Origin of the sequence: Anaeromicrobium sediminis (assembly GCF_002270055.1) — a bacterium.
Classification (GTDB): Bacteria; Bacillota; Clostridia; order Peptostreptococcales; family Thermotaleaceae; genus Anaeromicrobium; species Anaeromicrobium sediminis.
On sequence record NZ_NIBG01000023.1, the window covers coordinates 1 to 57,671 of the forward strand.

The 57,671-nt window shown below is 31.2% G+C and carries 46 protein-coding genes, 1 pseudogene and 4 riboswitches (1 of these 51 running past the window's edge); of the genes and pseudogenes, 35 read left to right on the forward strand and 12 right to left on the reverse strand.

All coding sequences use genetic code 11. The annotated features are described in order from the left end of the window. The 3 genes from CCE28_RS22340 to deoD form a co-directional block, all read left to right on the forward strand. Positions 1 to 507, forward strand: a 507-nt coding sequence (locus CCE28_RS22340) for a hypothetical protein (RefSeq protein WP_176461905.1), incomplete at its 5' end; no start/stop codon positions are given. Positions 508 to 867: 360 nt separating this feature from the next. Beyond that, positions 868 to 1,557 (forward strand): Crp/Fnr family transcriptional regulator, encoded by a 690-nt coding sequence (locus CCE28_RS18000; protein ID WP_095135120.1) that lies wholly within the window; start codon positions 868 to 870, stop codon positions 1,555 to 1,557. A 54-nt stretch (positions 1,558 to 1,611) separates the two neighbouring features. Continuing rightward, positions 1,612 to 2,325: a purine-nucleoside phosphorylase gene (gene deoD / locus CCE28_RS18005; RefSeq protein WP_095135121.1), complete on the forward strand. Its 714-nt coding sequence runs from the start codon at positions 1,612 to 1,614 to the stop codon at positions 2,323 to 2,325. Positions 2,326 to 2,371: 46 nt separating this feature from the next. On the opposite strand, the gene CCE28_RS18010 is transcribed toward deoD, so the two are convergent. Further along, positions 2,372 to 4,273, reverse strand: coding sequence for an ABC-F family ATP-binding cassette domain-containing protein (locus CCE28_RS18010; protein ID WP_095135122.1), 1,902 nt, complete (start codon positions 4,271 to 4,273; stop codon positions 2,372 to 2,374). Between the two features lie 245 nt (positions 4,274 to 4,518). Further along, a riboswitch (glycine riboswitch) is annotated at positions 4,519 to 4,619 on the forward strand. Positions 4,620 to 4,622: 3 nt separating this feature from the next. Further along, positions 4,623 to 4,703, forward strand: a riboswitch (glycine riboswitch). 71 nt (positions 4,704 to 4,774) lie between these two features. Here CCE28_RS18010 and gcvPA (CCE28_RS18015) point away from each other — a divergent pair. From gcvPA (CCE28_RS18015) to lipA, 10 genes are all read left to right on the forward strand, one after another. Then, positions 4,775 to 6,097, forward strand: a complete 1,323-nt coding sequence (gene gcvPA / locus CCE28_RS18015) for an aminomethyl-transferring glycine dehydrogenase subunit GcvPA (protein ID WP_095135123.1) — start codon at positions 4,775 to 4,777, stop codon at positions 6,095 to 6,097. After that, positions 6,097 to 7,119 carry a PLP-dependent aminotransferase family protein gene (locus CCE28_RS18020; RefSeq protein ID WP_095135124.1) on the forward strand — a complete coding sequence of 341 codons (1,023 nt, stop codon included), beginning with the start codon at positions 6,097 to 6,099 and terminating at the stop codon, positions 7,117 to 7,119. Before gcvPA (CCE28_RS18015) ends, CCE28_RS18020 begins: the two co-directional genes overlap by 1 nt. A gap of 311 nt (positions 7,120 to 7,430) precedes the next feature. Further along, a riboswitch (glycine riboswitch) is annotated at positions 7,431 to 7,531 on the forward strand. 3 nt (positions 7,532 to 7,534) lie between these two features. After that, a riboswitch (glycine riboswitch) is annotated at positions 7,535 to 7,615 on the forward strand. A 141-nt stretch (positions 7,616 to 7,756) separates the two neighbouring features. Then, positions 7,757 to 8,863 carry a glycine cleavage system aminomethyltransferase GcvT gene (gene gcvT / locus CCE28_RS18025; protein WP_095135125.1) on the forward strand — a complete coding sequence of 369 codons (1,107 nt, stop codon included), beginning with the start codon at positions 7,757 to 7,759 and terminating at the stop codon, positions 8,861 to 8,863. 123 nt (positions 8,864 to 8,986) lie between these two features. Next, positions 8,987 to 9,373, forward strand: a complete 387-nt coding sequence (gene gcvH, locus CCE28_RS18030) for a glycine cleavage system protein GcvH (protein ID WP_095135126.1) — start codon at positions 8,987 to 8,989, stop codon at positions 9,371 to 9,373. Positions 9,374 to 9,408: 35 nt separating this feature from the next. After that, positions 9,409 to 10,749, forward strand: coding sequence for an aminomethyl-transferring glycine dehydrogenase subunit GcvPA (gene gcvPA, locus CCE28_RS18035; RefSeq protein WP_095135127.1), 1,341 nt, complete (start codon positions 9,409 to 9,411; stop codon positions 10,747 to 10,749). Next, positions 10,749 to 12,200, forward strand: a complete 1,452-nt coding sequence (gene gcvPB, locus CCE28_RS18040) for an aminomethyl-transferring glycine dehydrogenase subunit GcvPB (protein WP_095135128.1) — start codon at positions 10,749 to 10,751, stop codon at positions 12,198 to 12,200. Before gcvPA (CCE28_RS18035) ends, gcvPB begins: the two co-directional genes overlap by 1 nt. A 13-nt stretch (positions 12,201 to 12,213) precedes the next feature. Further along, a complete protein-coding gene (locus tag CCE28_RS18045) occupies positions 12,214 to 13,884 on the forward strand; it encodes a formate--tetrahydrofolate ligase (protein ID WP_095135129.1) in 1,671 nt (556 codons plus the stop codon). 191 nt (positions 13,885 to 14,075) lie between these two features. Beyond that, positions 14,076 to 14,264, forward strand: coding sequence for a hypothetical protein (locus CCE28_RS18050; protein WP_095135130.1), 189 nt, complete (start codon positions 14,076 to 14,078; stop codon positions 14,262 to 14,264). Positions 14,265 to 14,544: 280 nt separating this feature from the next. Then, positions 14,545 to 15,195, forward strand: coding sequence for a lipoyl(octanoyl) transferase LipB (gene lipB, locus CCE28_RS18055; protein ID WP_095135131.1), 651 nt, complete (start codon positions 14,545 to 14,547; stop codon positions 15,193 to 15,195). A gap of 14 nt (positions 15,196 to 15,209) precedes the next feature. Then, positions 15,210 to 16,067 (forward strand): lipoyl synthase, encoded by an 858-nt coding sequence (gene lipA, locus CCE28_RS18060; protein WP_095135132.1) that lies wholly within the window; start codon positions 15,210 to 15,212, stop codon positions 16,065 to 16,067. A gap of 87 nt (positions 16,068 to 16,154) precedes the next feature. On the opposite strand, the gene CCE28_RS18065 is transcribed toward lipA, so the two are convergent. Continuing rightward, positions 16,155 to 17,471: an APC family permease gene (locus CCE28_RS18065; protein WP_095135133.1), complete on the reverse strand. Its 1,317-nt coding sequence runs from the start codon at positions 17,469 to 17,471 to the stop codon at positions 16,155 to 16,157. A gap of 395 nt (positions 17,472 to 17,866) precedes the next feature. On the opposite strand from CCE28_RS18065, the gene CCE28_RS18070 reads away from it, so the two are divergent. The 5 genes from CCE28_RS18070 to CCE28_RS18090 all read left to right on the forward strand — a co-directional run bounded on the left by CCE28_RS18070 (position 17,867) and on the right by CCE28_RS18090 (position 23,977). After that, positions 17,867 to 18,355, forward strand: coding sequence for a prolyl-tRNA synthetase associated domain-containing protein (locus CCE28_RS18070; protein WP_095135134.1), 489 nt, complete (start codon positions 17,867 to 17,869; stop codon positions 18,353 to 18,355). Between the two features lie 586 nt (positions 18,356 to 18,941). Beyond that, positions 18,942 to 20,663 carry a sigma 54-interacting transcriptional regulator gene (locus tag CCE28_RS18075; protein ID WP_095135135.1) on the forward strand — a complete coding sequence of 574 codons (1,722 nt, stop codon included), beginning with the start codon at positions 18,942 to 18,944 and terminating at the stop codon, positions 20,661 to 20,663. Positions 20,664 to 20,867: 204 nt separating this feature from the next. Next, positions 20,868 to 21,302 carry a tellurite resistance TerB family protein gene (locus CCE28_RS18080; RefSeq protein WP_095135136.1) on the forward strand — a complete coding sequence of 145 codons (435 nt, stop codon included), beginning with the start codon at positions 20,868 to 20,870 and terminating at the stop codon, positions 21,300 to 21,302. A gap of 458 nt (positions 21,303 to 21,760) precedes the next feature. Continuing rightward, complete coding sequence (locus CCE28_RS18085) at positions 21,761 to 23,026, forward strand: cysteine desulfurase-like protein (protein ID WP_176461906.1); 1,266 nt, start codon at positions 21,761 to 21,763, stop codon at positions 23,024 to 23,026. An 87-nt stretch (positions 23,027 to 23,113) separates the two neighbouring features. Continuing rightward, positions 23,114 to 23,977, forward strand: coding sequence for a PhzF family phenazine biosynthesis protein (locus tag CCE28_RS18090; protein WP_095135138.1), 864 nt, complete (start codon positions 23,114 to 23,116; stop codon positions 23,975 to 23,977). A gap of 99 nt (positions 23,978 to 24,076) precedes the next feature. Here CCE28_RS18090 and CCE28_RS18095 read toward each other — a convergent pair whose 3' ends face one another. After that, a complete protein-coding gene (locus tag CCE28_RS18095) occupies positions 24,077 to 24,628 on the reverse strand; it encodes a helix-turn-helix domain-containing protein (RefSeq protein WP_095135139.1) in 552 nt (183 codons plus the stop codon). Between the two features lie 156 nt (positions 24,629 to 24,784). On the opposite strand from CCE28_RS18095, the gene CCE28_RS18100 reads away from it, so the two are divergent. After that, positions 24,785 to 25,354 carry an HD domain-containing protein gene (locus tag CCE28_RS18100; RefSeq protein WP_095135140.1) on the forward strand — a complete coding sequence of 190 codons (570 nt, stop codon included), beginning with the start codon at positions 24,785 to 24,787 and terminating at the stop codon, positions 25,352 to 25,354. A gap of 37 nt (positions 25,355 to 25,391) precedes the next feature. Here CCE28_RS18100 and CCE28_RS18105 read toward each other — a convergent pair whose 3' ends face one another. Continuing rightward, complete coding sequence (locus CCE28_RS18105; protein ID WP_095135141.1) at positions 25,392 to 26,078, reverse strand: hypothetical protein; 687 nt, start codon at positions 26,076 to 26,078, stop codon at positions 25,392 to 25,394. Between the two features lie 428 nt (positions 26,079 to 26,506). Between CCE28_RS18105 and tdh the strand changes: the two genes are divergently transcribed. From tdh to CCE28_RS18135, 6 genes are all read left to right on the forward strand, one after another. Then, the gene (gene tdh / locus CCE28_RS18110) at positions 26,507 to 27,544 is read left to right on the forward strand and encodes an L-threonine 3-dehydrogenase (protein ID WP_242973021.1); all 1,038 of its coding nucleotides are present in this window, start codon (positions 26,507 to 26,509) and stop codon (positions 27,542 to 27,544) included. Between the two features lie 48 nt (positions 27,545 to 27,592). Then, positions 27,593 to 28,783 (forward strand): glycine C-acetyltransferase, encoded by a 1,191-nt coding sequence (locus CCE28_RS18115; RefSeq protein ID WP_095135142.1) that lies wholly within the window; start codon positions 27,593 to 27,595, stop codon positions 28,781 to 28,783. Between the two features lie 162 nt (positions 28,784 to 28,945). Beyond that, positions 28,946 to 29,650 carry a TVP38/TMEM64 family protein gene (locus CCE28_RS18120; protein ID WP_330396885.1) on the forward strand — a complete coding sequence of 235 codons (705 nt, stop codon included), beginning with the start codon at positions 28,946 to 28,948 and terminating at the stop codon, positions 29,648 to 29,650. Between the two features lie 108 nt (positions 29,651 to 29,758). Beyond that, the gene (locus CCE28_RS18125; protein WP_095135143.1) at positions 29,759 to 30,823 is read left to right on the forward strand and encodes an AI-2E family transporter; all 1,065 of its coding nucleotides are present in this window, start codon (positions 29,759 to 29,761) and stop codon (positions 30,821 to 30,823) included. A gap of 283 nt (positions 30,824 to 31,106) precedes the next feature. Continuing rightward, positions 31,107 to 32,204, forward strand: coding sequence for an NAD/NADP-dependent octopine/nopaline dehydrogenase family protein (locus tag CCE28_RS18130; protein ID WP_176461907.1), 1,098 nt, complete (start codon positions 31,107 to 31,109; stop codon positions 32,202 to 32,204). A gap of 150 nt (positions 32,205 to 32,354) precedes the next feature. After that, positions 32,355 to 33,584: an MFS transporter gene (locus CCE28_RS18135; RefSeq protein ID WP_095135145.1), complete on the forward strand. Its 1,230-nt coding sequence runs from the start codon at positions 32,355 to 32,357 to the stop codon at positions 33,582 to 33,584. Positions 33,585 to 33,838: 254 nt separating this feature from the next. On the opposite strand, the gene CCE28_RS18140 is transcribed toward CCE28_RS18135, so the two are convergent. Next, the gene (locus tag CCE28_RS18140; RefSeq protein WP_095135146.1) at positions 33,839 to 35,908 is read right to left on the reverse strand and encodes a methyl-accepting chemotaxis protein; all 2,070 of its coding nucleotides are present in this window, start codon (positions 35,906 to 35,908) and stop codon (positions 33,839 to 33,841) included. A 310-nt stretch (positions 35,909 to 36,218) separates the two neighbouring features. Between CCE28_RS18140 and cls the strand changes: the two genes are divergently transcribed. Next, positions 36,219 to 37,682: a cardiolipin synthase gene (cls, locus tag CCE28_RS18145; protein WP_095135147.1), complete on the forward strand. Its 1,464-nt coding sequence runs from the start codon at positions 36,219 to 36,221 to the stop codon at positions 37,680 to 37,682. A gap of 97 nt (positions 37,683 to 37,779) precedes the next feature. On the opposite strand, the gene CCE28_RS18150 is transcribed toward cls, so the two are convergent. Further along, entirely contained in the window at positions 37,780 to 38,172 is a 393-nt protein-coding gene (locus tag CCE28_RS18150) for a hypothetical protein (protein ID WP_095135148.1), read from the reverse strand. Between the two features lie 48 nt (positions 38,173 to 38,220). Continuing rightward, on the reverse strand, positions 38,221 to 39,108 hold the full coding sequence (locus tag CCE28_RS18155) for a LysR family transcriptional regulator (protein WP_176461908.1): 888 nt from the start codon (positions 39,106 to 39,108) through the stop codon (positions 38,221 to 38,223). Positions 39,109 to 39,244: 136 nt separating this feature from the next. On the opposite strand from CCE28_RS18155, the gene CCE28_RS18160 reads away from it, so the two are divergent. Together CCE28_RS18160 and CCE28_RS18165 are read left to right on the forward strand one after the other, a co-directional pair. Further along, positions 39,245 to 40,201, forward strand: a complete 957-nt coding sequence (locus CCE28_RS18160; protein ID WP_095135150.1) for a DMT family transporter — start codon at positions 39,245 to 39,247, stop codon at positions 40,199 to 40,201. A 159-nt stretch (positions 40,202 to 40,360) separates the two neighbouring features. Beyond that, a complete protein-coding gene (locus tag CCE28_RS18165) occupies positions 40,361 to 41,755 on the forward strand; it encodes an NAD(P)/FAD-dependent oxidoreductase (RefSeq protein ID WP_095135151.1) in 1,395 nt (464 codons plus the stop codon). 48 nt (positions 41,756 to 41,803) lie between these two features. Here CCE28_RS18165 and CCE28_RS18170 read toward each other — a convergent pair whose 3' ends face one another. Further along, complete coding sequence (locus tag CCE28_RS18170; protein ID WP_095135152.1) at positions 41,804 to 42,631, reverse strand: endo alpha-1,4 polygalactosaminidase; 828 nt, start codon at positions 42,629 to 42,631, stop codon at positions 41,804 to 41,806. 177 nt (positions 42,632 to 42,808) lie between these two features. On the opposite strand from CCE28_RS18170, the gene CCE28_RS18175 reads away from it, so the two are divergent. Genes CCE28_RS18175 through pelG form a run of 5 tightly spaced genes read left to right on the forward strand, consistent with a single transcriptional unit; the run spans position 42,809 to position 50,577 of the window. Then, positions 42,809 to 45,016: an NAD-dependent epimerase/dehydratase family protein gene (locus CCE28_RS18175; RefSeq protein WP_095135153.1), complete on the forward strand. Its 2,208-nt coding sequence runs from the start codon at positions 42,809 to 42,811 to the stop codon at positions 45,014 to 45,016. Continuing rightward, positions 45,009 to 45,905, forward strand: coding sequence for a tetratricopeptide repeat protein (locus CCE28_RS18180; protein WP_141228383.1), 897 nt, complete (start codon positions 45,009 to 45,011; stop codon positions 45,903 to 45,905). Before CCE28_RS18175 ends, CCE28_RS18180 begins: the two co-directional genes overlap by 8 nt. After that, positions 45,898 to 47,712 (forward strand): DUF2194 domain-containing protein, encoded by a 1,815-nt coding sequence (locus CCE28_RS18185; protein WP_095135155.1) that lies wholly within the window; start codon positions 45,898 to 45,900, stop codon positions 47,710 to 47,712. The genes CCE28_RS18180 and CCE28_RS18185 overlap by 8 nt, the downstream gene beginning before the upstream one ends. 2 nt (positions 47,713 to 47,714) lie before the next feature. Further along, a complete protein-coding gene (gene pelF, locus CCE28_RS18190) occupies positions 47,715 to 49,121 on the forward strand; it encodes a GT4 family glycosyltransferase PelF (RefSeq protein WP_095135156.1) in 1,407 nt (468 codons plus the stop codon). A gap of 4 nt (positions 49,122 to 49,125) precedes the next feature. Further along, positions 49,126 to 50,577, forward strand: a complete 1,452-nt coding sequence (pelG, locus tag CCE28_RS18195; protein WP_095135157.1) for an exopolysaccharide Pel transporter PelG — start codon at positions 49,126 to 49,128, stop codon at positions 50,575 to 50,577. 45 nt (positions 50,578 to 50,622) lie between these two features. Here the strand turns inward: pelG and CCE28_RS18200 are convergent, their stop codons facing one another. Continuing rightward, positions 50,623 to 51,981, reverse strand: a complete 1,359-nt coding sequence (locus tag CCE28_RS18200) for a YjiH family protein (RefSeq protein WP_242973022.1) — start codon at positions 51,979 to 51,981, stop codon at positions 50,623 to 50,625. 503 nt (positions 51,982 to 52,484) lie between these two features. On the opposite strand from CCE28_RS18200, the gene CCE28_RS18205 reads away from it, so the two are divergent. Together CCE28_RS18205 and CCE28_RS23050 are read left to right on the forward strand one after the other, a co-directional pair. Further along, positions 52,485 to 53,303, forward strand: coding sequence for a purine-nucleoside phosphorylase (locus CCE28_RS18205; protein WP_095135158.1), 819 nt, complete (start codon positions 52,485 to 52,487; stop codon positions 53,301 to 53,303). Between the two features lie 44 nt (positions 53,304 to 53,347). After that, positions 53,348 to 53,434: pseudogene (locus CCE28_RS23050) on the forward strand (hypothetical protein); the annotation flags it as partial. A gap of 153 nt (positions 53,435 to 53,587) precedes the next feature. Here the strand turns inward: CCE28_RS23050 and CCE28_RS18210 are convergent. The 3 genes from CCE28_RS18210 to CCE28_RS18220 all read right to left on the reverse strand — a co-directional run. Then, complete coding sequence (locus tag CCE28_RS18210) at positions 53,588 to 55,423, reverse strand: PocR ligand-binding domain-containing protein (protein WP_095135159.1); 1,836 nt, start codon at positions 55,421 to 55,423, stop codon at positions 53,588 to 53,590. Between the two features lie 389 nt (positions 55,424 to 55,812). Next, positions 55,813 to 57,033 carry a peptidase T gene (gene pepT, locus CCE28_RS18215; RefSeq protein WP_095135160.1) on the reverse strand — a complete coding sequence of 407 codons (1,221 nt, stop codon included), beginning with the start codon at positions 57,031 to 57,033 and terminating at the stop codon, positions 55,813 to 55,815. Between the two features lie 92 nt (positions 57,034 to 57,125). Further along, positions 57,126 to 57,671: the 3' portion of a YfcC family protein gene (locus CCE28_RS18220; protein WP_095135161.1), read on the reverse strand. It continues 969 nt past the right edge of the window; the window shows 546 of its 1,515 coding nt (coding positions 970-1,515); its start codon lies beyond the right edge, outside the window — the gene reads right to left on this strand; the stop codon is at positions 57,126 to 57,128.

Genomic DNA, 57,671 nt, shown 5'->3' on the forward strand with positions numbered 1-57,671 from the left:
AAACAAATTGCAGAACTTTTAAAAAAATCATGTGGAAGAAAGAAACGTAATTATACTACAGGGCCTGTAATTAAACCTGTTAGATTTGATGATAACTCACAAAAACAACAGACACCTAATTTTGTAGTAGTTAAAGCATTAAATAATACAACTCGACCTCAAACGGCAACTGTAAATTTCTATAACCTTGGCATTTTGGCTGCTAAGGATATAGAAAATAAAAATGCAGCAGTGGAAGCACAGAAAGTATTATTCTTTAGTCAAACTATACAAGTTCAACCTCAATCAACGGTATTTTTACCAGTTAATATTACACCAATTACAGAATATGAAGTACAAGTTTTGGATGCTCCAGTGGGAATGTATTTTTCTACGGAATTTTTACCATCTACTCCAATACCAACTGCTCAAGCTGGATCAACATCTCCTAATCAAAGTACACCTGGTGCAGTAATAGATTCTCATATTGTAACTTATAACTATCAGCTTATACCTTTGGAACTGTAAAATATTTTACTAATATAAAAGTATAAATAAATGTTTCTAAAATTTACAGATAATGGTATACTATTGTAGTGAACATAGTATATTTAAATGAACAAACTATTTAATGAAAGCTATTACTAAAAATCGCAAACCATGTTTAACTTTATATAAGTGGGTTAGGGTGTAATTTACAAACTAACCCACTTTTTTTATGTACTAAGAATTTTGTAGAATTATTTAAAATAAATTTAAAAATAAGAAAAAAGTGCCAGTTGGCATTTTATTAATTTTGTAATTTTGTTATAATTTTGGGTAAGATAATATTAGTGTATTGTTATGTGGTAATTTTATCTTAAATATTTCTATAGATGAGGAATTCATATGTTCATTGAAGATTTTATAAATAATGAAAACGATTTATCAAATTTATTAATGGGAATGCCTGATGAAATAAGAAAGAAATGTGTAGTACAGAAATTTGGCCCTAAGGCTGTTTTGGTAAAAAAGGACCAAGAACCTGAATTCGTTTATATAATTTACTTAGGCACTTTGAGAATTTTTAATGAATTTAAAAATGGGAAAATACTTCAAACTGCAAAGCTAAAAGATATGAATTTTGTGGGTGCACTAGAAGTATTGTCATCAAAAGATAAAATTGCAGCATCAGTTGAAACAGTCACTGAATGTACTGCCTTAAGAATTCCAAAAGAAGATTTTTTGGATTGGATAGAAAAAGATCATTATTTAGCTATTATGGTAGGGAAAAAAATTGCAAATGATTTTTATAATACGGCATACTCAAATGGAAGATTATTATTAAATTCAACAATGTACACTTTAGTATCCTTTATTATTGAAGCATTAAAGGACGACATAGAAGAAGGGAAAGTAGCATTTATTAGTAAAAAACGTCAGGAAATAGCTGATGAATTAGGTATTAGTCTAAGAACAGTTCAAAGGAATATTAGAAAATTAAAAGATACAGGGTTAATTACAATTGATACTGGGAAAATTCATGTGGATAGTAACCAATATAAGAGGTTAATAGATAGACTGAATGAACTAGTATAATTATTAAGTGAATTTATATTTTAAATATAAATATTACCATAAGGAGGTTTCAATATGATACCAACACCACATATTGAAGTAAAAGAACAAGGAATTATTGCAAAAACAGTATTAATGCCAGGAGATCCGTTACGTGCAAAATTTATTGCTGATACATTTTTAGAAGATGTTCAAGAATTTAATAAAGTACGTAATGTATTTGGATATACAGGAACATATAAAGGACGTAAAATTTCTGTAATGGCGAGCGGTATGGGTATGCCTAGTATTGGTATTTATTCATATGAATTATTTAAATTTTATGGAGTAGAAAATATTGTCCGTATTGGTTCATGCGGAGCTTATACTGCTGATTTAAATTTATATGATGTAATATTATCTAATGACGTATGGAGTGAATCCACATTTGCTAAGGTTCAAGGTGGATATGATAAAGATGTAATTGCTGCATCTTCTGAGCTAAATGGTAAATTAGAAAAAATCGCAGGAGATTTAGGAATCGAAATACATAAAGAGAGAATTCATTCATCTGACGTATTCTACCGTGAGAACTTTGAGGAGTATAAGGACATTAATAAAAATCACGGGTGTGTTGCAGTAGAAATGGAAGCATTTGCTCTATTCCATAATGCAAATGTATTAGGAAAAAATGCAGCTTGTCTATTAACGGTTTCAGATAATTTAGTAACTCATGAATTAACTACATCTGAAGAAAGACAAAACTCATTTACAAATATGATGAAAATTGCTTTAGAATTAGCTGAATAATAAAAGTAAAAGGTAAGGGTGACTAAGTCAACCTTACCTTTTTTTTTTACTGGTTCTTAATTTTTTCTGCTAAATCATCTAAATATTCTTGTCTTTCAAGTTTATATAATAACTCTTCTTCTAATGTTTCCTTTTCCTCTGCGAGTTCTTGTAGCTTAGTAAAATCAGTAGTGCAAGTTTGCATTTTTTCATCTATACTGCTTATTTTTTCTTCTATTTTTTCTATATCCGCTTCTATAGTTTCATATTCCTTTTCTTCTTTGTAGGAGAACTTTAACTTTTGCTGTCTAACCCTTTTTTCCTTTGGGGCCTTTTTGGTGTTTTCAGAAGAACTTTCTATATGTTTCGTTAATTCTTCCTGCTTGGCCATATAGTCAGAATAATTACCTACATTTTCAACTATTTGCCCCTGTCCCTCAAAGGATAAGATTTTATTACATGTTCTATCTAGGAAATATCTATCATGGGATACGGTTATAACGGGACCTATAAATTCGTCTATATAACTTTCAAGAACTTGTAATGTATCAATATCTAAATCGTTAGTAGGCTCATCTAGTATTAATACGTTAGGAGCCATCATTAATACACTTAGAAGATATAGTCTTCTTCTTTCTCCGCCAGATAGCTTATATATATAAGTCCATTGCATATCACTTGTGAATAAAAATCTCTCCATCATCTGAGAAGCACTTATTTTAGTACCATCAGCAGTAGTAACAAATTCGGCCACTTCCTTAATATATTCTATGGCTCTTAGGTTTGGGTTCATCTCTTGGGATTCTTGTGAAAAGTATCCAATTTTAACAGTAGGGCCTATATCTATAGATCCTCCATCTAAGGATAGTTTCTCTGTTATTAAATTAAGTAAAGTAGATTTACCCATTCCGTTAGGACCTACAATACCTATTTTATCTTCCTTTACAAAGATATAAGTGAAGTCTTTTATAAGGTCATTTCCTGGAAAGGATTTGGCAATATTCTTTATTTCTATGATTTTTTTTCCAAGTCTAGAATGTCCTACAGATATTTCTAAATTCTCTTCTTCTATATTTATCTTCTTTTCCTTTAAATCTTCAAATCGTTGGATTCTTGCCTTTTGCTTAGTGGTTCTTGCTCTAGCACCAGTACGAATCCATTCAAGTTCCTTTTTATAAAGGGATTGACGCTTTTTTTCCATGGAAGACTCTAAGTCTCTTCTCTCTAATTTTTTCTCTGTAAAATAAGAGTAATTACCCATGTAAGTATACATTTTACCCTTATCTAATTCTAAAGTCTTATTGACTACCCTATCTAAGAAATATCTATCATGGGTAATCATTAAAAGGGCGCCCTTTCTATTGGCTAAATAGTTTTCTAACCAATCAATAGTCATATTATCCATGTGGTTAGTTGGCTCATCTAATATTAATAAATCACAAGGGCTTATTAGAGCACTAGCGAGTGCTACTCTCTTCTTTTGACCTCCAGATAATTCTTTCATTTTTTTATTAAAACTAGTTATACCTAGTTTAGTAAGAACTGTTTTAACTTGACTTTCTAGTTCCCAAGCATCTTGTCCATTCATTTGATCTGTAAGTTTTAATAGCTTATCTTGAAGGGAAGAGTTATTGGGATTTTCAGAAACTTCTTCTAAGGTACTTTCATATTCTCTTATTAATTTAAGAATAGGAGATTCTCCCCTAAATATCTGTTTTAAAACAGTAGCATCTGGATCAAATTCAGGATTTTGAGGAAGATACTCTATTCTTATTCCATTTGGCACTTTCATAGTTCCAGAATCAGGTGAATCTACACCTGCTATTATTTTTAATAGGGATGACTTTCCCGTACCATTGATTCCAATTATTCCTATTTTTTCAGTATCTGATATAGTAAAAGAAATATCTTCAAATAATATTTTTTCTCCATAAGTTTTTGTAAGATTTTCTACAGATAAAACGTTCATTTTAAACCATCCTTTTATATTTTTAATGTTTATATTTTATCATATATATAGATATATAGACATGTTACTTCTAAACTTAACCTATGTAAACCTATTTAAGCTCAATAAATTAAACTTTCAACCAGTATATTTGTAAAACTAGAAGTTTTATGAAGGAATTTGAAACTGATAATATAAAATATTGCAAGAACATTAGGTAAAAAATTCAGAAAAGTGTTATAATATAAACATAAAAATATATCCAAATGATGATAGTGAGAGATATCTTTTAAGATAGCCGAAGAAGCAATGTGAAAGTGGCCTAACTTTTACAGAAACTTTCAGGCACAAGTATCGCTATTGGATGGGTCTCTGGAAAGTTCGAATATTTCGGCGCCGAAGGAGAAATACACCAAAAGGTGTAGAAACTCTCAGGTATAAAAAGACAGAGGGATATGAAGGCATTTTTATTGTTGTGCCTTCATATCCCTCTTTTTTATTGTATAAGATTAAGGGGGAACTATGGAAAGTTATATTACTAATGTAAAGGATGTATATATGCTAGATGAGACTAAGACAGATTATATAGAAGGATTATGTAAGGATGTTCCTAGAAAATTTAAATCAAAAAATATAAAAAATTTAAGACAAGGTATGTCTGATGTGGAAATTTTGAATTATTTAAAGAGCATTGGAAGTAAGAATAAGAGTTTGAATGATTTAATCTGTTTTTTAGGTGCAGGAGCATACGACCATTATATACCTGCTACCATAAAGCACATGGCTATGAAATCCCATTTTTTCCATGGAGATATACCATATAGACCCCAAATAAGGCAAGGTGCATTGCAAGTTATACATGAATATGAAACCATGATTAATAATCTTACAGGCATGGATGCCTGCAATGGCCTCATAGATGACGGACCAACAGCTTGTGTGCAAGGTGCACTTATGGCTTGTAAAAGTACAAAGCGAAAATCCATTTTAATATCTAAGACTGTAAATCCACAGGTTAGAAGTGTTTTAAAGACTCACATGAAATATAGATATATAGATGTTATAGAAGTAGATATGGTAGATGGAGTTACGGATATGGACAAGGTAAAGGACCTTGTTAAGGATGATGTAGCTGGAATTATAATACAAAGTCCTAACTTCTTCGGGATCATAGAAGACTATACGGAGGCAGAAAAAATAATTCATGAAAAGAATGGATTATTAATTACTTATGTGGACCCTATTTCTTTGGGAATATTAAAAAGACCTGATGAACAAGGGGCAGACATTGTTGTAGGAGAAGCTCAATCCTTTGGAAATTCTTTAAATTATGGAGGTCCATTCTTAGGATTTATAGCTACTAAATCAGAATTAAGTAAAAATATTTTTGGTAGAAGAATTGATTTATCCATAGATGAAGAGGGAAGACAAGAATTTCATATGAAATTTCAAGGCAAGAGAGCATATATGGATAGATATAATTCCACATCACATAAATTACTAAATGTTTTGATTGGATCCATATATTTAAGTACCTTAGGAAAGAAAGGCTTAAGGGAAGTTGCAATTCAATGTGTGAAAAATTCCCATTATGCTTTTGATGAAATAACTAAGAGTGGTAAATTTAAACCTGTATTTAATAGACCCTTTTTTAAGGAATTTATGATTACTAGTGATTTAAATTCTAGTGAAATAAATGAAAAACTATTAAAGAAAGGAATCATTGGAGGATATGAAGTTCAAAGGGATTATGATGAATTAGAAAACAGCTTATTGCTTTGTGTAACAGAAAAGAGAAGCAAAAAAGAGATAGATAAACTTTCAAAGATACTGGAGGCCTTATAGTGGATAATTATAATAAATCAATTTTTCATATATCTAAACCTGGAAGAAGGGCTTATTTACTTCCACAAAAGAATATAAGTGATGAATATATATCAAATATAATACCGCCAGAATTATTGAGTGATCAGGAACTAGATTTACCAGAAGTAAGTGAATTAGATGTGATTAGACACTTTACTAATTTGTTCCATAAGGATGATAAAGTAGAAGAAGACTATGAAATTGAACTTCATAGCATAAAGAACAATCCCAAGATAAATGAGGATTTAGAAGCTATGAAAGAATTTAGCATGGTTCATCCTTATCAGTCAATTGAAACAGTTCAAGGGTCCCTTGAAGTAATATATAAATTAGATGAAATCCTAAGTAGGGCATTGAGTATGGATAGGGTATGCCTACAGGGAATGACAGGAGTACATGGAGAACTTATAAGCTTTATGCTAATGAGGGCTTATTATAATAGTATAAAAGAATTTAAAAGGACTAAAATAATAGTTTCTCATGTGGACTATAAAAATAGCAAGTCCATATTGTGTTTAGCCGGATATGAAGTTGTAAAAGTACAACTAGATGAAGAAGGAAGTATATGTATAGATTCCTTAAAAGAGTTATTAGATGATAAAATAGCTGCTATTATGCTTACCAATTCAATTGCGTTAGATTTAAAAAAGGCAAAAGAAATAGAAGAATTAGTTCACAATATAGGTGGATTAATACTTTATAATGGATGGAATATTAATTCGATTGATGAAATTATGGATTTCTCCTATGGACATATTGACATGATTCACTTTGATTTAAATAGGGCTTTTGGAAATTATTATGATTCTGGATGTGGCGCTATAGGGGTGAAGGAACATTTGGTTAAATTCTTGCCTATACCAATTGTTCACAAGGCTAATGATAAGTATATATTAGATTATGATAGGCCAGAGTCTATAGGTAAGATAAAAGGCTTTTATGGTAATTATAGAATGATTTTAAGGGCCTATACTCATATGTTGGCTAGGGGAATGAAGTAGAGAAATTATAAAAAACACAAAAGTGTCAAAAAAACTACTAACTAGGTAAATGAAATGAGAAAAAATGAAAATTATGCCTATAAAATAGAGAAAACCACATAAAATGGTATTAGAAAAAATATGGGCCACATAAGACTTTAATAGGATAAAGCCTAGTTATTACAATTAGTTCATGGAAATGGATTCTTATTTTCCTGACTATATTTGTAATAACTTCTAGAAGTTTCAAATGTGTTAAGTTAATATCAATTGTTGAAATATTCAGAAAAGTACTGTAATATAAATACAAATAATAAAATATGATTATCCAAATGAGGATAGCGTGAGATATCTTTAAAGATAGCCGAAGAAGCAATGTGGAAAAAGCCAAATTTTCACAGAAACTTTCAGGCAAAAGGATCGTTATCTGATGGGTCTCTGGAAAGTTGGATAGTTTCCACGCCGAAGGGGAAATACACCATAGGGTGTAGAAGCTCTCAGGTAAAAAAGGACAGAGGGATATGGAGGCATTAAAAATTGTCATGCCTTTATATCTCTCTTTTTAATTTCAAAAATATAAACAAGACTACATGTTATGCATAGAAGATGAGAATCATATTTAGTGTGATAAAAGAATTATTTAAGGAGGGGAAACGAAATGTCAAATCTTAAAAGAACGGCTCTTTTCAATGCCCATGGAAAGCACGGAGGAAAGATAATAGACTTCTCAGGATGGGAACTTCCAGTCCAATATGAGGGCATCACTCCAGAGCACGAAGCTACTAGAAATAAGGCTGGTCTATTTGATGTATCTCATATGGGAGAAGTGGAAGTTAAGGGTAAGGATGCCTTTAAATTCGTACAAAATTTAGTGACTAATGATGTATCTGCCCTTGAGGATAATCAGGTATTATATACATTTATGTGCTATGAAGACGGTGGAGTGGTAGATGATTTATTAGTATATAGATTTAATGAAGAACATTTTTTCCTTGTAATAAATGCTAGTAACGTGGATAAGGATTTTGACTGGATGAAGAAGAACTCAGATGGATATGATATAGATGTTGTGAATATATCAGAGGCGTTATCTCAATTGGCCATACAAGGACCTCATGCTCAAGAAATACTACAAAAACTAACAGATACAGATTTGACCGAGATAAAGTTTTTCTACTGTAAGAGAAATGTGAATGTGGCCGGAGCTAGCTGTTTGGTTTCAAGAACTGGATATACGGGAGAAGATGGTTTTGAAATATACCTAGACCATGACAATGCAGAAATGGTTTGGGAAAAACTTATGGAAGAGGGAAAAGATCTAGGGCTAAGACCAGTGGGTCTAGGAGCTAGGGACACTTTAAGATTTGAAGCTACATTACCCCTTTATGGGAATGAATTGACTAAGGATATAACTCCATTAGAAGCGGGCCTTGGATTCTTTGTAAAGTTAGACACAGACGATTTTATAGGAAAGGAAGCTTTGGTTAAGCAGAAGGCAGAAGGATTAAAGAGAAAAATAGTAGGTTTTGAAATGTTAGATAAGGGAATTCCTAGACATGGTTATGAAGTATGGGCAGATGGAAAAGAAATAGGATTTGTAACTACTGGATATGCTGCTCCTACAGTTAAGAAGAATATAGGATTTGCCATGGTTCCTATAGAGTATTCAAAACTAGGTACACCTATTGAAATAAAGGTGAGAAAAAGAATTTTAAAGGCTCAAGTGGTAAGTAAGAGATTTTACACTAAGAACTATAAGAAATAAAAGCTAAGATAGGTTTAAAAAACTATATTAGCTCAATAAAATTAAGAAAATTAAAAACAATCTAAATATGGATGTTGTTATGGACTATTATATTTAGAAAAAGTTATTAAGGAGGAATTTATTGTGAAAATAGTAGAAGGAATTTATTATTCAAAGGATCATGAGTGGATTAAGGTAGAGGGAAATGAAGCTTCTATAGGAATTACAGATTATGCTCAACATGCCCTAGGGGAAATCGTTTATGTGGAAATGCCTGAGGTTGATGATGAATTAAATGCTGGAGATGTATTTGGTGTTATTGAATCTGTTAAGGCTGCATCCGATTCTTACATGCCTGTGTCAGGAAAGATTACAGGAATAAATGAAGAATTAGAAGATTCACCGGAACTTTTAAATAATAGTCCTTATGAAAGCTGGATATTAAAGGTTGAAATCAGCGATTTATCAGAATTAGACAGTTTAATGGATCATGAAGACTATAAGGCATTTTGTGAAAGTGAAAGCCATTAAAAATTAGTTTCTATAAAGTATGGAGGAGGTAGCCTATGCATAGATATATTGCTAATACAGAAGCAGATAGAAAATATATGCTAAACGAAATAAATGCAGAATCTATAGATGATTTATTTAGTGATATTCCAGAAGAACTTAAGTTAGGTAGGGAGCTCAACTTAAAAGAGGGAATGTCAGAGATAGAAATCTTTAATCATATGAACGAAATTGCAAGTAAAAATAAGAGTATAAATGATTTAACATGCTTTTTAGGAGCAGGAGCATATGATCATTATATTCCTACTATTATAAAACACATGGTTTTAAGATCTGAGTTCTTCACTGCTTATACACCTTATCAACCGGAGATAAGCCAGGGAACGTTACAAGCTATATTTGAGTATCAAACTATGATTAGTGATTTAACGGGAATGGATGTATCTAATGCATCCATGTATGATGGTGCAACGGCTTGTGCAGAGGCAGCCATAATGGCTTGCGCAAATACTAGACGTAAATCAGTTTTAGTATCTAAAACTGTAAATCCTGAAACTAGAAAAGTGTTAAATACTTATATGAAATATAGAAACTTAGAAGTAATTGAAGTGGATATGACAGACGGAGTTACGGATTTAGAACATTTAAAATCTCTAGTAAGCAAGGAAACGGCAGGGGTTATAATCCAAAGTCCTAACTTCTTTGGAATAATAGAAGATTATTCTAAAGCTGGAGAAATAGTTCACGCAAATAAGGGGTTACTAATAACTTCTGTAGATCCAATGTCTTTAGCCATATTAAAGAATCCAGGATCACAGGGAGCAGATATTGTAGTAGGAGATGCTCAATGCTTTGGAAATGGACTAAACCTTGGAGGTCCATATTTAGGATTTATGGCAACTAAGTCAAAGTTAGCTAGAAAGATGCCAGGTAGAATAGTAGGAGAGTCTGTAGATGCAGATGGAAAGAGAGCCTTTGTTCTTACTCTTCAAGCTAGGGAACAGCATATTAGAAGATTTAAAGCTACATCTAACATATGCTCAAATCAAGGTTTAAATATGTTAATGGCAACTATTTATCTAACTACTTTAGGTAAAGAAGGATTAAAGGAAGTGGCTATGCAGTCGGCTCAAAAGGCACACTATGCCTTTGAAGAAATAACTAAGGGTGGTAAGTTTAAACCTGTATTTGATAAACCTTTCTTTAAAGAGTTTGTACTTACTAGTGATATGGATAGTACTAAGGTAAATGAGAAGTTACTGGGAGAAGGTATTCTTGGTGGATATGAAATAGGTAAAGACTATGAAGAATATAAAAATAGTTTAATGTTCTGTGTAACAGAAAAGAGAACTAAGTATGAAATAGATAAACTTTCAAGTGTATTGGAGGTGTTATAATGAGAAACTATGATAATTTAATCTTTGAAATATCTAAACCTGGTAGAAAAGCATATAAACTTCCTAAAAATGATGTGCCGGGTAAGGATTTATCAAGTATAATCCCAGCGGAGTTTTTAAGTGAAGAAGAGTTAAAATTACCAGAGGTAAGTGAGTTAGATGTAGTTAGACATTTTACTAATTTATCTAATAAAAACTATGGAGTAGATACGGGTTTCTATCCATTAGGTTCTTGTACTATGAAGTATAATCCAAAGATAAATGAAGACGTGGCGGGTATGGAGAAACTAAGTATGGTCCATCCATATCAACCTGAGAGTACAGTTCAAGGATCCCTTGAAGTTATATATGACTTAGGTGAAATGCTGGCTGAAATAGCAGGTATGGATAAGGTAACTCTACAACCGGCAGCTGGAGCCCATGGAGAGTTACTAGGTCTTATGCTAATAAAAGCATATCATGATAGCAGAAATGACTTTAAGAGAACTAAAATTATAGTTCCAGATTCTGCCCATGGTACTAATCCAGCTACTGCAGCTGTAGCTGGATATGAAATTGTGGAAATTAAATCAAATGAAGACGGCTCTGTATGTATGGATTCCTTAAAGGAAGCTTTAAGTGATGAAATAGCAGGGTTAATGTTAACAAATCCAAGTACATTAGGATTATTTGAAACAAATATTAAAGAAATAGCAGACTTAGTTCACGAGGCAGGCGGTCAATTATACTATGATGGGGCTAATATGAATGCCATCATGGGAGTTACAAGGCCGGGAGATATGGGATTTGACGTAATGCATTATAATCTACACAAGACATTCTCAACTCCTCACGGTGGAGGAGGTCCAGGAAGTGGACCTGTGGGAGTTAAGGAGCATTTAGCTAAATTCTTACCAGTCCCTGTAGTGGAGAAGAAGGATGATAAATATATCCTAGGCTATGATAGACCAGAGTCAATAGGAAAAATTAAAGGATTCTATGGTCACTATGGAATAATGTTAAGGGCTTACACTTATATCTTAGCCATGGGTAAGGAAGGCATAAAAGAAGTTAGTGAGATAGCCGTATTAAACGCAAACTACATGATGAATAAATTAAAAGAACATTATTATTTACCAATAGATCAAGTATGCAAGCACGAATTTGTATTAGGTGGTCTAGGAGATAGTCTACAAGTATCAACCCTTGATATAGCTAAGAGATTATTAGACTATGGATATCATCCACCAACTGTATATTTCCCACTTATAGTTAATGAGGCTATCATGGTGGAGCCAACAGAAACGGAAAGTCTAGAGACTATGGATGGATTTATTGAAACTATGATAAAAATTGCAGAGGAAGCTAAAGAAAACCCAGAAATGTTAAAGGGTGCACCATATAATACCCCAGTAAGAAGAATTGATGAGGCAAGGGCAGCTAGAAAACTTATATTAAAGTGGAATGGATAAGGGAGGTCTACCTATGAAAACTGATGTGCAAATAGCTCAAGAAGCAACTATGTTACCCATATTGGAAATTGCTAAGACACTAGGAATAAGCGAAGATGACGTAGAATTATATGGCAAGTATAAGGGAAAATTATCTTTAGATCTGTGTAAGAGATTAGAAGAAAAAGAAGATGGAAAACTCATATTAGTGACAGCCATAAACCCCACATCAGCAGGAGAAGGAAAGACTACAACTAATGTAGGTCTTAGTATGGGATTAAATAAGATTGGTAAAAAGGCCATAACTACCCTAAGGGAACCTTCATTAGGACCATGCTTTGGCGTTAAAGGTGGAGCAGCAGGAGGAGGATATGCGCAGGTAGTTCCTATGGATGATATAAACCTTCATTTTACTGGAGATATACATGCCATAACTACAGCTAACAACCTTATGGCAGCTCTTATTGATAATCACCTACACCAAGGAAATAAGTTAAGTATTGACCCGAAGAGAATCACTTGGAGAAGAGGGCTAGATATGAATGATAGAGCCCTTAGAGAGATTACAGTAGCTCTTGGACCAAAGGGGAATGGAGTTACTAGAGTAGATGGATTCGATATATCTGTTGCTTCAGAAATAATGGCAATATTATGTCTTGCCAATGGAATGGACGATTTAAAAGAAAGATTATCTAGGATGATAATAGGATACACTTATGCTAACGAGCCTGTAACAGCAGGTGAATTAGAGGCTACAGGAGCATTAGCATTACTTCTTAGGGATGCAATAAAGCCTAATTTAGTTCAAACGTTAGAAAATACTCCAGCTATAATTCACGGAGGACCTTTTGCTAATATAGCCCATGGTTGTAACTCTGTTATGGCAACTAAGACAGCGCTTAAGTTAGCTGATTATGTAGTAACTGAAGCTGGTTTCGGAGCTGATTTAGGAGCTGAGAAATTCTTTAATATTAAATGTAGATATGCTGGATTAAATCCAAGTGCTGTAGTAATAGTTGCTACTGTAAGAGCATTGAAGAATCATGGTGGAGTACCTAAGGCAGAACTTTCAGAAGTAAATATGAAGGCCTTAGCTAATGGATTTGAAAACTTAGAGAAGCAAATAGAGAACGTGAAGAAGTTTGGAGTACCGGCAGTGGTTGCTTTAAATGAGTTCCCTACAGATACTAAGGAAGAATTAGACTTTGTTGAAGAAAGATGCAAAGAACTAGGTGTAAATGTAGTACTATCTCAAGTATGGGCAAAAGGTGGAGAAGGTGGAGCTATGCTAGCTGAGAAAGTAGTTGACCTAGTAGAAGAAGAAAAGGGAGACTTTAAACCACTTTATGATTTAGATATGCCTATAAGAGAGAAAATTGAAACTATAGCTAAAGAAATATATGGAGCAGATGGAGTAGACTTTACTTCTAAAGCTTCTAAGGAAATAGAAAAATATGAAAGAATAGGATTAGAAAAACTACCTATTTGTATGGCTAAGACTCAGTACTCCTTATCTGATGATCCAAAGTTACTAGGTAGACCAAAAGGATTTAGAATAACAGTAAGTTCTGTAAGAGCTTCTGTGGGAGCTGGATTCTTAGTAGTTCTTACAGGTAATGTAATGACTATGCCAGGTCTTCCAAAGGTACCCGCTGCAAACAAGATGGATCTTTTAAATAATGGAGAAATAATAGGATTATTCTAGGAAAACTTTAATTATAGGTGGTTAGTTTAATAGTTAAACTAATCACCTTATATATACCTAAAAAATATGGAGGTTTGTATATGTTATTTGCTCATGATGGAAATGTTAAAGATGCATTAGAAAAGAGTTTATTAAATTCTATAAGTGAGAGAAAAGCTGAGATTTGTGATACGTGAGATGCGGTTAAGGTAATGGCACTTCCGTGGGGAGTGAAAGAAGAAGTAGAACCAGCACATGGAGATACTGTTGGTGAATATATGGCGTCAATAGAAGGAACTAAAATTGAACTACCTTCTGGAGCGGTAGCTCATATGCTAAAAGCTGGAGTAAAAGAGAGAAAAGGTAAGTATATGTTAATTTATAGATACCAATTAGTATAGATAGACCATGTTCAATCTGAATGTATGTGAACTTACTTCGGTCATATGGATAAAAAATATTTTATAAGGTAAGTCACTATCAGACTAGATAGTGTAAATAGTATAACTACTATAGAAGGTTCATAATTGTTTACAGCAGATGATGTTCTGATGTTCCACCTTATAAAAATTTTTTATCCATATTCCCTTGTAAGTAGCTAGATTTTATTGAGTTTAGATAGAGTGTATCAATAAATATAAAATTAGTAGTCGTTATTGCAAGGGGGAAGGAGCTGATGGAATGATAGACATACTAGATTTAGGTAGATGTGCATATGAAGAAGCTCTAAATATACAGTACGATCTTTTGAAAAAGAGACAGGCAGACGAAATTAATGATACTTTGATTTTGGTAGAACACTTTCCTGTTATAACCATGGGGAGAAGGGCGGAAAAGGGAAATATATTAGGTTCCCAGCAGGTATTGAATGAAAATGGAATTGAAGTTTTTGAAAGTGATCGTGGTGGGGATGTGACTTATCATGGTTTTGGTCAGATAGTTGGATATCCCATATTTAAATTAAAAGGTTCCCGCATGGGTATAAGGCAATTTGTACGAAATATAGAAGACACTTTTATTAAGTTGTTAAAGGCAGAATATAATATTAATTCTAATAGGCATTTTAAAAATACGGGAGTATGGGTAGGAGACGATAAAATAGTCGCTATAGGATTGGCTGTAAAAAGAGGAGTAACTATGCATGGATTTGCCTTAAATGTAAATACGAATTTAAATCATTTTAACTTCATAGTTCCTTGTGGAATACAGGATAAAGGAGTAACATCTGTAAAGAATATAATAGGAAAAGAAGAGGATTTGGAAGAAGTAAAGGATAAAGTCATAAAACATTTTAAAGAAGTTTTTAATAAAAGCATGAAAGATGTTTTATAAAAAGGAGGTTAGCTATGACTGTTAAGAGAAAGCCAGAATGGCTTAGAATTAACTTAAAAACAGGAAGAAGTTTGGATTATGTAAATAATATTTTGAAGGAGTTTTCCCTAAATACCGTCTGCCAGGAAGCTAACTGTCCTAATAGGATGGAGTGCTTTAGTAAAAAAACAGCCACTTTTATGATACTAGGAAGTCAATGTTCTAGAGGATGTAAGTTTTGTAATGTATCCCATGGTGAACTAGAGAAGGTAGATGCCAATGAACCAGAAAATGTGGCAAAGGCCACTGTGGAATTAGGACTGAAGCATGTGGTAATAACTTCTGTAACTAGAGATGACCTACCAGATGGTGGAGCAGAACATTTTAGTAAAGTAATTAATAAAATAAGGGAAAAGGACCCTAATATAATAATAGAAGTATTAATACCTGATTTACAAGGTGATGAAATGGCATTGAAGAAAATAATAGATGCTAAACCTCACGTTATAAATCACAATATGGAGACAGTTCCACGTTTATATGAAAAGGTACGACCAGAAGCCATATATGAAAGATCACTAAAAGTATTAGAGAGTGTGAAAAAGATGGACCCTAGTATATATACAAAATCAGGTATTATGGTAGGCTTAGGAGAAAGAGAAGACGAGGTGCTAGACTTGCTTAGGGACTTAAGGCAGGTAGGATGTGATTATTTGACAATAGGTCAATATCTAGCACCGAGTAAAGAACATTATCCTGTTGAGGAATATGTTCACCCCAATATATTTAAAAAATATAAAGACGAAGGCCTCGGTATGGGATTCTCATTTGTAGCCTCAGACCCTTTAGTAAGAAGTTCATACAATGCAGCAGAAATGCTAGCTCATACTTAAATAAGCTACTGAAACAAAAAAGAGAAGAATTCTAATTGAATTCTTCTCTTTTTGTGAGTCATATGATTGTCTATATGAAGATGTTACTTATGCGCTCTTTTTAATACATGATTCAGTACTTATCTTATCTTTGATGAAATAGTAGAATGGCGCAATAACAAATAATCCACCTAATCCCCAAATAATCTTATCAGGACGATCTATTCCTGTTCTAACTAATAAGTAAATACTTGCAACTGTTGCAATTATAGGAATAATTGGACCAAAAGGAATCTTGAAACTAATTTCTTGGTCTGGATATCTATGTCTAAATATAAGTACAGAGATACAGGTTGGAATGTATTGAATAAATCTAACAATAACTCCAATAGCTGCTAATGTAGCAAATTGTCCAGTTAAAGCTAATCCGGCAGCAACAATAACTGAAACTAATATTGCCGCATAAGGTGCTCCATTTTTATTAGTTTTCATGAATATTTCTGGTAACATACCCTTTTGTGCCAATGCAACTCCAGATTTTGGAGTAACGAAAGATGCCGCAATGTTAATACCTGCAACAGATATTAATGTACCAGTCATAACTAGAATCTTACCAGCGCTTCCTATAAGTTTACCAGCTGCATCTGCAACAGGTGTTGCACTATTTGCAAGTTCAGGTCCTAATGCTTTCATACAAATTGCTAATATTGCAATGTATACTAAAGATACTAAAGCCATAACCATAATAATTGCTTTAGGTAAGTTTTTCATTGGGTTTTCCATATCTTCTGCTGCAATAGCTATAGATTCGAATCCAGTGAAAGCAAAGAATAATAATATGGCTGCATCAACGAAATCTCCACTTGTAGGAACTATAGGAGTTGCTGATGATGTAACAGGCTCTAAGTTTCCATACATGGCTATACCAACAACAATAAAGAAAATAAGTGGGATTAATTTTCCAAGTGTTATAGCATTATTAACAATCTTTGAAGTCTTAACCCCTAAAAGGTTAACCCCTGCAAGTCCAAATAAAGTAATAAGAATAATTGCAGTTTTAGCAACAGGACTTTCTAATATTGGGAATACTACAGCTAATCTTGCTGCAAAGAAAGATGCAAAGGCACCCCATGCGATGATTCCCATGAACCATTTCATTATACCAACTTCATAACCAAAAAAGTTACCGAATGCTTCCTTCGCATAAATGTAAGGACCACCATTATCTTTAAATCTAGCAGCCGCTTCTGCGAAACATAAAGCTATAGATACAGCTAAGAACATGTCAAATAAGATAACCCATAAACTTGCTTCTCCAACCATTCCATAAGCTTTATTAGGAAGACCAAATATACCAGTACCTATAATGGAGTTGATTCCAAGAAGAACTATACTCCAAAATCCTAATTTTGCTGATTTAGTCAAGTCTACCACTCCTTCAAGTAAATTTTGTACTAATTAAATTAGCAATTAATATGCCAAAAGGATAAAAAATTGAAATAACATGTAGAAAAACAGAAAAATATAATATAAAACATTGAAAAATGAAGGTTCATGTATGGAATTATTCATGAAAAGGATTTCTTGGTAAGGGTAAAGTAAATATAAATATACTTATAATATTTTCCAATATATATTTAAATAGGTTTTTAAATAGGTATTTACCATAATCAATTAAACCTATTTTATATTATTTTCCTATAATTTTTCAAAAAATGAAAAAAATATGTTTAATATTAGAGGTTTTTCTAAAAAATAGTAGTAATTAACTTATATTAGAGTAATTATTATTTTAACATAGATTTTAAGGAGGAAATATTATGACTCAAGATAAAAAGGTATATGAAGTATTAGAAGGAATAAATGTTGAATATGATGTTCACGAACATCCCCCAGTATTAACTGTAGATGATGCATTAGAATACTGGAAAGACATTGAAGGTGTTCATTGTAAAAACTTATTCTTTAGAAACCAAAAGGGCAAGATGCACTATCTAGTAGTAATGGGTCACGACAAACCCCTAGATATTAGTGATTTAGGAAAAAAGACTGGAGCTGGAAAACTTAGTTTTGCATCAGATAAAAGACTAGATAAATATTTAGGATTAAAAACAGGAGCTGTTTCACCTTTTGGCATTATTAATGATGAGAATAAGGAAGTAAGAGTATACATAGATGAAGATATAATGAAGGGTGAAAAAGTAAACTTCCATCCTAATGTAAACACAGCTACTATAAGTATATCTTCTGATGATTTTAGAAAGTTTTTAGGTCAGTCAGGAAATCAAGTTAAATATATAAGTATATAAAGGATAAGAGGCTAGCCATTGGTTAGTCTTTTATTACTATAGGGGAAAGAATTCTATGTTTTTAATGTTGATTTTTAGGAGGTTTTTAATGTATATATAAAGGTGTGAATCATAGGTATATATTGCCATGTAAACAGTAAAAAAAAAAAGAGTCCAATAGGGTTTGGGCTCCTTTAAATATAAGATAATAAGATCTTCTTGTAGGACATAACAATTACTTGGTTGAATAATTGTTGTGTATTTTTTATGCATAGTACTCTAAGTTTTGGGGAACTCGAGTTATTACAATACAATTTATTTTGGGGATTGTATTGCCATGCTATTTATTAATTTTGTATATATAAAAAGCAAATAGAATGCCAAAATATATTAAATAGAATATTAAAAATATAACAAATAGTTATAAGCTAGTAAAATAGCAAAAAAATAAATAACTATGATTTTTATTATATAATTTATGAAAGGAAGAAAACTATCAATGTGCAAAGTCATTTGGCAGTTATGTAAAAAAAATATGCATATAAAGTATGCACTGCATAGAGAATTTGCACAATGCTTATGATATAATTTTCTTGAGGTGAAAAAAATGAATGATGGATCAGGCAAAGTGGACATACCTAGTGAACTTTTTAGATGCATTTTCAATAACTCTAATGATGGAATAATTATAATAGATACTCTATATAAAATACATGATATAAATCCAAAGGCAGAAGAAATCCTGGGATTGGAAAAAAGCAATATACAATATGAAAGTTTAAAAAAATCAGTTCCTAATTTATTTCACAAAGGTGAGTTAAAGAAGGGTGAAATTAATTTAGATAATGGTAAATCTATAGAGATGTGTGTAAAAAACATTGGATTTGGCATATACGAAAAAGCAATATTTTTAAAAGAAATATGTGAAATACATATTGAGTTTGAAGCTATTAAAAAGGGAATCAATAGTATTGATGAGGGCATCATGCTTTGTAATGAAGATGGTAATGTGACCTTTTATAATGAAGCCTATGCAGAAATAGAATCTCTAGTTAGGGAAGATGTTATAGGGAAAAATGTTACCAATGTATATGACCTTACAGAAGAAGATAGTTTAATGTTAAAATCAATTAAAACTAAAAAACCTATTTTAAATAGATATTTAAACTACACCACATATATGGGAAAGAATCTTAATATAATTTGTAATACTTATCCTATAAAGGAAGATGGTCAAGCCCTAGGGGCAATATGTGTAACAAGGGAATACTCTAAGGTTAAGACCCTATCAGAAAAAATAATAGAATGGCAAAAGAAGTTGTATGATAAAAAGGGAAAAAATGAAAGTGTGGTAGAGTCAGCCACTTATACGTTTGAAGATATTATAGGTATAGAAAAAATATTAAAAAATAATCTAGACTGGACAAAGAAAGTTTCAAAATCAGATCATCCCGTTTTAATATATGGAGAAACGGGAACAGGAAAAGAGTTAATGGCTCAAAGCATTCACAATGCCAGCAAGAGGAGGGAAGGACCCTTTATACCAATAAACTGTGCAGCTATTCCTGAAAATTTATTAGAGGGAATACTATTTGGAACTGTAAAGGGAGCTTTTACAGAAGCTACAGATAGACAAGGACTATTTGAACAAGCTAACGGAGGAACCCTTTTGCTAGATGAATTAAATTCCATGCCATTAGGTCTACAAGCAAAGCTTTTAAGAGTAATTCAAGAGAAAAAAGTGAGAAGAGTTGGAGCAAATAAGGAGATTCCAATAGACGTTAGAATTATTACCAATATAAATGTAGAGCCTAGCATAGCTGTAAAGAGAAAACTAATAAGGGAAGATTTATTTTATAGATTGGGAGTAGTATATATTAAAATTCCTCCACTTCGTGAAAGAAAGGAAGATATACTTCTTTTGACAGATTCTTTTCTTAAGGAAAATGAGAATGTAAAATTATCAAAGGCTGTAATAGATATGTTTATGGAATATGATTGGCCTGGTAATATAAGAGAGTTAAAGCACGTACTAGAATCTGCCCTCATAATGTTAAAGGAAGATGAGAATGTCATAAAAATACATCATTTGCCTATTCATATTAAAGAGAGGATAGGGCATGAAATTGAGGATAGTACAGAGAATTCAACTATGGATGAAGAAGAAAAACCTCTTGTGGAGACTATGGAAAATGTAGAGAAAGAAACTATTGTAGCCACCCTTAAAAAAAATAATTGGAATGTATCCAAGTCTTCTAGGGAATTGGGATTAAGAAGACAGAGTTTACAATATAGAATGAAGAAATATAACATATGGAAAATGAAATAAAGAGTAAAAAAGCATTTAGATTTGAAATCTAAATGCTTTTTTATTCTTTATAGAACCTTTAATTGTAATCATAAAAAATATTTAAATATAAATCACTTAGATATGTAAAAATTGGAATAAATATGAAAAACGTAAATAAATATATTTGTGAGGGCTAAATAAGAAAAATTATAAAAATGAGAGTCAAAGAGGAGGAAAAATAATATGGCGTTCTTTAGTTTAGGAAGACTAATGGATTTTAAGAAAGGTGCAAAAAAGTTTAATAACAAGGATTTCTTGCAGGCTGTATGTGGAGTTTGTTGTGCTGTTGCTTATGCTGATGGAAGTTGTTCAGATGAAGAAATGGCAACAATGCAAGCTTTAATTATGAACGATGAATCTTTAAGCGAATTCACACCTGGAGAAATTGAAATAGAGATAGAGAGACACAGCAAAAACTTTAAATTAAATCAGATAGTAGGAGAATTAAATGCTAAGAAGGCTGTAAAAGGTTTAGGAGGAACGGAACAGAAAGAAATGACTGTAGCCATTGCCTTAGCCGTAGCTGGAGCTGATGGTAAAATCGATGATAGCGAAGTTAAGGTAATTAAGAAGTTTGCATCAGAAATGGGTGTAAGTACAAGGGCCTTTGGAATATAAAAAAGCTACATATGTTTTAAAGACCTTGGTTATTAATTCTATAAATTGGGAAGTAAGAATAAAAGACTAGTTTAATAATACTAGTATTTTTTCATTGATTTATGATACTTAGCACTTAATAACAATATTATTTTTTATGGTTTTATAGACCAGCTATTGATTACTATTAACTGGTATGTATGAGTGAAGTTCATATAGTTTTAAGGTAACATAAAGTCACTTAGATTATGACATTTAAAGACCCAAAAGAATTAATGTTATTATGTGAAAAAAGTCAATTAAAAAAGTGGATAAATATTAAAGTCTATATTTTTATCCACAACAAGGAGAAGGCGGTAGCTAAAATGATTATCTACATCCTTCTCCTTATATATGTTAACACCATTTACACTTCCGTCATTATATTCATTACTTTAGAATATACATCTAAAAAGACAAACTATTAAAGGGGGATGTGTATGGAATTTAGGTTTGATGTACATAAAATAAGAAAAGAATTTCCCAGTACTAATAAAAAAGTAAATGGTAATCCTGTAGCCATATTAGATGGGCCTGGTGGATCACAAGTTCCTAAAATGGTAGTGGAGAAAATAAATGACTATATGTTTAACCATAATGCAAATGAGCATGGGCAGTTTGAACCTTCTAAGAAAACGGAAGAATTAATAATGGAAGGAAGGGCAGTTCTGGGACAGTTTTTAGGATGTAGTAAGGATGAAATAGCCTTTGGGCCTAGCTCTACTAATAATAACTTCATGTTGGCATTGGCCATCGGTAGGGATTTAGAAGAAGGAGATGAAATCATAATTACAGATATGGATCACACTTGCAATAGATCTCCATGGCTCATGTTAGAAGAAAGGGGAGCTGTAGTTAAAAGTGTAAGGGTAGATCCTAATACTTGTCTATTAGATGAAGAAGATTTTAAGAATAAACTTTCTAACAAAACAAAAGTAGTTGCCCTAAATTATGCATCTAATGCAGTGGGAACCATAACGGATGTGAAAAAACTCATAAAGATGGCCCATGAAGTAGGAGCATTAACTGTGGTAGATGCAGTTCATTATGCTCCCCATAAACCTATAGATGTAAAAGATATAGATACGGACTTTTTACTTTGTTCTGCATATAAATTCTTTGGTCCCCATTTAGGAGTATTATATGCTAAAAAAGAAGTGATGGAGAAAATAAGGACTATTAGGGTTATGGCAGATGATATAGAAGAGCCTCCATATAAGTTTCAAACGGGAACTCCTTGTTATGAGTTGATTTGTGGAGCAGCAAAGGCTGTGAAGTTCATTAGTTGGATCGGTAAAGACTACGAAGAGTATTTTAAATCAGAATTAGAGGGATTATTAGGTAAAAGAAGGAGTATAGTGGCAGGGATGCTGGCCATAGATAAATATGAAGAGGAATTGGCTGAGTATTTAAGGTGTGAGTTAGAGAAAATAAATGGAGTGACTTTATATGGAGCACCTGCGAATCATCCTAAAACTAGTACTGTATCCTTTACCCATGATAAAATAAATTCCATGGAAATCTGTGAGGAATTAGCTGAAGAAGGTATATATGGCTGGAACGGAGATTTTTATGCTATAAAATTAGTTAATGATGTATTAGGCTTAACTGACAGGAGAGGTCTAGTGAGAATAGGTTTTGCTCCATATAATACTATGGATGATGTGAAAAGAACTGTGAAAGTATTAAAGGATATATTAGAGTAATATATAAGGGGCTGAACTTTACAGCCCTTTATTTTATGAGGTAAAATATATGCATTAACATCTAAATAAACTCTGGGGGGAGTACATATGAAACTAGAAGTAAGTATAGTAAATGCCTTTGGAAAAAGTGAAGAAGGTGGAAATGGGGCTGGGGTTGTAGTAGATGCAAATAACCTTAGTGAAGAACAAATGCAACAAATAGCAAAGGAAGTAGGATTATCAGAAACAGCCTTTGTACAAAAAAGTAGTAAGGCAGATTTTAAAGTAAGATTTTTCACACCAGCAGAAGAGGTAGATTTATGTGGTCATGCTACCATAGCCACATTCTATTTACTTAAGAAAAGGGGATTAATAAAGATAGGAAACTACACTCAAGAAACTAAAGCAGGAGTATTAAACGTACAGGTAAATGAAGATAATAGCATATTGATGGATCAAAGTATACCTGAGTTTTTTGAGGAGTTAGATAAGGAAGAAATAGCTAAATCCTTAAACATAGATGTAGAACATATTAGTGATGAACTACCAGTTCAAATAGTATCTACAGGATTAAAAGATATTATGATTCCTATAAAGACTATGGAAATATTAAATTCTATAGAGCCTAATTTTCAAATGATAACAGAAGTAAGTAAAAAATATGAAGTGGTAGGGTACCATGTTTTTTCTTTAGAAACGATGGAAAATGCCACTGCCCATTGCAGAAATTTTGCTCCCCTATATGACATACCAGAAGAATCAGCAACAGGTACATCTAATGGAGCCCTTAGTTCATATCTATATAAACATGATAAATTAGATAAAATGTATAACTTAGTATTTGAACAGGGATATGCCATGAAAAAGCCATCAGAAATTAGAGCTGCATTAGAAGTAGAAAAGGGACAAATAAGAAAGGTGAAAGTTGGAGGTTGTGCCCTAGAGGTAAAACCTATGATAGTGAGTATATAATGATAAAAGAGATAAATTATAGATATAATTTATCTCTTTTTCATATACATTATGAATTTGAACTTACCTAGACTTTACATTAAATTTACATGGAGTATATTAATGATAAGAAATTATTGTATAAGCAGTTGCTGTTGTATCTCCTTGATTGGAATAGGTATGTTTTACATCTGTACTAAACTTCAACATTTGGCCTTTTTCTATAGAGTAGTTCTTTTCGTTTATTGTCACATCTATAGTTCCTTCTACTACTAATAAAAACTCTTCAATGCCATTTGCATGGGTACTGGAGTTATGTACCGTATTAGGCTCTATTTCTACCCAAAATACTTCAAATTTTCTATTAGAATCAAAAGGTGCAAAGGGATAGGCTTTGTATTTAGAATTAACTTCGTGAAGAGGAGTTACCTGTTCCTTTGAAATTATAGTTGGCTTTGTAGTTTTCTCGTCTACTAATGAAGTGAAAGATACTTGAAGGCCGTTGCATATTTTCCACAGGGTATTAATAGTTGGATTAGATTCTCCCCGTTCTATCTGACCTAACATACTTTTACTTATTCCCGTAACCTCTGATAATTTGTCTAATGTATATCCTAGGGACTTTCTTAAGTCCTTTAAATTATTTCCTATAACATGATTTAACTTGTCCATATTTCCTCCTTAAAAAACTTGTGCCACATAATGGAATATATTATAATAAAACGTATAATAATACGTTATGTTGGAAATTATGTTAATATAACGTACTCGAATATATTATACCACGATAAACTATTATTATGAACAAATATGAGAGGGGGAGTACAAATGGAAATAATGAGAGAAAATGCATTAAGTTTATTGAAAGAACATGTAGAAGCAGATAGTCTTATGAAACATTGTCTGGCGGTTGAGGCTTCTATGAGGGGTTATGCTAAGAAATTTGGAGAAGATGTGGAGAGATGGGGAGCCTGTGGGTTGTTACATGATGTGGATTTTGAAAAGTATCCAGATACTCATCCACTACCAGGAACAGAAATACTAAAGGACAGTGGATATGATGATGAATTTGTAACGGCAGTAAAGGGCCACTCTAATAGTACAAATACTCCTAGAGAAACTACTTTGGCAAAGACTTTATATTCAGTAGATGAGTTATCGGGATTTGTAATTGCCTGTGTATTAGTAAGACCTAATAAGTTTGAGGGATTAAAGGTAAAGTCCATTAAGAAAAAGCTTAAGGACAAGGCCTTTGCTAAGGCAATAAATAGAGATCAAATAAAGGAAAGTGCAGATGAATTAGGAGTGGATCTTACAGAACATATACAAACTGTAGTAGATGCTATAGTTTTAAGAGAAACAGAATTAAATGAAATGGGAATGAGTTTAATAGGATAAAAAAGAGATAAAACTTAACGTTTTATCTCTTTTTTCATCATTTTAATTTCCAATCAAAATAAAATTTACCTCTAGCATCATTCGCTTTTATTTTTAGTTTATATATATTATGTTTTTTTACTGGAATGGACACAGTTCTAGTTTCACCAGATTTAAAAATTAATTTGGGAGAATTATTAAAATATATACCCATGTCAATGTAACCATTTATTCTAGAAGAGTAACTTATTATTAAATCTCCATCCCTTTGAAATCTCAGTTCCTTTTCCTTTGTACCTGTAAAATCCTTTAGTACACCATTATATGTATTTGATGAAGAATCTATTCTTATGGAAGAATCATCAGTAGAAGGAATTGGATTTACTCCCTTTGAGTAACCAGAGGCAATTCCCAATAATAAAACTACTAATAGTATACATATGATTCTAACGGTACCATTAGATAAATCAAACTGAAAGTTGTATGATTTTTTTTCTATGGTTTCTCCATAATTTTTATATATTCTAAATTCCCTTATGAAAATATAAGATAAAAATCCCATTTCATAGGGGATAAACAGAGATACCACTATCCATAAAATCTTATCCATTCGAACCTTTGAAGCATCATTATATATGTATGCTATTTTAAATAATATGAAGAAAGTTTTAAGTAAGAGGCTTAAAACACCCACATTGATGAAAAAATTATTAAATGTATTTAAATTTTGAAATAAAGGATTCATGAAATACCTCCTTGTGTAAAAAATATCCATTTTAATTATATATGAAAAATTACATTATGCCAATAAAGAGAACATTGTTATAATAATTTGTTTATAGATATAGATAAATTATTTCCAAATTTAATAAATTCTAGCTATATATGAGTTTTGGCAAATTAGAAAAATTTTGAATTTATACACAAGTTGTTTGACTATTTGCTTTTTTGTAGTATAATAAATTTATTAAAATTGTACGCCATGTAGAAACAAAAAGGCCTATAAAAGGTGGAAATGTACGCGAGGAAAAGACGGATGCTTTTTCTATGAGATAAAGTAAAAAAATGCTATGAAGGAAATTATTAAAAAAGGCTATAAATATAGATATTGTACAATACTAAATAAATATACTACACAAATATAAAACAAAGAAAAGAAAGAAGGGATACTTTATGTCAAAAATGATGGATGCACTAGTAAAAAAATATGCAGAGCCAGGGTTATGGTTAGAAAAAGTTCCTTTTCCAGAGGTAAAAGAAGGGGAAGTACTTGTTAAAATGCGTAAAACGGCTATATGTGGTACGGATGTACATATATATAACTGGGACAAATGGTCACAAGACACTATTCCTGTGCCAATGACAATAGGACATGAATTTGTTGGTGAAGTAGTAGAGGTTGGAGAAGGCGTAAAAGATATTAAAGTAGGAGATATAGTTTCAGGTGAAGGACATATTGTATGTGGTAAATGTAGGAACTGTCTTGCAGGTAGAAGACATTTATGTAAAGATACTGAAGGTATAGGAGTAAATAGAACTGGTATTTTTGCTGAATATGCATCTATTCCTGTTACAAATATTTGGCTTTGTGACCCAACAATACCAGAAGATGTATTAAGTATTTTTGATCCTCTTGGAAATGCCGTACATACAGCATTATCATTTGATTTATTAGGAGAAGATGTTCTTATTACAGGAGCTGGCCCTATTGGTATAATGGCTGCAGCAATAGCTAAACAGGCTGGAGCAAGATATATAGTAGTAACAGATGTAAATGATTATAGATTAGAACTTGCAAAGAAAATGGGAGCTACAAGGGTAGTAAATGTGGCAAAACAAACAATAAGAAGTGTTATGGACGAATTGGGAATGAAAGAAGGATTTGATGTAGGTCTTGAAATGTCAGGAAATGCACAAGCATTTAATGATATGATAGATGCCATGTTCCACGGTGGTAAAATTGCATTATTAGGAATACAAGGACCTGAAACTACAGTAGATTGGAATAAAATTGTATTTAATGGCCTATTCCTAAAAGGTATATATGGAAGAGAAATGTTTGAAACTTGGTACAAAATGACTGCAATGCTTCAATCTGGTTTAGATATAGCACCAGTAATAACACATAATTTCCATTATACAGAATTTGAAAAGGGCTTTGAAATAATGAAAAGCGGTCAGTCAGGAAAAGTAATACTTAATTGGAAATAGATTGAATATAAAAATATAGATGAGTTGTTAATAAGGGAGAGTGGAGAAATGTTTAAATCAGCTAAAGAAATTTATGCTAATGAATTACAAGGAATTAAAGATGCTGGATTATGGAAATCTGAAAGATTCATAACTACACCACAAAGAAGCAGAATTGATACGACGAAGGTAAACGATGTCCTAAATATGTGTGCAAACAATTATCTTGGTCTATCAGATAATCCATTAGTAAAGGAAGCAGCAAGAGCAAGTTATGATAACTGGGGATATGGATTGTCATCAGTAAGATTTATTTGTGGAACACAAGAAGTGCATAAACAATTAGAACAAAAGCTAAGTGAATTTTTAGAGACAGAAGATACAATTTTATATTCATCATGTTTTGATGCAAATGGTGGTTTATTCGAAACAATAACAACAGCAGAGGATGCAATAATAAGTGATGAACTTAACCATGCAAGTATAATCGATGGAGTAAGACTAAGTAAAGCTAAAAGATATAGATATAAAAATAATGACATGGCAGATTTAGAAGCTAAACTTATTCAAGCTGATAAAGATGGAGCACGTATTAAACTTATAGCAACAGATGGTGTATTTTCAATGGATGGAATAATAGCTGATCTAAAGGGAATATGCGACCTTGCTGATAAGTACAACGCTCTTGTAATGGTAGATGATAGTCATGCAGTTGGATTTACAGGAAAACATGGAAAAGGAACTCATGAATATAGAGATGTAATGGACAGAGTAGATATAATAACAGGAACATTAGGAAAGGCACTAGGAGGAGCAAGTGGTGGATATACAAGTGGTAGAAAAGAAATAATCGATCTACTTAGACAACGTTCTAGACCATACCTATTCTCAAATACTTTAGCACCAGCTATTGCATCTGCATCATTAAAGGTTTTAGAAATGCTTACAGAAAGCACAGAATATAGAGATAAGCTTGAAGAAAACACAAAATACTTTAGAGAAAAAATAAAGGATATAGGCCTTGATATTATAGAAAGTGAACATCCAATAGTTCCAGTAATGCTTGGCGATGCAGTACTTTCACAAAAAATGGCAGAAAAAATGCTTGAAAAGGGTGTTTATGTGATTGGATTCTATTATCCAGTAGTGCCAAAAGGAAAAGCAAGAATCAGAACACAAATTTCAGCAGCTCATTCAAAAGAAGATTTAGACTTTGCAATAAATGCATTTAAAGAAGTAAAAGAAGAGTTAGGAATATAAAAAAAAAGTTAGACAATTATATATAATTGTCTAACTTTTTTTACTTTATATATAAACATCCTCTATCACATTCTAAAACCCATAGAAAAAACTAATTTCACATAGAATCCATTCCAAATTATAATAGAAATTGAAATCATAGTTTTTTAGGGAGATGTTAAATTGGAAAATAAAAGTTCTTTTAAAATAAAAATTATAGCAGGAATACTATTATTGTATGTTCTTGTTAAACCAATTAGGGAAAACATAAATGAAGTAGTAATTTTAATGAAGAGTTTAAATGTGGATGCGGTAAAGGCATATATATTATCCTTTGGCATATGGGCACCCATAGTATCATTTTTACTCATGATATTTCAATCGGTGGCAGCACCTTTACCAGCCTTTTTAATTACATTTTCAAATGCTGCTTTATTTGGTTGGGTGAAGGGAGCACTTTTATCCTGGTTTAGTGCCATGGCAGGGGCAGTTCTTTGCTTTTATATAGCTAAATTTTTTGGAAGAGATGTGGCAGAAAAATTAACTAGCAAGTATGCCTTAGAAAGTGTAGATGTATTTTTTGATAAATACGGAAAATATGCCATATTAATAGCTAGGTTATTACCCTTTGTATCCTTTGACATAGTAAGTTATGCTGCTGGTCTTACATCTATGAGTTTTTGGTCATTTTTCTGGGCTACGGGAATTGGTCAATTGCCTGCTACCCTAGTCTATTCTTATATTGGGGATATGCTGGTGGGAGATGTGAAGATGGTAGTGTTTGGTCTATTAATGTTATTTTCAGTAAGTGTATTAATGTTCTTACTTAAAAAGATGTGGAATGATAAAAATAAATTAGCTCTATTAAATAAAGAAGATATGATCTAATAATATGGATCATATCTTCTTTGTTTATGTAAAGGAAAAAATTAGTATATAAATATATGTTTTATGGTATACTGTTTTTATTAATTTAAGAGAAAAGTTGGAGGAAATATGATAAATAAATATAGGGAGTTTATAGAAAAATATCTAATAGTAATAGGAGGATTAATAATCCTTGGTCTTCTTTATAAAAATGTAGACAATATAAAGGCCATATCAGTTAAGTTTTTCAGTATATTAACACCATTCATTATAGGATTTATAATTGCTTATTTATTAAATCCATTAATAGAGTTGGTGTCTCGTAGATTAAATATGAAAAGGGGATTATCAATATTAGGGGTATATACTTTATTTTTCATAGGATTAATATCCTTATTTACAGTTCTTATACCTACTATAGTAAAGAGTTCTATAGATATAGTGAATAATGTACCAACAGGAACGGAAGACATGTATAGGTATTTAAAAAAGATAACTACACCTGAGATAAGGGATCTAGTATTAAATGGATTAGAAGAAGTAAAGGGAAAGATTCCCCTATTTTTAACCTCTATTTTTAGTAATATAGGAGACTTATTTCAGGGATTTACAAGTTTTATTATAACTATTGGTATGAGTATAATTATTTCTATATATTCTACTATTGATAAGGATAATTTAATAAAGCTTGCTAAAGATGTAATATATACTCTATTAGGAAAAGAAAGAGCTCATAAAACTATATATGTATTAAATAATTGTAATGGAATTTTTAAAAAATTTATAGGTGGAATAAGTTTAGAAGCATCCATAGTAGGAGTTATAGCCATAGTAGGATTTTTTTTCATGAAGATAAAATATGCCACATTATTGGGAATTATAATAGGTATAACTAATATAATCCCATATGTGGGCCCATTCATAGGTGCTACACCAGCCGTATTAGTAACTTTATTTTATAGCCCCATAAAAGCTTTATCCGTAGCCATATTTATATTAATTTTACAGCAATTTGATGCAAACTTTTTAAATCCTAAGATTATGGGAAATGTTGTAGGTTTATCTCCCGTTTGGATATTATTTGCCCTAGCAGTAGGTGGAGGATATTTCGGTATATTGGGAATGATATTAGCCGTACCGATAGCTGCCATTATAAAGATATTTTTAGTACCTTTAATAAGGGAATTTGAATAAATAAGAACAAATCACAAAAACTATATAAATAGAATAATATAGGGTATAGATTCTTAAAATTATGAAGAAATCTATACCCTATTATTATGCATAAATATTATCACTAAAAATGAAGAAAAATGATGAAAAAACATATAATGTGAAGAAATCAAGAGTAATTGTACAATTTTTCCCTTTTAATTAATAAAAATAAAATAAAATGGCCGAAAACCTTTTCATAAAGGGATAAAATAATGTACAATATATAGTAGGAAAGAACTATTTTAATAAAGGAGGAATGCAATTGGCGAAATTAACAGTTATAGGAATAGGCCATGGTGGATTTGCCGTTGCTGGAGATTTGGCTTTAGCGGGCCATGAGGTTACCATGTATGTGGCAGAGAGATATAAAGAGAGAGTAAAGGATTTGTTTGATAAAAAGACAATCCACGTATCTGGAGAAGGAAGAAATGGAATAGCTCATATCCATAATGTGACTTCAGATCCTAAAATAGCTTTTATAAACGATATTATAATTCCAGTTATACCAGCTTATTCACAGGAAAAATTTGCCCACGAAACGGCACCATATCTAAGAGCAGGGCATAAAATATTTTTAACTCCAGGCTCCACTGGGGGAACTTTAGTAATAGGAAAGATACTTCATGAATTAGGAAAAAGCAAAGATATTATCTTATCAGAGTTACACACTCTTCCATATGCTTCAAGAAAAACAAGCGAAACAGGTGTTGATATAATCCTTAGATGTAAAAAACTATACTTTGCAGCTTTCCCAGCTAAATACAATGAGGAAATGTATAATATAATAAAGCAATTATATCCATGTACAGAGTTGAGAAAGGACGTATTAGAAACTTCTTTAAACAATGGAAATCCAATTTCACATCCTGTACCTATGGTTTTAAATGCAGCTAAAATAGATTTCTTTGGTGATGAGCATTACCACTATAAAGAGGGAATAAGTCCTTCAGTAGCAAGGGTAATAGAGAAACTTGATTCGGAGAGAGAGAAAGTCTGTGCAATGTTTGGATATGAAGTAATCCCAACTAAAAAGAGAATATTTGATATGGGATATGCACCAAATGAAGAAACCCTTTATGAGGCTTATCATAAAAGTCCAATATTCAGTTCTATAAAGGGACCAAAGAGCTTATCCAATAGATATTTAACGGAAGACACACCGTATTCATTAGGAGTACTAGCCAGTTTGGCTCACCAAGTGGATATTAAAACTCCTATTATGGATTCAATTATGACAATAGCTTCAGCCTTAATGGATGAAGATTATTTAGATACAGGAAGAACTACAAAAGAATTAGGTATTGATAAAATGGATATAAATGAAATAAAAGAATTTTTAGTAAAAGGATATGAGAATTAAATAAATAATATAAAGGAAGGCTAAATCCATATGGATTTAGCCTTAAATCTTTTAAAGGATATGTTCCATAATATATCATACATATTAATATTGAAATATTTAGAAAAAGTCTATAGTATTATATGTAATACGGAAAATTAGGAGGACCTTATGTGGAGACGACTCTGGGCTTATTCAGGATTACCAAGAGAAATATATATTCTTGCCATAGCTAAAACTGTGAATTCTCTAGGTAATTTTGTATATCCTTTTTTGACCATGTTTTTAACGGATTACTTAAACCTTTCTCCAGCCAAGGCAGGATTAACTATGTTTATGGTCACCGTATCCTATGTACCTGGATCATTAATAGGGGGAAAACTAACGGATAAGATAGGGCGAAAAAAGGTCTATATAATATGTCAGTCTTTAGCTGCTTTATCTTTTATACCCTGTGCATTTTTAGGAAAATCCATGTGGATACCTAGATTTTTAATGTTAGCATTGTTCTTCAATGGTGGAGCAGGACCAGCCATAAGTGCTATGACAGCAGATTTGACCAATGAGAAAAATAGAAAAAGTAGCTTTTCCCTATTATACTTAGGAAGTAATGTGGGTTTTGCCATAGGTACAGCAACGGCAGGATTTTTATATAGAAATTATAAGCCGATTATATTTTTAGGAGATGCAGCTACTACTTTAATTTCTTTAGTTCTAGTAGGTGTGATTATAAAGGATACTATGCCATCCTTAGATAAAATAAATGAAGGATATGGTGAAACTAACAAAGAAAGATCTGAAGAAGGTAATGTTATTAGTATTTTAATAAGAAGACCATTTTTATTATGCTTTAGTATTATATCCATAATTGCCTATTTTGTATATAATCAATATTCCTTTAGCACACCCATTTATGCCAACTTCATATTTGGATATAATGGACCTAAATATTTTGGTATAGTAATGTCTTTTACGGGAGTAATAGTAGTTTTACTTACTAGCCCTATTACACTTATTACAAGAAAAATTAAGCCAAGTATAAACATGTCCATAGCTTTAATCTTTTATGCCATAGGATTTGGAAGTATATATTATGCTAAGAATTTATACCTGTTTTTATTGTCAGCCTTAATATGGACTATTGGAGAAATATTAGCAGCCACAAATTCAGGAGTATATATAGCAAATCATACTCCCATATCCCATAGGGGACGAGTTAATTCCATAATTCCCCTTATACAAGGAACGGGTGAAGCTTATAGTCCTCCTATAATGGGTAGATTCATACAACAATATGGGATAGTTATGGTATGGCCTTTCACCTTTGTATTAGGTCTTGTAGGTGCTCTAGGTATGTATATATTGTATTTTGTAGAAAATAAATTGGATAAAAAATCATAATTCTTATGATTCGTTATGGAACCCTATGGGTCCCTTCGACGATTGCTAATGCAATCTGAAGACCCTCCTTTAAACAGGCAGGGGAATTCTTCACCCACACCCTCTTATTTTTTTAGTTATCTACAGTTTTGTAAATTTATGATTTCCTAGCAACTAAAAAAAGAAAAGTGAACTGGATTAACCAGTTCACTTTTCTTTTTAGGAGTAAATATTTAAAAAAATTAGTTTGGGGCGTAATAATTTTAAATATCTATCTATATTTTAAACTTTTTTGCATGGTTTTTTAACTCGTCTACAAGACTATTTAAATTAATTACATAATTTAATATGGTCTCCATGGATGCGCTTTGTTCTTCTGATGATGCGGCAACCTCTTCTGTGGAAGCTGCTGTTTCTTCTGATAAAGCAGATAAATTTGTAATCATATCTAAAAGTTTATCTTTCTTTATATTCATGTCTTCATTATAGCTTTGAACATTATCTACTGCCTCATATAGTCCTTCTATGGATGAGGAAATTTCTTGGAAGGAAGACTGAGTCATCATAACTGAAGTATCTTGCTCATCAGTTATTTCTCTAGCTTTATTAATACCTTCAAGGGCAGTTTTAGACTGAAGTTGAATCTTATTTATTATATCTTTAATAGTTTGGGTAGAAGCATTAGATTGTTCTGCAAGTTTTCGCACTTCTTCAGCAACTACAGCAAATCCTCTACCTTCTTCACCAGCCCTAGCAGCTTCTATGGCTGCATTTAATGCAAGTAAGTTAGTTTGTTCAGATATGTTAGCTATAGTATCTGTTATTACACCTATTTCCTCTGCCATCCTATCCATTTCAACTACCATATTATTAACATGAGTAACGGAAGATTGAACTTCTTGAGATTTTTCAATCAGGGTATTAATAGTATCTAAGCCCACATTATTATTTTTACTAGATTTAATGGCAAGGTCCTTTATGTCCTGGATTTTATCTGATACTAAGTTTATACTTTCAGCTAAATCGTTCACATTATTTGCTCCATCTTCAATTTCTTTAGCTTCATCATCGGCGCTCATGGCTACTTCATTGATTGCTCTAGATATTTCATTAATAGTATTTTTATTTTCTTCAGTCATTTGTACCACATTATCAAAAGTATGAGATAAGGTATCAGAAGAATCCTTAATTTGAGAAACTAGATTTTTTAAATCATCTTGCATTTGATTTATACCATTGGCTAGTATCCCTATTTCATCATTTCTATTCATTAAGTTACTACTTAATTTTATGGAGAAATCTCCCTTGGAGATGGTTTTTAATTGTTCCGAAATTTTAAGTAATGGATTAGTAAATTTATTTGCAAATAGCATGATAAATAAGGAAGAGAGAATTATAGAAACTAATACTAAAACCATAATTATATTATTTATACTATTTGCTAATGTCATTAATTCATCCTTTTGGATAATTGCTATGAATTTCCAACCTGATGAGGGAGATGTATAGAGATTTCCATAGTAAGAAACGTCTTTTTCAACAAATTCAAAGTTATCATTATCTTTACTTAAAACATTATTAAATTCTTCAATATTTAATTCTGATATGTTTTTAAAGTTCATTTCTGAATTTTTAGGATGGGCTAATATGGTCCCATTATTATCTAATAATATTATGTATCCATTTTTACCTATCTTAATATTTTTAGTTATTTCCGTTAAAGACTTTAAACTCACATCTAAACCTTGTACTCCTAAAAATTCACCATTAGTATCTGTGATAGATGTAACTGTACTTATAATAACTGCATCATCTGCTGGATAATAATATGGAGAAGTACGGACGGTTTTTCCATTGTTTTTTAAGACAGCTTCGTAAAAGGGTCTTTTTCTAGGATCATAATTATCCATTGTGCCTGATTCAGGCCATTGAATATAACCACCATATTTAGTTGCCATGTACACATAGGATGACTTAGGGTGACTTTTTGCGAATCCATTAAAGATTTCATAAATTTCTTGCTCCATTCCACCATTTTGTGAAGGAGTCATTTTTTTTATATTGGTTTTGTCCACATAGGATGTAATACTATCATCAGCTTTTTTTATTATGCTATTATTTGCTAACATGTTAGCGTTTTCTGAAACAGATTCAAAATACATGTTAATAGCATTATCTACTTGAAGGATTTCCTTAGAAGATGCTTCTAAAAACTGATTTTTTAATGTGGTTTTAAACCTTTGATTAATGTACATTCCTATAATGAGAATAGGAATTATAACTATTGGTAGTATGGAAAAAATCATTTTTTTCTTGAGACTAGAAAATGATCCTTTCTTTGACATATATCCACCCCTTTTCTTTTTATCACAAAAGTATGTATACAGACATTATATCAGCTTTGTTGATAAAATTCGATATATTTAAACAATTTTCATAATCATGATTATGTTATTGTACGGAATTGTTCATATGTAATATACCCATAGAATAAATCTAAAAAAAATTACAAAAAATACGTAAATCAATGAAAAATCCATTTGTACATAAGCAAGTATGGTATTATAGGATTACTTATAAAAAAATAAAAGAAAATGATAGGGCCTTAAGGGATATAATTAGAAAAGAGTAAGGGAAGATTTAAGGAGGCAAAATATGAGCTTATTAGGTTTTGGAGTCCAAGTTACTACAGGTATTAGCATTATATTTCTATTAAATATGATACTTGCCTTTGTGGTTATATTTTTTGAGAGAAAACATCCTTCCTCCACGTGGGCTTGGATAATGGTATTATTACTTATTCCTGTTGTGGGATTTATACTTTATTTACTATTTTCTCAGAATTTAAGTAAAAGAAAATTATTTAAGTTAAGAAAAGAAGAAGAAGAAGTAACCACCAGAATGAAAGAACATCAGTTAAAAAATATTAATGAAGGAAAAATTCAATTTAAAGATCCATCCATGTCTCAATATAAAGACATGATAAGAATGAATTTATTAGAAGAGAATGCTGTACTTAGTCAAGATAATCATATAGAAATATTTAAAGAGGGAGAAGGCAAATTTAAAGAACTCATAGAATGTATAAAAAATGCTAAGGATCATATTCATATAATGTACTATATTTTTAGAAGAGATGAACTTGGTATGAGGATAGTAAATGCGCTTATCGAGAAGGCTAGAGAAGGAGTAGAAGTAAGATTTATATATGATGCTATAGGAAGTAAATTTGTAAAGAGAAAATCCTTTAAGGATTTACAAGAAGCAGGTGGAAAGGTAGAATTATTTTTTCCATCATCTATACCTATAATAAATCCTAAGGTGAACTATAGAAATCATAGAAAGATAGTAGTAATAGATGGAGAAATAGGATTTGTAGGTGGATTTAATGTGGGAAATGAATATTTAGGTCTAGATAAAAAATTAGGTTATTGGCGAGATACCCACCTAAAAATAAAGGGTGGAGGTGTAGGGGGACTACAATCTAGATTTATATTAGATTGGCGCTTTGCATCTCATGAGCCTATGGATGATCTACATAGATATTTTCCAATGAAGACATGTGATGGACAAGCAGGGATTCAAATAGTTTCTAGTGGACCAGATTCTCAAAAGGAACAAATAAAGTATGGGTATATTAAGATGATAAATGAGGCAAAGAAAAATGTTTATATACAGACTCCATATTTTATACCAGATGAAAGCATGTTAGAGGCCTTAAAAATAGCAGCATTATCTGGGATAGATGTAAAAATAATGATTCCTAATAAACCAGATCATATATTTGTATATTGGGCTAGCTATTCTTACGTGGGGGATTTATTAGACGCGGGAGCTGAAGTTTATTTATATGAAAAGGGATTTTTACATGCTAAGACTTGTGTAATAGATGGGAAGGTGGCCTCTGTAGGGACGGCCAACTTAGACAATAGAAGCTTTAGGTTGAATTTTGAAGTGAATGCATTTATATATGATAGAAAAACTGCAAAGGAATTAGAAGATATATTTATGGAAGATTTAAAGGAATGTAGAAAAATTACTAAAGAAGAATATAAGAATAGATCTAGTTTGATCAAATTTAAAGAATCCATATCTAGACTAATAGGGCCTCTTCTATAAGGTCTATAGGTGAGCTAACAATCTTAAGGAATCTGTAAGGAAGTTTAAAATAAAATAATAACTTTTAGTAAAGGTTTATCTAAATGTAGATAAACCTTTACTCGTTTTTAAAATCATGAAGTGTATAAACTATATTTCCGGAATTATCAGGAGTTTGGGACCATTTAATTGTATTGGCTGGAGCAGCTGATAAAAAGAATTTGTTTGTATGATCATTAGTAGAATGGATAAACTCAAATAAAACATATTTTCTATGTTGATCAGAGTCATCGTAATAGTATATTACTCCTCCTTTAAGGCCCATATTACTATGATCATTTACTTTAAATATGATTCCCTTATGACCTGGTGGAATGGAGCTTATAGGACATTTTTCAAACTGTCCATCTATTAAGTATTCTGTTTGGTATTTTAATTCTACAGGAAGGTTATTAATTACTTTTATTGTGGAACAATTGCAAAAATCAGTATTCTTCATATTATCACTCAAAAAAATCCCTCCAAAAGCTAATAATATACATTATATGTATACAATAACTTATTGGGTACTCTTATCCACTAGATTAAATAATGCATTTATTGGTGGTGATATCCACTTATCCTTATGGTAAGTAATATTATTAGGTATGGAAAAGGTCTTATCCTCCATAAGAACTTCAAATAATTCTTTATTAGCTAACTCTTCTTTTACTGTAACTCTAGGTAAAAATGATAGTCCAAATCCACTCTTTACAAGTTGCTTTATGGCAGCGATACTTTCAAATTCCAATGTGGACTTAGCCATGACTCCATGGATTCCTAAGTATTGTTCAAACAATGTTCTGTAATGGCTTCCCCTTTGAGTTAATATGAAATTTTCATTTATTAAATCAGAGGGTACTAAGTATTTTTCCTTTGTAAAGGGATGATTTTTATTTACTATTAGAGTTAAAGGTTCATCACACAGGGCCTTTTCTATTATATCAGGGTGATTGGATGGTTTGTTTAGTGAAAAGGCCACATCTATCATATTTTTCCTTATCCAATTGGGGAATTCATAACAATGGCCAATCTTAATTTTTAAATCCACATGAGGATATAAGCTTCTATAATCACGAAAGAGTTTTGGATATTTAAATACACAAAGACTTTCTGTCATGGCAATGGTCAACTTTCCTTTTATGATGGAAGAAGATGAAGATATGGTATTTTGAGCTTCTTCGCATAAATTTAATATTTTTTTTGCATAAAATAATAAGGTTTCACCATCTTTGGTAAGATATACATCATGACCTAATCTTTCAAAGAGTTTGGTATCTAACTGGTTTTCTAATTTACGTATTTGATCTGAAATACTAGATTGGGCATAATTGAGTATTTCAGCCCCTTTAGAGAAACTTTTATTTTGAGCTACTACTAAAAAAGTTCTAAGCAATTTAGTCTCCATAAATAACACTCCCATGTCTATCGGATAAACCGATATTCTATATCAAATATATCTATTTTACTGTTATATATATGTATGTTAACATGAAATTGCCTTAACTTAGTATAAAAATTTTAAAAATCAAGAGGGGTTGAATATGAGTAGAAAAATGCTTTATATGTTACTTGTTGTTACAACCATGTTTTGGGGAGCATCTTTTGCAGTAGTTAAAATGGCCATGGAGGATTTGACACCTGCTCAATTATTATTTTTAAGATGCATATTTTCAGCAGCCATATTCTTTGTAATCTTATTTAGGGTACCTAAAGAGAGAAGAATGAAAAACATGAAGGATTATGCTTATACGGCTTATTTAGCTTTCATTGGAATAACAGGATATTTAATAATTCAATACACAGGTCTAAAATATACATCTACTGTAAATGCATCATTGCTAGTAGGCATAGCACCCATAGTAGTAGCCATATACTCTGTAGTTGTATATAAGGAAAAGATGAGTAAAATAAAAACAATAGGTCTTTTTGTATGTATTATGGGAATAGCACTCACCATAACCAAGGGAGACTTAACGAAAGTAACTATCGGTAAAAATTTATTTGGTGATATGTGCATGATCATAAATGGATTTATGCTAGCAGCCTTTTCCATAGGTGCAAAACGGATTTTAAAGAAATATGATTCTCTTGTAGTGGTAGCTTATATGTATATTTTAGGAACTATTATGATGATTCCTGTAGTAACCGTACCAAATCCATTATCACCAATACCTATAATAAATAAGATAGGCTCCATAAGTATATGGACCTATATGTCAGGACTATATCTTGCTATTCCTTGCAGTGTATTCGGTTTTTATATTTGGTATAAGGCCATTGATGAAATTGGAGCAACACAGACATCTGTATTTAATTATATAAATCCTTTAATTGCAGCCATAATATCTGTCATGTATTTTAATGAAAATTTAACAGCATTCACATTTATAGGTGGAGTTTGTATAATAGTAGGCGTATTTTTAAATAATGCGGAAAATCTGCTACAAGGGAACTGGCCGAAGAGAATATTTTTAAGAAAGAGAAAAGCCTATACTTAGGCTTTTTTTTATTTACATAAATATTAATTATTTTTTATATAAAGACATAATACAACATGAAAATACAAAACGTTATCAAGAAAAAACTTGAAATAATTCGTTATATAACGTACAATTTTAATGTATGGCAAACTATTATGCGAAAGTGAGGAGTTTTGTATGAATTATGACGTTATTATAATCGGAGCAGGACCTTCCGGAATATTCACAGCATTGGAGTTAGTGAGAGGGGGCTCTCATAAAAAAGTATTACTAATAGAAAAGGGCAGAAAAATAGAGAGAAGATATTGCCCAAAGGATAAAACTAAAGAATGTGTTTCATGTAAGCCCTATTGTCACATAACTACAGGATTTTCTGGAGCAGGAGCTTTTTCTGATGGGAAATTATCTCTTAGCTATGAGGTAGGAGGAGATTTACCAAGGTTAATAGGAAGAGAAAAAGCCCAGGAAGCTATAGATTATGCAGATAAGATTTACTTGGAGTTTGGAGCAGATACTAAGGTTGAAGGATTAGGAAATGTAGAAGAAATCAAAGGTATAAGAAGAAAGGCAATAGAAGCAGGTCTGAAACTTGTGGATTGTCCCATAAGACATTTAGGTACAGAGAAGGCTCAAGAAATATATTTTAGAATACAGGAACATTTAATTAACAATGAAGTAGAGATTAAATTCAACACTACAGTAACGGATTTAGTTATAGATGAGGGATGTATAAAGGGCGTAAATATAAAAGACTCCATGGGTGATACAGAAGAAGTCATATATGGAGATAAGGTAGTAGTATGTACTGGAAGGAAGGGTGCATACTGGCTTAAGAATATGTGTGAAAATCATAATATAGATCATAAAGCAGGAACTGTAGATATAGGTGTAAGAGTAGAAGTTAGAAATGAAGTGTTAGAGAAAGTAAATAATGTTTTATACGAATCAAAGTTAATAGGTCATCCTAAGCCATTTAAAAACAAAGTAAGAACCTTTTGCCAAAATCCTGGAGGATTTGTTAGCCAGGAAAATTATGATAATAATTTAGCCGTAGTTAATGGACATTCTTATAAAGAGAAAAAAAGTAATAATACTAATTTGGCTATTTTATGCTCACATAATTTTTCATATCCTTTCAATAAGCCTATAGAGTATGGTAAAAAGGTTTCAGAATTAGTGAATATGTTAGGAAACGGAAAAATATTAGTTCAAAGATATGGAGATATACTAGATGGTAAGAGAACTTGGCAAGAGGAACTAGAACAGTCAAATGTGGTTCCCACATTACCGGATGCAGTGGCAGGAGATTTAACATCAGCCATATCCTATAGAACCATGACTAATATATTAAACTTTATAGAGGCCATGAATGTGGTTGTGCCAGGATTTGCTAGTAGAGAAACCCTATTGTATGGACCAGAAGTTAAGTTTTATTCAAATAAAATAGAATTAGATGAAAATTTTGAGACTAATGTAAAGGGTTTATACTGTTTAGGTGATTCTAGTGGATGGACTAGGGGCCTTCAAATGGCATCAGCCATGGGAACCTTAATGGGAAAAATATTAGGATAATAAAAGGGAGTATTTAAGATTCTAAATCTTAACTACTCCTTTAATTATTTATAGATCTATACTTCTAGAGACATAAGCTTTGAAATTTAAATCCCTATATATATTAGTAATTTTCCTATTTAACCTTCTATTTTTAGAGTATTCTATAACATATATATTAAACCCGTGATCCTTAAGGGAACTTAAGTATTCTATTGTATAATTAATATCTGTATTACTTTTCTTAGAAAATATATTATATTTGTAATCATCTATACTGGTATAAACTTCTTCCTGGTTCATTCCATACAAGAAATTATCCACATTAATATTTTCAGAGAAGGCTTTATTAATAAATTCATAACCACCATTTATGATTATGGGTTTATTATAGGAAGTATTTAAAGTATTTAGTATGGTGTAAACACCATCAAAGGTTTCACTATTCTTATATATGGAATAAACATCCACATTATCTATGAAAAAACCATCAATACCCTTGTCTGAAAGGTCTTTAGCTAAAGTGTTAACTAGATAATTTTGCCATTGTTCATTGGAAACATCTATCCACTTTTCATCATGCCAATTTTCATAATCATCCAATGTTATATTTTTGAAATTGTTATAGTAGGGTCTAAATTCTTCTAAGGAACCTATATTTATATAACTATAGACCTTTACACCTTTTTTATGTAAATAATCTATATTCTCCTTTGTAAAATAGAAGCCATCAATTACTACTTCCTCGTATTTGGAAAGTTTTCGAATCTCTCTAGGAGATGATCCTATGAAAACTCCATAATCATATGAGAGGGCCAACACTTCATCATCAGTTCCTGTTAATAAAAATAAAGCTAAAATTATTACTATAAATGTCGTATAGACACTTCCCTTCATTGCAAGCACCTCCAGTATTCTAATTATATTATAAATGAATTTTAATCATCTTTGTGACACAATATTAAATCATTAAAAAATTGGAGAATGTAAAAAAACATAGGTCATTTAGTGAAAAGTGGGCAAAATAAATTATAAGAACTAATTCTCCTTTCTTTTATAAAGGTGGTGAATAAAATGAAAGTCTTAATTACTGGTGGTTATGGATTTATTGGATCCCATGTGGCAGATAGATTTTATAAAGAGGGACATGAAGTATACATAATAGATAATCTTTCAACGGGAAAAGCTGAAAATGTAGAAGTTAAACATAAATTCTACAAATTAGGTATTGAAGATAAAAAGTGTGAAGAAATATTTAAAGTAAATAAATTTCACGTAGTAATTAATCTTGCAGCCCAAGTAGATGTAAATATGTCCTTGAAAAATCCCCGATTAGACGCTCAAGTTAATATTATGGGACTAGTAAATATGCTAGAATTATCAGCAAAATATGGAGTCAAAAAGTTTATTTTTGCATCTTCTGCAGCAGTTTATGGAGACAATGAAACACTGCCACTTACGGAAAAAAGCAAGATAAGTCCTATTTCTCCCTATGGAATAAGTAAATTAATAGGAGAGTATTACTGTATTAAATGGAATGAAATCTATGGACTTAATACTATAGCCTTTAGATTCTCTAATGTGTATGGTCCTAGGCAGGGGGTAAAGGGAGAAGCTGGAGTAGTTTCTATTTTTTTAAAGAAACTTATGAAGGGAGATAAATTAACTGTCTTTGGAGATGGAGAGCAAACTAGAGACTATATATATGTGGAAGATGTGGTTGATGGAATATATAAGAGTACTATGGTATCAAATATTAGTGGTGTATATAATTTATCTACAAATACTGAGAAGAGTTTAAATGATCTATTAGAAGTTTTAAAGAGTCTTGAATCTATAGAGGAGATCCTTTATGGAGAAAAGAGAAAGGGAGATATTCTTCATTCCAGATTAGATAATACTAGAGTAAAGAAGGATCTTAATTGGAGGAATATTTATTCATTAGAAGAAGGCCTTTCTAAAACCTATGAGTGGTATAGGCAAAACTGTAAGTTAAATCACATGGATACTAGTAAAGAAGTGAAGGGTAAAAATAAAAAAAAAAGATTTAATAGATTAATGAGGATCCTATTACCTTACGCTGAAAATATATTAATATTTATAATATTATTTTACATGTGCTTAAAAGGCATTGGGACAAGTCCCTTAAACAATGATCTATACACATTCTCAAGTATAATTTATATAGGTTTAATGGGCATATTATATGGTAAGAAGCAATCAAGTATATCCATATTCTTATCTATTATTCTATATGTGTTTGGATACTTAAGAGTAGGTGGAGATATAATAGTATTGTTTTATGAACCTAAGCATTTAATAATAATAGCCATATATGTTTTAATTGGGACCACAACAGGATATGTCCTTGATAAAAAGAATCGAGTATTGGATTTTAAAGATTTAGAAATAGAAGCTTTAAAGGAAAAATACAGCTTCTTGTATGAAATTTACGGAGAAACAAGAGAATTAAAGGATGAATTTGAAAAACAAATAATAAACTCAAAGGATAGCTTCGGGAAAATATATAGCATTGTTGAACAATTAAAATATCTACAAAAGGAAAAGGTATATAGTGGTTGTGTAGGTGTCATAGAAAGTATAATGGAAACGGATGAAGTGGGCGTATATACAGCTAGTCATAAGGGGGAATTTTTAAGATTAAAAGCTAAATCAAGAAAAAATAATTTAAAAATATCTAACTCTATAGATTTAGGTAATCTAACTGAAATTAAAAATATGATTGAAAAAAAAGAAATATTTATAAATAATAATTTAAATCCAAACCTTCCAATTATGGCAGCTCCCATTGTAAAGGACAATAGGGTATTTGGAATAATTGCAATATATAAAGTGAAATTTGAAAAATTAACCTTATATTATGAAAACCTATTTAAAATTTTGACAGGTTTAATATCTGATTCTCTTTCCATGGCATATGTTCATGAACAAAGTATCATGTCTGAAAAGTATATAGAGGATACTTTTATTTTAAAAACCAATGAATTTGAAAGTGTCTTAGAAACTATTAAACAAAAGTATGAAAAGTTTAATATGGATTATTTATTATTAAAAATTAACACTTTGGAACCTTACAAAAAAATTAGTGGAAAATTAAAGCCTATTATAAGAGCTGATGATTATATAGGCCTTGGAAAAGACAATAAACTATATTTATTACTAACCAATGCAAAAGTTAAAGATATGGATATAATAAGTCATAAGTTAAAGAGGAAAGGGATACATGTATCTTTAGTACAAGGTGGTCAGTATGTTGAATAAGTTTATAATTTTACATATTAGTATAAGTATAGGTTATTTGTTATATGGCCTTTTTAAAAAAGAAAGAATAGAAGCCATTAATGAATTTTTATTAGTTTTTATGATACCCCTATTAGGAATAAGCCATTTAATATTAACTAAATTAATAGGTACACAAATTAAAGATTCAACCCATATATTAAATTCCTATGGAGAATATATAAAAGGCAAAAATCAAGTTTTTCAGATAGAAGGTATAAACCTACCTAAAAAAATAAATACCATATCAATGGAAGACGCTTTAATATATAACACTAATAAGGAAAAAAGGCAATTGTTATTGGATGTTTTAAAGGGGGATTATTCTCAAAATATATCCATTTTAAAAAGTGCATTAAATGATGAAGACTCAGAAACTTCTCACTATGCTGCATCTGCATTGATGAGAATAAAGGGTGAATTAGATAAGGATTTGCAGTTGAAAGAAGTTCAGTATGAAAAAAATAAAGATTCTATAGAAACAATAAAAGAATACATTGAAATTGTGAAAAAGTATATGGAAAGCGGATTATTAGACCAATTTACACATTATAAATATAGGAGTATATATTTAAATTTACTAAAGCTTATATTATCTAAGGAACAATCCCCCCTATACTATGAAGAAAAAATTCATTATGAAATTAAAGTTGGAAATTATGAGGAAGCTAGGGAATATTGTGAAAGCTATTTAAATGAATTTGGCCTAGAGGAAGGGCCCTATTTATCATATATAAAGCTATATTATAATTTAGGAGATTATAAAAAACTATATGAGAGTATAAATTCATTAAGAAATTCATCTATTAGATTATCACCTAAAGGATTAAAAATATTGAGATTTTGGATGGAAAGGAAAAAATATGTATAAAAAATCTATAATATTAATATTACTTGGATTAATATTTACAGCAGGCATATTTCAAATTACTAGGTTAGATATTATAAATAAAGCAACTAAAAATGTAAATGTTGCAAAGGAAATTGGTGATCCTATAAAAATTAATATTCCTTCCCATGTGAATAAAGAAAAATTTTTAATTATATATGATGAGATGGAGTCTGGAAGTTTAAAAATAAGAGGCCATCTAAATAAAATTTTGAAGAAGTATATGAAAAAAAATATAGTAGAAGTTAGCGTAAATGAACATATAGAAGATTTCCATTATGATACTATAATCATCGCCCTTGAATATATAGATAATATAAAAAATCTTGAGAATATAATGAACTTTGCCCAAGGTGGAGGAACTCTTATTTTTATGGAAAGACCTTTGGATGGAGAAAATTTTAATAAAATACATGAATCTCTTGGAATAGTAGATCATAAGGGTCTACTAGATATTCGGGGAATAAAATTGAAAGAAAATATATTAATAGGTGTTAAAGAATTTCAAAGCAATGAAGAATTTATAGAAAATTCATCAATGGATGTAATACTAAATGATAAATCAAGAGTATATGCCACTTCCTATGATGATATCCCGTTACTTTGGAGCAATAATTATGGCCATGGAAAGATCATTGTTTTTAATGGAACAATCACTAATGAGAAACTAAATACGGGCCTAATGGCCGGTATCATAAGTTTAAGTAGGGAGGATTTTATTTATCCCATAATAAATTGCAAGTTAGTACATATAGATGATTTCCCTGCTCCTGTACCTGAAGGAATAAATGATAAAATTTATAAGGAATATGCTAGAACTATTCCACAATTTTATAGGGAAATTTGGTGGGGAGATATGCTAAAATTCTCAAAAAAATATAATATAAAATACACTTCATACATAATAGAAACCTACAATGACAGAGTACGTGAACCCTTTAGTCAGGATGATCCTAAGGCTAAAAATTATTTATTAATATATGGGAGAGAAGTATTGAAACATGGTGGAGAAATTGGAATACATGGATATAATCATCAATCATTGGCTCCAGAGGGTTATATAAAAGAAGACTTAGGATACAATCCCTGGGACAGTGAAGAAACTATGGTAGGTGCCGTAAAAGAAGTAATAAACTATGGTCATTCCGTATTCCCCCACTACACATTTAGAACTTATGTACCTCCTTCAAATATTTTAAGTCCAGAGGGAAGGCGGGCCATTAAGAAGGGAATGCCTCACTTAAAAATAATATCTGGACTATACCTAAAGAATTATACAGGAGATGTGTATGAACAGGAATTTGAAATAAGTGAAGATGGCATAATCGAGTTTCCAAGGCTAACCTATGGATATACTAAGAGGGCTGATGAATTGTGGACAATCTATAATGGAGTGAGTTTATTTGGTGTATTTTCACACTTCATACATCCTGATGATATATTAGATACCCATAGAAGTGATGGTAAAAGCTGGAGTGAACTTAGTAAAGAGTTTGAAGAAATTCAAGAAGAAATCTATAAAAAATATGGATGGCTAAGGGCAAATACCACCTCAGAAGCAGGAATAAACTTAATAAAATATGAAGAGGCAGATCCATACATTAAATATGGTGAAAATGAAATAGAAATCTATTGCAATAACTTTAGACCTAATATGTATTTTATACTTAGAACTAATAAAGCAATAAAGAAATTTGAAAATTGTAAAGTGCAAAATATTGATGAAGGTATATATCTTATACAACTAGAAGATAGCAAGGGAACCATATACACTGAAAAAAAGGAGTAATTATGAAGATTTGTCTAATTGCAGAGGGAAGTTATCCTCATGTGGCAGGAGGGGTGTCCAGCTGGACCCAGTCTTTAATAGAAAATATAAAAGAACATGAGTTTATAATCTATGCCATTGGAGCTGAGAGTAAAAATAGGGGCGTATATAAATACAAACTATCCTCTAATATGGCCCATATTGAAGAAGTGTTTTTAGATGAGATCCTAGATTTAAAAGGATTTTATGGTAAAAAATTTAAAATAACTGGTCAAGTAAAAGACAATATAAAATCATTAATAGTAGGCCAACCAGTAGACTTTAATATACTCTTTGATTTCTTCCATAATGGGAAAATAGATAATCTAATGGATTTTTTCATGAGTAAGGACATGTTTAACATAATAAAAGAAGCTTATGAGGAAGAGTACAATCTTATACCTTTTAATAACTTCTTTTGGGCTGTTAGGTCCATGATTATTCCACTATTTTTCCTTATAAAAGTGAAGGTTCCAGAGGCTGATATTTATCATAGTGTATCAACAGGATACGGAGGAATTATAGGAAGTCTTGCAAATTATATTTATAATAAACCTTTTATATTAACTGAACATGGTATATATACTAGGGAGAGGGAAGAAGAAATAATAAAATCCAATTGGATAGAGGGATATTTTAAAGACATGTGGATTAAATTTTTCTACAATCTATCTAATTGTGCTTATGATAAGGCGGACAAGATAATATCCCTCTCTGAGAAAAATAAACATATCCAAGCTGAAATAGGCTGTAATATGGAAAAGATATATGTAATTCCAAATGGAATAGATGTGAGTAAGTTTAGTCATATACCTGGGAAGGATCCTAAAGATAAATATATAAACATTGGAGCAGTTCTTAGGATAGTACCTATAAAAGATGTGAAAACTATGATAATGGCTTTTTATATGGTAAAGGAGCAAATAGATAATGCAAAGTTTTATCTAATGGGCCCTACAGATGAAGATGAAGAATACTATGAGGAATGTAGGTCCTTAGTTGAAAATTTAAATCTAGGAGATACCATTTTCACAGGAAGAATAAATATAAAGGAATATTTAGGGAAAATGGATATACTAGTTTTAAGTAGTATAAGCGAAAGTCAACCCCTAGCCATATTAGAGGGATTCGCATGTAGAAGACCCTTCGTAACTACAGATGTGGGAAGTTGTAGGGAACTCATATACGGAAAGGACCACTATGGACAAGGAGGATTTGTGGTACCTGTAATGAATTATGAAAAATTGGCATATGAAATAATTAAACTGTGTAAGAATAAGGACTTAAGGGGAAAGATGGGAGCTAATGGATATAATCGAGTCTTAAATCTATACACATTTAATAAGTTTATTGAATCATATAAAGACATATATAATGGTTTTGGGATGTGATAGGGTGGCTGGAATAGGTTTTGAATTAAAGAAGTTGTTTAGTAAAGAGGGTTTTTTTAACCTAATTAAAGCATACTTATATTCTACTTTAGTAACAGTAGGTCCTTTCATATTATGTACCTCCATGATTATAACAATACAAATTATACTTAAATACTTGAATATGGATTTTTTAGAGAGAGAAATTTTTTTGGCAACGGTAGTTTATGCATTTATATTTTCTCAAATTATTACTAGTGGTTTTTCCATGGTAATAACTAGATATGTGGCAGACAGACTATATGAAAAAGAATTTGAAGAAATATTGCCATCTTTATATGGAATAATAAGTATATGTATAGCTATAGGAGGCGCAATAGGTATTATCTTTTTATATAGATCTTCTATGGGTTGGAAACTTGCCTTAGCATCCTATCTATTATATATTCAATTAATTATAATGTGGCTTGAAACAGTGTACTTAACTGCGTTGAAAGATTATATAAAAATATTTAAATCATATGTTTTAGGTGTAATAATTAGTATTGTACTCTCTTATTGGGTACTTAAAACATCTAATTATAAGTCGGCTCTAGGTCTTTTAATGGCCATGGATATGGGAATATTTATAATAATAACTTTTTTAATGGCATATATTAAAAGCTTTTTTAAAAGTACCAATAATACATACTATGGGTTTTTAACATACATGGATAAATATCCAGAGCTCTTCCTTGTAAACTTTTTTTATACTCTATCCTTATACATACATAATTTCATATTTTGGAATAGTCATATGTCTGTGACTATTGTAGACACATACAAATATTGTCCAACCTATGATGTACCAACTTTTTATGCCTTTTTATCAATAATTCCTGCCATGGTCATATTTGTAGTATCTGTTGAAACTTCCTTTTATAACAAGTATAGAGAGTATTATTCTTTAATAACTGGAGGAGGAAATTTATCTGAAATAGAAAATGCGAAAAATAACATGGAGAGGGTTCTTTGGGAAGAAGTTAGAAATCTCATGGAGGTTCAGATTTTCTTTTCACTAATTGGAATTATACTGGGAAATATATTTTTACCTAGATTAGGATTAAATCATTTATCCATAGATATATTTAATATATTAGTTTTAGGAGCCTATGGAAATATAATATTCCTAATTACAATCTTACTACAATTATACTTTGAAGATAGAATAGGGGCCCTTGTAGTTTCCTCTGTTTTTATTATAACTAATACCTTATTTACATTAGATTCTCTTAAACTAGGTGAAAACTTTTACGGATTAGGATTTTTCCTATCGGCTTTTACAAGTTTAATAATAAGCTTAATGAGACTTGCATATTTTTTAGACAATATAAATTATTATACTTTTTGTTCCCAGCCAATCATATATAGGGAGAGAGAAGGTATATTTCATAAAATACTCAAATTTTTTGGACATATAAATGAAAAAGAGAAGTAGATATCTACTTCTCTTTTTCCTACGGAGTATTATGCTTTAAATCATCTAAAAGATGATATGAGCCATGAAAACAATAACAGGTAGCGTAATAAGAGTACGCTCTATGAATATTATAATTAAATCCTTCACTGAAACTGGAATCTTTGATCCTAATAAAAGACCACCCACTTCAGACATATATATTAATTGTGTAACAGATACACATGCAACTATAAATCTTGTCATATCACTTTTTATACTAGTAGCTATAACTGATGGTAAGAACATATCTGCAAAACCAACTACTAGAGTTTCCGATGCTGCAGCAGCTTCTGGTACTTGAAGTAACTTTAGTAGAGGAATAAATGGAAGTCCTAACCAAGTAAATAAAGGTGTATATGTGGCGAATATAAGGGCCAATGTACCCATAGCCATAACTACCGGTGTTACTCCTAACCACAAATCTAATACATTTTTCATTCCAGATTTGAAGAATTCTGTTGGATCAACATTCTTAGAAGCCCTTTCTGTAGCTTTTTTAAAGCCCCAAGTAAAAGTCGTATACCCCTTTGGAATTAATTCTGTATCATCCTTCTTTATACCACCAAAGTAAGTATCTGGCTTTTTAGATAGTGGTGGTATACGTGGTACAATTATTGCAGCAGTTACACCTGCTAATAATATGGTTAAGTAATATGGTACAAATAAATGTTGAAGATTTACTTGAGCAATAACTACTAAACTAAAGGTTATGGAAACGGCAGAAAATGTAGTTCCTATAACAGCTGCTTCCCTTTGAGTATAGTAACCCTCTTCATATTGCTTACTTGTAAGAAGTACACCTACAGTTCCATCTCCAAGCCATGATGCAATACAATCTATTGATGAACGTCCTGGTAATGTAAATATGGGACGCATTATTTTAGTTAATAATGATCCGAAAAATTCAAGTAACCCGAAATTTAATAATAAGGGTAAAAATAAACCTGCAAATAAGAATACGGCAAATAATACAGGTAATAAATCATTTAATAAAAGTCCTCCCGTATCTCCTGACCAGATCCATTCTGGACCTATTTGGAATAAAGTACATAGGGCAAATACTGCACCTAATATTCTTGAACTAAACCATAGGGGAGACACATTAAACAATGTGTTTAAAAATTCATTATTCTCTACAGCTTTTGGTTTTAATATTTTGGCTCCCATAGTACCAATGAATGTAAGAACTATTAAGGTAGCAGTTATTCCTGGTAATAATGATCCTAATGTATTTTGTACAAGTCCAGATAATATGGCTATAGGAATTGTAATATTTCCATTATATGAAATAGGAGTCATAAAAAGTAGTATTCCCATTAAAGACGGTATTATAAATTTTAATAAATTATTGGAGGATTGATGATTAGTTATTAATTTGTCCATGTCCTAGCTCCTTTCAATTATTATATGAGACTTTATTCATTATAATGCATAAATATAGAAAAGCCAATAGTTTTTATGCAAAAAATTAGGAAATAAAATATGGAAATTCAGTAAAATACACATAAGAAATGGATGGACATATAAGGAGAAAAGGTCATATCCATAAAATGACATAAACATATTTATAAATTGTATTTGACAAAGAATTAAAAAAAATGTATATTATATGTGTATAACATGAAATATGAAAGCGTTATTTCAGCGCAGGCCTTATACCACCTTTAAAAGGTATATTAGGGTGATAACACGAAATAATTCGTCCCTTAGATAAATAATTTATCTAAGGGGCTTTTTTTATTACTCAAAATCAAGTTAATAAAGGGATTACATATTCCTTTAAGGTTATAGATAGTTATATAACTAAACTTTCATGTCTTGGATATTATATCCAAGGCGACCCCTTTTTTTAAAAAACTATTCAAATTATGAAGGAGGAAAGTAAAATGGATTTACAACAAAAATTACAAGAATGTATGAACTACATAAAGGAAAAGTCCAAGTATGAACCAAAAATTGGTTTAATATTAGGATCTGGATTAGGTGCATTGGCTAACGAAATTGAGGATAAGGAAATCTATCCATATAATGAGATTCCTAACTTCCCAGTATCTACAGTAGAAGGCCATGCAGGACAACTAGTAATTGGTAAATTAGAAGGAAAAGTTGTTGTTGCAATGCAAGGACGTTTCCATTACTATGAAGGATACTCTATGCAGGAAGTTACTTTCCCAGTGAGAGTAATGAAATTATTAGGAGTGGAAAAGTTAGTAGTTACTAATGCTGCAGGAGCTGTTAATGCAGAATTTAAGCCTGGGGACTTAATGATTATTTCTGATCACTTAAATCTTTCAGGAGATAATCCATTAATGGGTAAGAATCTAGCTGAGTTTGGACCTAGATTCCCAGATATGTCTAATGCTTATGACTCTGAATTAAGAGGTAAAGTAAGAGAGATTGCTAAATCTTTAGACATGGAAATTAGAGAAGGGGTTTACGCTTGTATGAGCGGTCCAAGTTATGAAACTCCAGCAGAAGTTAGAATGGTAAGAATATTAGGAGCAGATGCTGTAGGTATGTCTACTGCACCGGAGGTAACTGTTGCTGTTCATAGTGGAATGAAAGCAGTTGGTATTTCTTGCATGACTAATATGGCTGCAGGAATATTAGACCAACCATTAGACCACAGCGAAGTTATGGAAACTTCTGCTATGGCTAGAGAAAAGTTTGTTGTATTAATGAGAAATATAATCAAAAATATTTAGTTTATGACTTTGTCACAATCATAAATCTATAAGTACCAGCACCAACAACATTATCAGGAATCGTAGGAATTGTGGGTATATTCCTAGGTTCTAAGATGGCAACATATGCCATAGAAATGATCCAAAAGTAATTATTTCATGAAGTATAAAGTGTTTAAAAAATTCTCAAAAACTTAAAATTCTCTTTATATGAAAGCTCAGATATTCTGAGCTTTATTTTTTTGTTTAGGAATTAATATAGATAAACTACTTCATAACTCAACAAACTCTAGATACTTCTTTAATTATAAGTATATATCCGAAAACTCAATATTTACTTTTTCTATATTTGTTTGTTCACTATAGTTATTCTTTTCTATCTCATGATCTTTGGACAATATCTTAATTGGAAGTTCGATAATAAACTCAGAACCTTGTCCAACTTTACTATTAACAAAAATCTTTCCTTCATATAATTCAACAAGAGCTTTAACCAAGGATAATCCTATGCCACTTCCTTCATTCTCTCTTGATAAGGATTTATCTGCCTGTATAAATCTCCCAAATATCTGAGCCCGCTTCTCTTCAGGTATTCCAATCCCTGTATCCTTTACTGATATAATTATACTTTCTCCTTTATCCATCATGTCCACAAGAATTTTTCCACCAGGGTTTGTAAATTTTACAGCATTAGAAAGTAGGTTTAACATAATTCTTTCAATATTATCTGGATCACAAGCTGTTATTTTTTCTTCAACATAGGTATCAAATATAACCTCTATTCCTGTACTTTCTATGTATTCCACAACGGATAATGTTATATTTTCAACAACATTTACAATATCACAATTTGCTAAATCTATTTTAAAGTATCCTGAATCAATTTTTGTAATGTCCAATAAATTATTAATTAATCTCATTAACCTAAAGCAATTTTGTTTCATTATATTTAAATATTTTTCTATTTTATTCTCATCATCTGATATTTTTACTTCTCTTAATATGGAGTTAGTCATTTGTAATGCACTAAATATTACATTAATAGGTGTTTTTAATTCATGTGAAATGTTTGAGAAAAATTCTGTTTTTAATCTATCGTACTCTAAAGTTTGTTCTAATAAAATAGTCTTTTCTTCTACCTTTTTATTTAATTTTTCTAAGTTCCTCCGTTCAGATATATCTCTAGAAACCTCTAAGAACAAGTCTTCTTCATTATTAGGGATAGTAGTTAATACTGTCTCTAATTCTAAAACTTTCCCATCTTTTTTACGAATATATTTTTCTTCTATTAAAGGCACAACCCCTTCTTTTTCTATCAATTCTAGATATTTTTTATAGCCCTCTTCATAGTTTGGATGTACACAAATGAAATCTGATAATTTCTTTCCAACCATGTCTTCTGGATTTTCTATTTCAAGATACTTTGCAGATACCATATTTGCAAACAAAATGGTATCTTTATTGCGCACAATAATACCATAAGGCAACATTTGTAAAAGACTCTTGTATTTATCTTCATTTTCTTTAAGTTTCTTATTTGCTTTAACTAATTCCGATGTACGTTCAGACACCTTTTTCTCTAAAGTTTCATTACTTTTTTGAAGTTTTTCTTCAGCTTCCTTTTGCTTTAGTTGATTTAAGCCCATAATAGAAAATATATTTGCTAATTTTGCATAATATTTTATACTAGCTTCAATTTTATCTGTGGGAATAATTGGAACATGCGACAATGCTTCTAGATATGCATCTACATCATAGCCAAATTCAATTCCTTGCTTTCTAAAGTATTCCTCATCAGGTTCTTCTAAAAAAAAATGACCACAAAATAAATTAGCAACATGTTCTCCTTCAACTATAATAGGTGCAACCGCTTCCATAACACCATTAGGGCATTTGTACAGATAATATTCTTTATTTGCCTCTAATCTATTTGCTACAGACTTATCACTTTCTTTGCACCTAGCTGCACTTATTGGATTTATTCTATGGAATTTAGTACAAAAATTCTGCCATCCTATGCCACTTAATATATTGCCTTCAAGGTCTAAGAGGCCATAGGGAATTTTAGTTATATCATAAAAATCACGCATAAGTTTTTCAAGTTTCTCTATATCTATAATATCAGTAACTTCATACTTCATAGTCTTCTCCACCTCTTACAATAAAGTTTAATCTTTAGTGTGTAAGTTCTCTATTTATTGAGAATCATATTATATTTCCGCTCCATAAATTTAACATAAAAATAGTCTGTAACCTTTCATTTAATATAATTATTATCTTAATTATAAGGAAAGGGGTTACAAACTATGATTAAGGATAATTATATTCCTTTTTCTGTAAAATATGCTCCTGTTTAAATATTCTACAACATTACAAATAACCCTTCAAAACTTCAAAAATATTCAAATATATATTCACATTTTAGTTATATAACCTTATAAGTAAGGATGGGTTATGCTTATATATAATATTAGATTTAATAAAATAACCAGGAGTTTATCCTGGTCATTTTGTGTAAAGTATTATTCACTTATTTAGCATAAGATTTTATAACTTCTACTATAGTTTCTACGGCCTTATCCATAGCTTCTACAGATATGGTTTCAAATTTACCATGGAAGTTAAAACCACCTGTGAATATATTAGGAGTTGGAAGTCCCATATAAGATAACCTTGCTCCATCAGTACCACCTCTTATAGGTTTAACAATAGGTTTTACATCTACAGTTTCCATAGCCTTTACTACTGAATCAACTATATGGATTACTGGGACTATTTTTTCTTTCATATTAAAATATGAGTCTGTAATCACAAGTTCAACTGTACCATCACCATACTTGTCATTTATAAATTGGCAAGCCTTCTCTATTAAAGCTTTTTTACTAAGGAATTTATCCATATCATGATCTCTGATTATGTATTCCATTTTAGTTAATTCAACGGTTCCAGTAAATTCATCGAGATGGAAAAAGCCTTCGTACCCCTCTGTGTATTGAGGAACTTCAAACTCTGGAAGGAGTCTACTTAATTCAGTACCTATTAATATGGAATTTTTCATCATTAACTTTGCTGACCCTGGATGTATATTAACACCATGTACTTTAATAGAAGCAGAAGCCGCATTGAAGTTTTCATATTCAATTTCTCCAATAAAGCCACCATCAATAGTATAAGCAAAGTCAGCCCCAAATTTTTCCACGTCAAACTTATCTGCACCCCTGCCAATTTCTTCATCTGGAGTAAAAGCGATTTTAATATCCCCATGTTTAATTTCAGGATTATTAATAAAGTATTCTATTACAGTGATTATTTCTGCTATTCCAGCCTTGTTATCGGCTCCAAGCAATGTTGTCCCATCTGTAGTAATAAGAGTTTGTCCCTTATAATCTTTTAGATAAGGAAAATCTGATACTCTCATAACAATATCTAATTCCTCATTTAAGACTATATCATTCCCATCATAATTTTTAACTATATTAGGCTTAACATCCTTACCTGAAAAATCAGGACTTGTATCAAGATGAGCAATTAAACCGATAACAGGTCCATTCTCCACATTTCCCTTTAGGGTCCCCATAACATAACAATTATCATCCACATGAGCATCTGCTATTCCTATAGACTTTAACTCTTCTACCAATATATTTGCTAAATCAAATTGAGTCACAGTACTAGGTATACTTTCTGAATTATCATCTGATTTTGTATTAACTACTGCATATCGAAGAAATTTTTCATAAGCTCTTTCCATTGTAATTATCCTCCTCGTTTATATATAAATAAAAAGGAGGTTATCCCATAGTAGAAAATAATTTCTACATTATGATAACCTCCTTGTGTTCTCTAAACTAATGCTTGAACTAATAGCATAACTGCTGAGAATCCTGCAATTATACCCATTAGAGGCATAATGAACTTTAACCATCTGTCATATGTTACATCTACCATTGAAAGTGTAACTAATATAAGACCTGTTGGTGTAATAAATGCCATTAAACCTTGTCCATATTGATATGCACTAACTATAACGTCTCTTGGTAATCCAACTGTATCAGCAAGAGGTGCCATAATAGGCATTGATAATACTGCTAATCCTGATGAAGAAGGAATGAAGAATCCTAATACACAGAATATCAATAACATTAATATGGCAAATATACCGCCATTCATTCCAGAAACAATATTAGTTGCACTATGAAGAATTGTGTCAGAGATTAATCCATTATCCATGATTAAGTTTACTGCACGGGCAACACCAATTGTCAAGGCAACTCCTACAAGGTCAGCAGAACCTGCAACAAAGTTTTCCACTGCTTTCTTTTCACCCATTCCTGAAATTGCACAAATACCTATTCCTACTGCTAGGAATAAAGTAGTCATTTCCATGAA

Bases quoted from the DNA above. Each gene is read 5' to 3' on its own strand.
- CCE28_RS18010 (WP_095135122.1), bottom strand. From the start codon at position 4,273: ATGAACGTTTTATCTGTAGAAAATCTTACAAAAACTTATGGAGAAAAA.
- CCE28_RS18135 (WP_095135145.1), top strand. From the start codon at position 32,355: ATGTGGAGACGACTCTGGGCTTATTCAGGATTACCAAGAGAAATATAT.
- lipB (WP_095135131.1), top strand. From the start codon at position 14,545: ATGATAGACATACTAGATTTAGGTAGATGTGCATATGAAGAAGCTCTA.
- tdh (WP_242973021.1), top strand. From the start codon at position 26,507: ATGTCAAAAATGATGGATGCACTAGTAAAAAAATATGCAGAGCCAGGG.
- CCE28_RS18115 (WP_095135142.1), top strand. From the start codon at position 27,593: ATGTTTAAATCAGCTAAAGAAATTTATGCTAATGAATTACAAGGAATT.
- CCE28_RS18045 (WP_095135129.1), top strand. From the start codon at position 12,214: ATGAAAACTGATGTGCAAATAGCTCAAGAAGCAACTATGTTACCCATA.
- CCE28_RS18185 (WP_095135155.1), top strand. From the start codon at position 45,898: ATGTATAAAAAATCTATAATATTAATATTACTTGGATTAATATTTACA.
- CCE28_RS18000 (WP_095135120.1), top strand. From the start codon at position 868: ATGTTCATTGAAGATTTTATAAATAATGAAAACGATTTATCAAATTTA.
- deoD (WP_095135121.1), top strand. From the start codon at position 1,612: ATGATACCAACACCACATATTGAAGTAAAAGAACAAGGAATTATTGCA.
- lipA (WP_095135132.1), top strand. From the start codon at position 15,210: ATGACTGTTAAGAGAAAGCCAGAATGGCTTAGAATTAACTTAAAAACA.
- pepT (WP_095135160.1), bottom strand. From the start codon at position 57,033: ATGGAAAGAGCTTATGAAAAATTTCTTCGATATGCAGTAGTTAATACA.
- CCE28_RS18105 (WP_095135141.1), bottom strand. From the start codon at position 26,078: ATGAATCCTTTATTTCAAAATTTAAATACATTTAATAATTTTTTCATC.
- CCE28_RS18050 (WP_095135130.1), top strand. From the start codon at position 14,076: ATGGCACTTCCGTGGGGAGTGAAAGAAGAAGTAGAACCAGCACATGGA.
- CCE28_RS18085 (WP_176461906.1), top strand. From the start codon at position 21,761: ATGGAATTTAGGTTTGATGTACATAAAATAAGAAAAGAATTTCCCAGT.
- gcvPB (WP_095135128.1), top strand. From the start codon at position 10,749: ATGAGAAACTATGATAATTTAATCTTTGAAATATCTAAACCTGGTAGA.
- CCE28_RS18170 (WP_095135152.1), bottom strand. From the start codon at position 42,631: ATGAAGGGAAGTGTCTATACGACATTTATAGTAATAATTTTAGCTTTA.
- gcvT (WP_095135125.1), top strand. From the start codon at position 7,757: ATGTCAAATCTTAAAAGAACGGCTCTTTTCAATGCCCATGGAAAGCAC.
- CCE28_RS18200 (WP_242973022.1), bottom strand. From the start codon at position 51,981: ATGGACAAATTAATAACTAATCATCAATCCTCCAATAATTTATTAAAA.
- CCE28_RS18070 (WP_095135134.1), top strand. From the start codon at position 17,867: ATGACTCAAGATAAAAAGGTATATGAAGTATTAGAAGGAATAAATGTT.
- CCE28_RS18140 (WP_095135146.1), bottom strand. From the start codon at position 35,908: ATGTCAAAGAAAGGATCATTTTCTAGTCTCAAGAAAAAAATGATTTTT.
- CCE28_RS18165 (WP_095135151.1), top strand. From the start codon at position 40,361: ATGAATTATGACGTTATTATAATCGGAGCAGGACCTTCCGGAATATTC.
- CCE28_RS18175 (WP_095135153.1), top strand. From the start codon at position 42,809: ATGAAAGTCTTAATTACTGGTGGTTATGGATTTATTGGATCCCATGTG.
- CCE28_RS18155 (WP_176461908.1), bottom strand. From the start codon at position 39,108: ATGGAGACTAAATTGCTTAGAACTTTTTTAGTAGTAGCTCAAAATAAA.
- CCE28_RS18095 (WP_095135139.1), bottom strand. From the start codon at position 24,628: ATGGACAAGTTAAATCATGTTATAGGAAATAATTTAAAGGACTTAAGA.
- CCE28_RS18075 (WP_095135135.1), top strand. From the start codon at position 18,942: ATGAATGATGGATCAGGCAAAGTGGACATACCTAGTGAACTTTTTAGA.
- CCE28_RS18125 (WP_095135143.1), top strand. From the start codon at position 29,759: ATGATAAATAAATATAGGGAGTTTATAGAAAAATATCTAATAGTAATA.
- gcvPA (WP_095135127.1), top strand. From the start codon at position 9,409: ATGCATAGATATATTGCTAATACAGAAGCAGATAGAAAATATATGCTA.
- pelF (WP_095135156.1), top strand. From the start codon at position 47,715: ATGAAGATTTGTCTAATTGCAGAGGGAAGTTATCCTCATGTGGCAGGA.
- CCE28_RS18080 (WP_095135136.1), top strand. From the start codon at position 20,868: ATGGCGTTCTTTAGTTTAGGAAGACTAATGGATTTTAAGAAAGGTGCA.
- cls (WP_095135147.1), top strand. From the start codon at position 36,219: ATGAGCTTATTAGGTTTTGGAGTCCAAGTTACTACAGGTATTAGCATT.
- CCE28_RS18210 (WP_095135159.1), bottom strand. From the start codon at position 55,423: ATGAAGTATGAAGTTACTGATATTATAGATATAGAGAAACTTGAAAAA.
- CCE28_RS18160 (WP_095135150.1), top strand. From the start codon at position 39,245: ATGAGTAGAAAAATGCTTTATATGTTACTTGTTGTTACAACCATGTTT.
- gcvPA (WP_095135123.1), top strand. From the start codon at position 4,775: ATGGAAAGTTATATTACTAATGTAAAGGATGTATATATGCTAGATGAG.
- CCE28_RS18205 (WP_095135158.1), top strand. From the start codon at position 52,485: ATGGATTTACAACAAAAATTACAAGAATGTATGAACTACATAAAGGAA.
- CCE28_RS18090 (WP_095135138.1), top strand. From the start codon at position 23,114: ATGAAACTAGAAGTAAGTATAGTAAATGCCTTTGGAAAAAGTGAAGAA.
- CCE28_RS18100 (WP_095135140.1), top strand. From the start codon at position 24,785: ATGGAAATAATGAGAGAAAATGCATTAAGTTTATTGAAAGAACATGTA.